58 protein-coding genes and 1 pseudogene (1 of these 59 running past the window's edge) are annotated in these 57,671 nt (G+C 40.5%); 43 read left to right on the top strand and 16 right to left on the bottom strand.

The genetic code is table 11. The annotated features are described in order from the left end of the window. From BBP83_RS14305 to BBP83_RS14245, 13 genes are all read left to right on the top strand, one after another. Nucleotides 1–265: the 3' end of a class I SAM-dependent methyltransferase gene (locus BBP83_RS14305; RefSeq protein WP_171258117.1), read on the top strand. The gene continues 542 nt to the left of window position 1, outside the view; the window shows 265 of its 807 coding nt (coding positions 543–807); the start codon falls outside the window, past its left edge; its stop codon occupies nucleotides 263–265. 123 nt (nucleotides 266–388) lie between these two features. Beyond that, a complete protein-coding gene (locus BBP83_RS14300; RefSeq protein WP_068889710.1) occupies nucleotides 389–1,783 on the top strand; it encodes a C13 family peptidase in 1,395 nt (464 codons plus the stop codon). 187 nt (nucleotides 1,784–1,970) lie between these two features. Beyond that, nucleotides 1,971–2,798 (top strand): S-formylglutathione hydrolase, encoded by an 828-nt coding sequence (gene fghA, locus BBP83_RS14295; RefSeq protein WP_068889766.1) that lies wholly within the window; start codon nucleotides 1,971–1,973, stop codon nucleotides 2,796–2,798. 423 nt (nucleotides 2,799–3,221) lie between these two features. Beyond that, nucleotides 3,222–4,322 (top strand): YjgN family protein, encoded by a 1,101-nt coding sequence (locus tag BBP83_RS14290; protein ID WP_068889708.1) that lies wholly within the window; start codon nucleotides 3,222–3,224, stop codon nucleotides 4,320–4,322. Between the two features lie 15 nt (nucleotides 4,323–4,337). After that, entirely contained in the window at nucleotides 4,338–5,372 is a 1,035-nt protein-coding gene (locus BBP83_RS14285) for a M48 family metallopeptidase (RefSeq protein ID WP_068889706.1), read from the top strand. A gap of 345 nt (nucleotides 5,373–5,717) precedes the next feature. After that, on the top strand, nucleotides 5,718–6,404 hold the full coding sequence (gene rpe, locus BBP83_RS14280; protein WP_068889704.1) for a ribulose-phosphate 3-epimerase: 687 nt from the start codon (nucleotides 5,718–5,720) through the stop codon (nucleotides 6,402–6,404). A gap of 516 nt (nucleotides 6,405–6,920) precedes the next feature. After that, nucleotides 6,921–7,343 carry a hypothetical protein gene (locus BBP83_RS14275; RefSeq protein WP_245669768.1) on the top strand — a complete coding sequence of 141 codons (423 nt, stop codon included), beginning with the start codon at nucleotides 6,921–6,923 and terminating at the stop codon, nucleotides 7,341–7,343. A 43-nt stretch (nucleotides 7,344–7,386) separates the two neighbouring features. Then, nucleotides 7,387–9,309, top strand: a complete 1,923-nt coding sequence (locus BBP83_RS14270) for a copper resistance system multicopper oxidase (RefSeq protein WP_068889702.1) — start codon at nucleotides 7,387–7,389, stop codon at nucleotides 9,307–9,309. Further along, nucleotides 9,296–9,625, top strand: a complete 330-nt coding sequence (locus tag BBP83_RS14265) for a hypothetical protein (protein ID WP_068889700.1) — start codon at nucleotides 9,296–9,298, stop codon at nucleotides 9,623–9,625. The genes BBP83_RS14270 and BBP83_RS14265 overlap by 14 nt, the downstream gene beginning before the upstream one ends. Continuing rightward, nucleotides 9,612–10,526 (top strand): copper resistance protein B, encoded by a 915-nt coding sequence (locus BBP83_RS14260; protein WP_068889698.1) that lies wholly within the window; start codon nucleotides 9,612–9,614, stop codon nucleotides 10,524–10,526. Before BBP83_RS14265 ends, BBP83_RS14260 begins: the two co-directional genes overlap by 14 nt. Before the next feature lie 257 nt (nucleotides 10,527–10,783). Next, a complete protein-coding gene (sugE, locus tag BBP83_RS14255) occupies nucleotides 10,784–11,101 on the top strand; it encodes a quaternary ammonium compound efflux SMR transporter SugE (protein ID WP_068889696.1) in 318 nt (105 codons plus the stop codon). Between the two features lie 30 nt (nucleotides 11,102–11,131). Further along, nucleotides 11,132–11,611 carry a methylated-DNA--[protein]-cysteine S-methyltransferase gene (locus tag BBP83_RS14250; protein WP_068889763.1) on the top strand — a complete coding sequence of 160 codons (480 nt, stop codon included), beginning with the start codon at nucleotides 11,132–11,134 and terminating at the stop codon, nucleotides 11,609–11,611. Nucleotides 11,612–11,697: 86 nt separating this feature from the next. Continuing rightward, nucleotides 11,698–12,321, top strand: a complete 624-nt coding sequence (locus BBP83_RS14245; protein ID WP_141689987.1) for a nuclease-related domain-containing protein — start codon at nucleotides 11,698–11,700, stop codon at nucleotides 12,319–12,321. Nucleotides 12,322–12,430: 109 nt separating this feature from the next. Here BBP83_RS14245 and BBP83_RS14240 read toward each other — a convergent pair whose 3' ends face one another. The 3 genes from BBP83_RS14240 to BBP83_RS14225 all read right to left on the bottom strand — a co-directional run bounded on the left by BBP83_RS14240 (nucleotide 12,431) and on the right by BBP83_RS14225 (nucleotide 14,792). Next, on the bottom strand, nucleotides 12,431–13,360 hold the full coding sequence (locus tag BBP83_RS14240) for a tRNA dihydrouridine synthase (protein ID WP_213030448.1): 930 nt from the start codon (nucleotides 13,358–13,360) through the stop codon (nucleotides 12,431–12,433). Nucleotides 13,361–13,552: 192 nt separating this feature from the next. Continuing rightward, complete coding sequence (locus BBP83_RS14230) at nucleotides 13,553–13,972, bottom strand: NUDIX domain-containing protein (protein ID WP_245669767.1); 420 nt, start codon at nucleotides 13,970–13,972, stop codon at nucleotides 13,553–13,555. Between the two features lie 10 nt (nucleotides 13,973–13,982). Continuing rightward, nucleotides 13,983–14,792 (bottom strand): cytochrome C assembly family protein, encoded by an 810-nt coding sequence (locus tag BBP83_RS14225; RefSeq protein WP_068889691.1) that lies wholly within the window; start codon nucleotides 14,790–14,792, stop codon nucleotides 13,983–13,985. A 137-nt stretch (nucleotides 14,793–14,929) separates the two neighbouring features. Between BBP83_RS14225 and ffh the strand changes: the two genes are divergently transcribed. Both ffh and BBP83_RS14215 read left to right on the top strand, forming a co-directional pair. Further along, nucleotides 14,930–16,336, top strand: coding sequence for a signal recognition particle protein (ffh, locus tag BBP83_RS14220; protein ID WP_068889689.1), 1,407 nt, complete (start codon nucleotides 14,930–14,932; stop codon nucleotides 16,334–16,336). A 160-nt stretch (nucleotides 16,337–16,496) separates the two neighbouring features. After that, on the top strand, nucleotides 16,497–17,081 hold the full coding sequence (locus BBP83_RS14215) for an RBBP9/YdeN family alpha/beta hydrolase (RefSeq protein ID WP_068889687.1): 585 nt from the start codon (nucleotides 16,497–16,499) through the stop codon (nucleotides 17,079–17,081). 74 nt (nucleotides 17,082–17,155) lie between these two features. On the opposite strand, the gene BBP83_RS14210 is transcribed toward BBP83_RS14215, so the two are convergent. Then, nucleotides 17,156–17,911: a type III pantothenate kinase gene (locus tag BBP83_RS14210; protein ID WP_068889685.1), complete on the bottom strand. Its 756-nt coding sequence runs from the start codon at nucleotides 17,909–17,911 to the stop codon at nucleotides 17,156–17,158. Continuing rightward, nucleotides 17,908–18,681: a biotin--[acetyl-CoA-carboxylase] ligase gene (locus BBP83_RS14205; RefSeq protein ID WP_068889682.1), complete on the bottom strand. Its 774-nt coding sequence runs from the start codon at nucleotides 18,679–18,681 to the stop codon at nucleotides 17,908–17,910. The genes BBP83_RS14210 and BBP83_RS14205 overlap by 4 nt, the downstream gene beginning before the upstream one ends. Nucleotides 18,682–18,710: 29 nt before the next feature. On the opposite strand from BBP83_RS14205, the gene BBP83_RS14200 reads away from it, so the two are divergent. The 5 genes from BBP83_RS14200 to ligA all read left to right on the top strand — a co-directional run bounded on the left by BBP83_RS14200 (nucleotide 18,711) and on the right by ligA (nucleotide 26,950). Next, nucleotides 18,711–19,526, top strand: coding sequence for a sulfite exporter TauE/SafE family protein (locus BBP83_RS14200; RefSeq protein WP_068889681.1), 816 nt, complete (start codon nucleotides 18,711–18,713; stop codon nucleotides 19,524–19,526). A gap of 140 nt (nucleotides 19,527–19,666) precedes the next feature. Next, complete coding sequence (locus tag BBP83_RS14195; RefSeq protein ID WP_068889679.1) at nucleotides 19,667–20,362, top strand: GntR family transcriptional regulator; 696 nt, start codon at nucleotides 19,667–19,669, stop codon at nucleotides 20,360–20,362. Between the two features lie 10 nt (nucleotides 20,363–20,372). Beyond that, the gene (gene smc / locus BBP83_RS14190; protein WP_068889677.1) at nucleotides 20,373–23,825 is read left to right on the top strand and encodes a chromosome segregation protein SMC; all 3,453 of its coding nucleotides are present in this window, start codon (nucleotides 20,373–20,375) and stop codon (nucleotides 23,823–23,825) included. A 1-nt stretch (nucleotide 23,826) separates the two neighbouring features. Next, nucleotides 23,827–24,834 carry a cell division protein ZipA C-terminal FtsZ-binding domain-containing protein gene (locus BBP83_RS14185; RefSeq protein WP_068889675.1) on the top strand — a complete coding sequence of 336 codons (1,008 nt, stop codon included), beginning with the start codon at nucleotides 23,827–23,829 and terminating at the stop codon, nucleotides 24,832–24,834. Between the two features lie 91 nt (nucleotides 24,835–24,925). Beyond that, a complete protein-coding gene (gene ligA, locus BBP83_RS14180) occupies nucleotides 24,926–26,950 on the top strand; it encodes an NAD-dependent DNA ligase LigA (protein ID WP_068889673.1) in 2,025 nt (674 codons plus the stop codon). Nucleotides 26,951–27,006: 56 nt separating this feature from the next. On the opposite strand, the gene BBP83_RS14175 is transcribed toward ligA, so the two are convergent. Beyond that, entirely contained in the window at nucleotides 27,007–28,074 is a 1,068-nt protein-coding gene (locus BBP83_RS14175) for an SDR family oxidoreductase (RefSeq protein WP_068889671.1), read from the bottom strand. A 403-nt stretch (nucleotides 28,075–28,477) separates the two neighbouring features. Between BBP83_RS14175 and ftn the strand changes: the two genes are divergently transcribed. Then, a complete protein-coding gene (gene ftn, locus BBP83_RS14170; RefSeq protein ID WP_068889669.1) occupies nucleotides 28,478–28,942 on the top strand; it encodes a heteropolymeric bacterioferritin subunit Ftn in 465 nt (154 codons plus the stop codon). Nucleotides 28,943–29,083: 141 nt separating this feature from the next. Here ftn and BBP83_RS14165 read toward each other — a convergent pair whose 3' ends face one another. After that, the gene (locus BBP83_RS14165; protein WP_415502519.1) at nucleotides 29,084–29,644 is read right to left on the bottom strand and encodes a peroxiredoxin; all 561 of its coding nucleotides are present in this window, start codon (nucleotides 29,642–29,644) and stop codon (nucleotides 29,084–29,086) included. 415 nt (nucleotides 29,645–30,059) lie between these two features. Between BBP83_RS14165 and BBP83_RS14160 the strand changes: the two genes are divergently transcribed. From BBP83_RS14160 to bioD, 5 genes are all read left to right on the top strand, one after another. Further along, nucleotides 30,060–30,791 (top strand): alpha/beta hydrolase family protein, encoded by a 732-nt coding sequence (locus BBP83_RS14160; protein WP_068889756.1) that lies wholly within the window; start codon nucleotides 30,060–30,062, stop codon nucleotides 30,789–30,791. Nucleotides 30,792–30,877: 86 nt separating this feature from the next. Beyond that, nucleotides 30,878–32,170, top strand: coding sequence for an adenosylmethionine--8-amino-7-oxononanoate transaminase (gene bioA, locus BBP83_RS14155; RefSeq protein ID WP_068889665.1), 1,293 nt, complete (start codon nucleotides 30,878–30,880; stop codon nucleotides 32,168–32,170). Further along, a complete protein-coding gene (locus BBP83_RS14150) occupies nucleotides 32,167–33,330 on the top strand; it encodes an 8-amino-7-oxononanoate synthase (protein ID WP_068889663.1) in 1,164 nt (387 codons plus the stop codon). The genes bioA and BBP83_RS14150 overlap by 4 nt, the downstream gene beginning before the upstream one ends. A 7-nt stretch (nucleotides 33,331–33,337) precedes the next feature. Then, nucleotides 33,338–34,141 carry a malonyl-ACP O-methyltransferase BioC gene (gene bioC, locus BBP83_RS14145; RefSeq protein ID WP_068889661.1) on the top strand — a complete coding sequence of 268 codons (804 nt, stop codon included), beginning with the start codon at nucleotides 33,338–33,340 and terminating at the stop codon, nucleotides 34,139–34,141. Then, nucleotides 34,138–34,785, top strand: a complete 648-nt coding sequence (bioD, locus tag BBP83_RS14140) for a dethiobiotin synthase (protein WP_068889659.1) — start codon at nucleotides 34,138–34,140, stop codon at nucleotides 34,783–34,785. The genes bioC and bioD overlap by 4 nt, the downstream gene beginning before the upstream one ends. 109 nt (nucleotides 34,786–34,894) lie before the next feature. Here bioD and rluB read toward each other — a convergent pair whose 3' ends face one another. From rluB to BBP83_RS14125, 3 genes are read right to left on the bottom strand one after another with little or no spacing between them, the layout of a single operon-like run. Beyond that, nucleotides 34,895–35,995 (bottom strand): 23S rRNA pseudouridine(2605) synthase RluB, encoded by a 1,101-nt coding sequence (gene rluB, locus BBP83_RS14135; RefSeq protein ID WP_078055458.1) that lies wholly within the window; start codon nucleotides 35,993–35,995, stop codon nucleotides 34,895–34,897. Between the two features lie 41 nt (nucleotides 35,996–36,036). Beyond that, nucleotides 36,037–36,633, bottom strand: a complete 597-nt coding sequence (gene scpB, locus BBP83_RS14130) for an SMC-Scp complex subunit ScpB (protein WP_068889657.1) — start codon at nucleotides 36,631–36,633, stop codon at nucleotides 36,037–36,039. Further along, nucleotides 36,630–37,424, bottom strand: coding sequence for a segregation and condensation protein A (locus tag BBP83_RS14125; RefSeq protein ID WP_068889655.1), 795 nt, complete (start codon nucleotides 37,422–37,424; stop codon nucleotides 36,630–36,632). Before BBP83_RS14125 ends, scpB begins: the two co-directional genes overlap by 4 nt. Before the next feature lie 296 nt (nucleotides 37,425–37,720). On the opposite strand from BBP83_RS14125, the pseudogene BBP83_RS14120 reads away from it, so the two are divergent. After that, a pseudogene (locus tag BBP83_RS14120) lies at nucleotides 37,721–38,454 on the top strand (GNAT family N-acetyltransferase). A 32-nt stretch (nucleotides 38,455–38,486) separates the two neighbouring features. On the opposite strand, the gene BBP83_RS14115 reads toward BBP83_RS14120, so the two are convergent. The 3 genes from BBP83_RS14115 to BBP83_RS14105 all read right to left on the bottom strand — a co-directional run bounded on the left by BBP83_RS14115 (nucleotide 38,487) and on the right by BBP83_RS14105 (nucleotide 40,179). Then, nucleotides 38,487–38,756 carry a hypothetical protein gene (locus BBP83_RS14115; protein WP_068889652.1) on the bottom strand — a complete coding sequence of 90 codons (270 nt, stop codon included), beginning with the start codon at nucleotides 38,754–38,756 and terminating at the stop codon, nucleotides 38,487–38,489. A gap of 34 nt (nucleotides 38,757–38,790) precedes the next feature. After that, nucleotides 38,791–39,408 (bottom strand): L-threonylcarbamoyladenylate synthase, encoded by a 618-nt coding sequence (locus tag BBP83_RS14110; RefSeq protein ID WP_068889646.1) that lies wholly within the window; start codon nucleotides 39,406–39,408, stop codon nucleotides 38,791–38,793. A gap of 108 nt (nucleotides 39,409–39,516) precedes the next feature. Next, nucleotides 39,517–40,179 carry an elongation factor P hydroxylase gene (locus tag BBP83_RS14105; RefSeq protein WP_068889644.1) on the bottom strand — a complete coding sequence of 221 codons (663 nt, stop codon included), beginning with the start codon at nucleotides 40,177–40,179 and terminating at the stop codon, nucleotides 39,517–39,519. Between the two features lie 97 nt (nucleotides 40,180–40,276). Between BBP83_RS14105 and BBP83_RS14100 the strand changes: the two genes are divergently transcribed. The 6 genes from BBP83_RS14100 (at nucleotide 40,277) to lysM (ending at nucleotide 44,021) form a co-directional block, all read left to right on the top strand. Next, the gene (locus BBP83_RS14100) at nucleotides 40,277–40,834 is read left to right on the top strand and encodes a YceD family protein (RefSeq protein ID WP_068889642.1); all 558 of its coding nucleotides are present in this window, start codon (nucleotides 40,277–40,279) and stop codon (nucleotides 40,832–40,834) included. 75 nt (nucleotides 40,835–40,909) lie between these two features. After that, nucleotides 40,910–41,092, top strand: coding sequence for a 50S ribosomal protein L32 (rpmF, locus tag BBP83_RS14095; RefSeq protein WP_068889640.1), 183 nt, complete (start codon nucleotides 40,910–40,912; stop codon nucleotides 41,090–41,092). Nucleotides 41,093–41,296: 204 nt separating this feature from the next. After that, nucleotides 41,297–42,283, top strand: coding sequence for an ACP S-malonyltransferase (gene fabD / locus BBP83_RS14090; protein WP_068889639.1), 987 nt, complete (start codon nucleotides 41,297–41,299; stop codon nucleotides 42,281–42,283). Next, nucleotides 42,280–43,014 (top strand): 3-oxoacyl-ACP reductase FabG, encoded by a 735-nt coding sequence (gene fabG / locus BBP83_RS14085; RefSeq protein ID WP_068889637.1) that lies wholly within the window; start codon nucleotides 42,280–42,282, stop codon nucleotides 43,012–43,014. The genes fabD and fabG overlap by 4 nt, the downstream gene beginning before the upstream one ends. 83 nt (nucleotides 43,015–43,097) lie before the next feature. Then, nucleotides 43,098–43,334, top strand: a complete 237-nt coding sequence (acpP, locus tag BBP83_RS14080; protein WP_068889754.1) for an acyl carrier protein — start codon at nucleotides 43,098–43,100, stop codon at nucleotides 43,332–43,334. 213 nt (nucleotides 43,335–43,547) lie between these two features. Beyond that, the gene (gene lysM, locus BBP83_RS14075) at nucleotides 43,548–44,021 is read left to right on the top strand and encodes a peptidoglycan-binding protein LysM (protein WP_068889635.1); all 474 of its coding nucleotides are present in this window, start codon (nucleotides 43,548–43,550) and stop codon (nucleotides 44,019–44,021) included. Between the two features lie 73 nt (nucleotides 44,022–44,094). On the opposite strand, the gene BBP83_RS14070 is transcribed toward lysM, so the two are convergent. Beyond that, nucleotides 44,095–44,562, bottom strand: a complete 468-nt coding sequence (locus BBP83_RS14070) for an Lrp/AsnC ligand binding domain-containing protein (protein WP_068889633.1) — start codon at nucleotides 44,560–44,562, stop codon at nucleotides 44,095–44,097. Between the two features lie 140 nt (nucleotides 44,563–44,702). Here BBP83_RS14070 and BBP83_RS14065 point away from each other — a divergent pair, with 140 nt between their 5' ends. From BBP83_RS14065 to BBP83_RS14045, 5 genes are all read left to right on the top strand, one after another. Next, nucleotides 44,703–45,968, top strand: coding sequence for a D-amino acid dehydrogenase (locus BBP83_RS14065; RefSeq protein ID WP_068889631.1), 1,266 nt, complete (start codon nucleotides 44,703–44,705; stop codon nucleotides 45,966–45,968). 32 nt (nucleotides 45,969–46,000) lie between these two features. Further along, nucleotides 46,001–47,110 (top strand): alanine racemase, encoded by a 1,110-nt coding sequence (gene alr, locus BBP83_RS14060; RefSeq protein WP_068889629.1) that lies wholly within the window; start codon nucleotides 46,001–46,003, stop codon nucleotides 47,108–47,110. A gap of 39 nt (nucleotides 47,111–47,149) precedes the next feature. Further along, nucleotides 47,150–47,506 carry a RidA family protein gene (locus BBP83_RS14055; RefSeq protein ID WP_078055457.1) on the top strand — a complete coding sequence of 119 codons (357 nt, stop codon included), beginning with the start codon at nucleotides 47,150–47,152 and terminating at the stop codon, nucleotides 47,504–47,506. 142 nt (nucleotides 47,507–47,648) lie between these two features. Next, nucleotides 47,649–49,073, top strand: coding sequence for an amino acid permease (locus BBP83_RS14050; RefSeq protein WP_171258119.1), 1,425 nt, complete (start codon nucleotides 47,649–47,651; stop codon nucleotides 49,071–49,073). A gap of 185 nt (nucleotides 49,074–49,258) precedes the next feature. Next, the gene (locus tag BBP83_RS14045; protein ID WP_068889623.1) at nucleotides 49,259–50,365 is read left to right on the top strand and encodes an acyltransferase family protein; all 1,107 of its coding nucleotides are present in this window, start codon (nucleotides 49,259–49,261) and stop codon (nucleotides 50,363–50,365) included. A gap of 91 nt (nucleotides 50,366–50,456) precedes the next feature. On the opposite strand, the gene hemJ is transcribed toward BBP83_RS14045, so the two are convergent. Then, nucleotides 50,457–50,909: a protoporphyrinogen oxidase HemJ gene (gene hemJ / locus BBP83_RS14040; RefSeq protein WP_068889621.1), complete on the bottom strand. Its 453-nt coding sequence runs from the start codon at nucleotides 50,907–50,909 to the stop codon at nucleotides 50,457–50,459. A gap of 25 nt (nucleotides 50,910–50,934) precedes the next feature. Beyond that, the gene (locus BBP83_RS14035) at nucleotides 50,935–52,164 is read right to left on the bottom strand and encodes a beta-ketoacyl synthase N-terminal-like domain-containing protein (protein ID WP_068889619.1); all 1,230 of its coding nucleotides are present in this window, start codon (nucleotides 52,162–52,164) and stop codon (nucleotides 50,935–50,937) included. Between the two features lie 270 nt (nucleotides 52,165–52,434). Here BBP83_RS14035 and BBP83_RS14030 point away from each other — a divergent pair, with 270 nt between their 5' ends. The 5 genes from BBP83_RS14030 to BBP83_RS14010 form a co-directional block, all read left to right on the top strand. Then, the gene (locus tag BBP83_RS14030) at nucleotides 52,435–53,877 is read left to right on the top strand and encodes an EcsC family protein (RefSeq protein ID WP_068889617.1); all 1,443 of its coding nucleotides are present in this window, start codon (nucleotides 52,435–52,437) and stop codon (nucleotides 53,875–53,877) included. Between the two features lie 154 nt (nucleotides 53,878–54,031). After that, a complete protein-coding gene (rpsL, locus tag BBP83_RS14025; protein WP_002050319.1) occupies nucleotides 54,032–54,406 on the top strand; it encodes a 30S ribosomal protein S12 in 375 nt (124 codons plus the stop codon). A 177-nt stretch (nucleotides 54,407–54,583) separates the two neighbouring features. Continuing rightward, nucleotides 54,584–55,054 carry a 30S ribosomal protein S7 gene (gene rpsG / locus BBP83_RS14020; protein WP_068889615.1) on the top strand — a complete coding sequence of 157 codons (471 nt, stop codon included), beginning with the start codon at nucleotides 54,584–54,586 and terminating at the stop codon, nucleotides 55,052–55,054. A 130-nt stretch (nucleotides 55,055–55,184) separates the two neighbouring features. Next, nucleotides 55,185–57,323 (top strand): elongation factor G, encoded by a 2,139-nt coding sequence (gene fusA / locus BBP83_RS14015; protein ID WP_068889752.1) that lies wholly within the window; start codon nucleotides 55,185–55,187, stop codon nucleotides 57,321–57,323. Nucleotides 57,324–57,413: 90 nt separating this feature from the next. After that, nucleotides 57,414–57,671, top strand: a 258-nt coding sequence (locus BBP83_RS14010) for a GTP-binding protein (RefSeq protein WP_245669766.1), incomplete at its 3' end; no start/stop codon positions are given.

The raw sequence follows: 57,671 nt of genomic DNA, 5'->3' as shown, positions 1-57,671 counted from the left end.
CCCACAGCGTGACCAAAACCAACAAGCCATTAAAAAGCAGGCGCAAGTCAAAAAACAAATGCAATTGCTTCATTTATTGTTACCTGAAGATGGTGAAATGGATTTAGGCGATAACTTGTTAGAGTTGGCGCAAAAAGTAGCAAAACGTGTGGTGGTTAAGCGCCCAAGACTTGCAGTTTTCTTAGCAAATCAAGAACCTCAACACCAGTGGCAAGGGGATGCTTGTCGCTTCGATGCTTACTTTCAGCATGATCTTTTAGTCTAATGTCAGAATTATTTTAAAAACCGCTCAATATTTGCGATATAGTTGAAAAATAGCATTGATAAAACCTGCATCAAGCATAAACTTGCTAATGCGTCTTAGAGCCACGGTTACCATAAGATTTATATGATCGACTTCAAACCTTCCATCAATTTTTGGCATGATTTTAAAAGCAACCAAACTGCGGGGATGTGGTTGTTTTTGGGGTCGAGACGTGCGCTTCAAATTGTACGTCCATCGGTCATGCAATTGGTATTTTGGGGGATATTAGGTGGGTGTGCCAACTCATTATTTAGCTGGCTAAGCAGTGGTCGAGTCGGAGACTTTAATCCGCAAGGCTTGGTGAGTTATGCGCTGTGGCCATTTATTGCTCTCATTGTGGGAATTTTCCTGTCTCAGCGTGTGAATAACCCCCGCTTGATGATGGTTCCTACTTTATTGTGGTTGGTGCTAGACACACACATTATGCTGTTTCAGTGTCTTATTCAGTATTTGGGCGATGTCGATGTTTTGCCCTACCTGCTGTATGACTACATTCCAACCTTATTTATTATATTATTTGTCTGGCAAAGTCTTGCTGTCGTTTGGGTAATTTCACGTGAGCTGAAATGGCCGTGGTGGGAACGTGCCCTGATTATGTTGGCCACTTTATTTACTTTAGTGGTTTGGCAAATGTCGGTCAAAGATCAACCGATTTGGAAAGTAGAAGAAATTCCACCAAGCTTTGCCGAAGATGCTTTTTATGCACAAAGTCGTTTATTGAATAAAGCTTTAGATGGCATTCAATATGGCGAATTTGCACAATCGCATTGGTATTTTATGGGTGTAGCAGGGGCCAGTTATCAAGATGTCTTTAAACTGGAAATTGAACGAATTAAAGAACAATTTGACACTCGTTTCGGTACATTTGGCCGTTCGATTGAACTCGTGAACCATCCTGCGACTCGGACTGAAATACCAATTGCGTCAAAAACCAGTATGGAAATGGCTTTACGCCGTATTGGTCAACAAATGAATAAAGAAAGCGATGTGTTGTTTTTATATATGACATCACATGGTTTACCTAACGTGTTTGAAATGGAAAATGCACCTTTAGATTTGGCACAAGTTGACCCGAAATGGTTACGTGAAACATTAGATGCAGCAGGTATTCGCTGGCGCGTAATTGTCATTTCATCGTGTTATTCAGGGAGCTTTGTTCCAGCTTTGCAGGATGAAAATACGTTAATTATTACCGCATCAGCAGCAGATCGTCAGTCATTTGGTTGTTCAAGTGAAGCAGATTATACCTATTTTGGTCGTGCTTTTTTTGATCAGGCGATGCGGGAGCAGACGACCATTCAATCTGCCTTTGTAGAAGCCAAAGAGACCGTTGCACAGTGGGAAAATGCCCAAGGGTTCGAACCTTCAGAGCCACAATGGTCAATTGGTAAAAATATGGAATTAATGTTGCCGCAACTTGAGCAACGTTTATTTCCACCGAAAGGTATCGTACCGGCTACGCTAAAAAAGGCTTCTTAATCTCAATAGAAACTTTAAAGATGGCAAGATAGCGAAGTTTATATTTTAACCACAATACAGATTTTCTTTGATTGTTGAACAGATTTCTATTTTATTGATTTATAAGATTTTTAGTGACTCAATAAAAACCAATTGGCTGTATCTACGTTATTATTTAAATGATTATAGACTTACTAGGGTGGTGGCTGTGCAAAGATTAGAAAGACATGCTTCATTTGGTGGTTGGCAAGAGGTCTATCAGCACCAGTCAGAAGCGCTACAATGTGCGATGAATTTTTCAATTTATATTCCAGCTCATTCTGAGCATGAAAAACTCCCTGTCATTTATTGGCTTTCAGGGCTGACGTGTAATGAGCAAAATTTTATCACCAAAGCAGGCGCGCAGAAATATGCTGCTGAACATCAGGTCATTATTGTTGCACCAGATACTAGCCCACGTGGTGAAGCCGTCCCAGATGATCAAGCTTATGATTTAGGACAAGGTGCGGGCTTTTATGTCAATGCGACACAAGCGCCATGGTCTGCAAATTTTAAAATGTATGATTATATTGTCGATGAGTTAAGAAACTTAATTGATACTCATTTTCCGACAAATAAAATACAAAGCATTATGGGGCACAGCGCTGGCGGACATGGGGCATTGGTCATTGGTTTAAGGAACCCAGATCTTTATCAGAGTATTTCTGCATTTTCACCGATTGTTGCACCTTCGCAAGTTCCTTGGGGAAGAAAGGCATTTACTGCGTACCTTGGTGCAGATGAAGCACTTTGGCAGGAATATGATGCTGTTGCATTAATTCAGTCTAGTCGTGCAAAACAACCGATTTTAGTTGATCAAGGAACGGAAGATTCTTTTCTAAAAGAGCAATTAAAACCTGAACTTTTAAGTGAAGCATGCCACAACATGCAATATCCTCTAAAACTGAATATGCGAGAAGGGTATGACCATAGTTATTACTTTATTGCGAGCTTTATTCAGGAACATATCGCCTTTCATGCAGTGCAGTTACGATAACGCCATTCTATAATTTTTTGATTTTACTCAAAGATAAAGCCATTTCAAAGAATGGCTTTTTTTATATATTGAATAAGTTCGTAGTGGGGAATACGTTAGAGTGTAGGGTATTTAATGAGCTGAATTTGTTAAAATCTGTGCTGTGAGTATATATTTTGAACGCATTTTTGCTGTACTTTATATAGAGATTTCATAAGGATTCTTCTATACGTTTTATCTTAACTTTAGTTTGGGTTATAAAGGTAGACGAGATAAGGTACATTGTATGAGGGTGGTTAGGTCGTTAATCTTAATATTAAAGTTCTCTGAAAAGAACGATTTAGGCGCTAATTTTTTGCATCTTTATCGGTTGTTGAATCTCTGATGTGACGATGTTTTTAGTCATTTAAAAAGTAGAATATTAAAATAAATATTGGGTTGTACATGCAAAATTCAGAACACGTGAGTCATTTAAATGTCAGCCCTTCGTATGAGATAGAGTCTCGTACCGAGGTCACGACATCTTTTGAATTAGGACGACAATATAAATTTCGTTTTAAAGGAACTGCATCTGAGTACTTTGGGATATGGATTGTTAATATCTTATTGACCATTATCACTTTGGGTTTATATGCACCATGGGCAAAAGTTCGCCGTCTACGCTATTTTTATGGCAATACTTGGTTTATTCAGCGCCGTTTTGATTTTACTGGTTTACCAACCAAAATTTTAGTCGGCCGATTGATTGCATTGGCAATTTATGGTGCATTTACATTAGCAATGAAATATTCCGCGAGTATGGTTTTAGTGGGTTTTGTGCTTATTTTCTTGGCAATTCCTTGGCTCATTCGCTCCACTATTCGCTTTCGGGCACGCAATAGTAAATTTGGTAACAGTCGCTTTTATTTTTCAGGAAGCAATAAAAGTGCATATTGGTGCTTTTTAAAATGTTTTCTGGTGACTTTTTTGACTATGGGGCTATTTTTTCCTGTCGCTGTTTGGCTATATAAACGCGAATGTCTGAACCAACTGTATGTTGGACAATTGAAATTTTATTTAAATGCAGAATGGCCAACATATATGCGCGCCATGTACATGCCTATTTTATTATTTGTCGCGGGGATGGCTGTATTGGGCTTTGTGTTGGGGCTAGTTTCTAGTATGAATAGCACGCTTAATTCTGCTCAATATATTAGTCTATTTTTAATTGGATATGTCGTGGCTTATTTGTTTATTTGGCCTTTAATGTTGGCGCGAATTTTTATTTGTTCATGGAATAGTACCACGCTTAATCGTAGCCAATTCATCACAGACTGCAACCAATGGCGTTATGCATGGATTATTCTTACGAATTGGTTCGCCAAAATTATTTCACTTGGCTTACTGACTCCTTGGGCAGCCATACGACTCTATAAATATCAGGTTGAGTCTTTGAAACTGCTACTTGTTGATGATCCTGATCATTTAATCAATCAGTTACAGCAAGACCACAATGCCATTGCTGAAGAGTTGAGTGATCTTTTTGATTTGGATATTTCGCTTTAGGCCAAGGAAATCATCATGAATCTTTCTGTTGATGCTATTTTTTATGATGGAATTAGTGCCAAGCCACAGCAGGCTGAAGTCTGTGGACTCGATAATCAGCGCGTTTTGGTTAAATATGGCGTGCAATTCGAACAGCAACGCTATTATCTCTATAGCGATATGACTTTAATTGGTGCTTTAGGTGCAATTCAACCAATTGTTGAATTAAAAGATGATGCACGCTTAGAATTTACAGCACCATTGCCTGAATGGTTTCAGTTGATGCGTAAAGGTCGTTCACATTCTATTTGGAAGTTGGAACGCACCCCGAGTTTAATTCTTTTTAGTGTGGTCTTTGTCCTTGTTTTGGCTTTTGCCACGGTCAAATGGGGCATTCCTTTGACCTCTTATTTTGTGGCAAAGCAATTGCCGGCGCAGGTCATGAACAATTGGGGAGATCAGGCCGAAGAATATGTCATGAAACTGACGGACGACTCTAAACTTCCTACAGCACGCCAGAAGGAATTAGTACAAAAATATCGGCAGTTGGTCGTAGGGACGCCACCTGCAAAATTACTCTTTCGTGCAGGTGGTCACCTTGGTCCGAATGCTTTGGCCATTCCAAACAATACCATTATTGTGACAGATGAACTGGTCAAATTAGCAAAAAATGATGATGAATTGTTGGGTGTATTGGCACATGAACAAGGACATTTAATTGAACGCCATAGTTTACAACAAGCCCTTTCAAGCCTTGGATTTAGTGCACTTTTATTGCTAATTACAGGGGACAGTTCAGATTTAATCACGACGCTACCTGTCGCATTTATTGGCGCGAGTTATTCACGTGATTTTGAATCCGAAGCCGATTTATATGCACTGAAAACTATGGATCAGCATCATATTCAGACCATTCATTTCGCTCATCTTTTACAGCGACTCGCAGATCAGACTGGCGAAGACACTGCTAAAGGCAAATCTTGGCAGGATTTTCTGAGTACACATCCTGCAACAGCTGAACGGATTAAAGCGGTTGAAAACTTCAAATCTCAATCAGAAGTATCAAAATAAGCGTAGTAAAGTCCTAGGTTAATTTAGCCCGTTGCCATTCAACTGTAAGCTCTTCTGAACCTATACAAATTAAATGATCGCGCACGACCTATTTTAGTTTTGGCAGGTCTACATTGATATTTTTTACAATAATTTCAACAGCTAAGTACGCTAATTCAGGTTTTCAATTGATAGTTGCGCTTGGCATGGAAATTTGTAATTGCGCTGTATTTTCAGCCACGTTCAAATGTGTAATTCCAATAATTTAGTAAGCGCTTTGTAGCACAACAGCAGACAACAGAAGCGCCTACACGCCTGTTTTGCTATAATAGGGTAAATTATACTTATCCATAGTCAGGTTCTCCCATGTCCAAGCCATATTTAATTGCACCGTCTATTTTGTCTGCTGACTTTGCTCGTTTAGGTGAAGAAGTTGAAAATGTCTTAGCTGCAGGTGCAGATGTTGTTCATTTTGATGTGATGGACAACCACTATGTGCCGAATCTGACTTTTGGTGCAGGGATATGTAAAGCTTTAAAAAAATATGGCATTCAAGCGCCAATTGACGTGCATTTAATGGTTTCACCTGTAGACCGCATGATTGGAGATTTTTTAGATGCGGGCGCTGACATTATTACTTTTCACCCTGAAGCAACGCATCATATTGACCGTTCATTGCAGTTAATTAAAGACGGCGGTGCAAAAGCAGGCTTAGTCTTTAACCCTGCGACACCTTTGCATTTTTTAGATTATGCACTGGATAAAGTTGACCAAATTTTACTGATGAGCGTGAACCCTGGGTTTGGCGGTCAAAAGTTTATCCCCATGACTTTAGAAAAATTACGTCATGCACGTAAAATTATTGATGCTTCAGGACGTGATATTCGTTTAGAAGTGGATGGCGGTGTTGGCCCAGCCAATATTCGTGCCATTGCAGAAGCGGGTGCAGATATGTTTGTTGCAGGTTCAGCTATTTTTGGTCAACCAGATTATAAAGCTGTGATTGATGAAATGCGCGCTGAACTGGCAAAAGTGGGTACAGTCGAGGTTTAATCATTTTAAATCAATCAAGGTATGATTGTGGATAACTTTATGGATAAATATATGGATATCTATGTAGATAACTGTATGGATAAGTTGCGTAAATAACAAACAATTATGTATCAATGGTTTATTAATTAGACTTAATTTGTATAAAAAGGACTCAGTTGAGTCCTTTTTTACATTCTTGAAGTTGTTGAAAAACTGCTTGTTTATTCAGCTCTGGTTAATAATGGTGCTGTTTAAAATATAGCTATATTGTTTAAGTGCTGTCTTTTTTATGTAAATAACTGGTCAGTTTAAGCTTAAGAATAAATTTAAAGCGTTGTGCATAAGTGAGCAGTTCTTTACTATATAACGTGATAAGCTAATGATGAGATTATCGACATTCATGTGGCAAAAGGTTTCAATTGAACGTTGATATTTGAATGTGCTCAGTTTAATGATCAGCTTATATTTCGGGTCAAAGTAAAGGGTTAAAATCATTTGCTAATTTTTTTGCAACGACATGCAAGCTTTGCTTTTCTAATGGCATTTGTCATTGGATGGAGCAGTGTTGCCTTTGCCGTGCAAAAACCTATTCATCAGCAAATGATGAATAAAGCCTCTTTCGTACAAGCGAACACGGTCTCTGCTGAAGTTCCACATGCAATGGATATGCAAGATCAAAAGCACAGTATGCAGATGTCGGATTGTCATCAAGCCAGTGCACAAAGCCAACAGCATATGACTTCGCATTGTCCGCCCGATTTGCAACAGATGAATAATATGTCGCAATGTGGCGATTGTGCTTTATGGCATTGTCAGTCGATATCATCCTCTTTAGAAATGCATTCCACGCATTTTCAGCTTCCTATGTTCAGCACCTTTTCAGAACAGCCGAATGTGATGTATAGCGCTAAATATTTGCAAGGCTATAAGCTCAAACTGTTGCGTCCTCCAAAATCTTAATCCTTATTTTTAAAACATTATTTTTAAATAACAGGATTAAGTCATGTCTATAAAATTCAATCAATGCCTACTTGTGGGCGTATGTCTTGCATCACCTTCATGGGTATTTGCTGCGGTCAAAGAATATCAACTGGTGATTGATGAAAGTACCATCAATGTCACTGGAAAACCCGTTAAACGTATTACGGTCAATGGTCATTTCCCTGCGCCACTTTTGGAGTTTGAGGAAGGCGATGATGCGGTTATTCGAGTTCAAAATAAGCTGAAAAATAAAGATTCATCTATTCATTGGCATGGTTTGTTGTTACCAGGCTTGATGGACGGTGTGCCTGGTTTTAATGGCTTTAATGGAATTGGCCCTCATCAGGAATTTGTCTACAAATTTAAAGTGCGTCAAAGTGGCACGTATTGGTATCACGCCCATTCAAAAGGACAGGAACAGGACGGTTTATACGGTTCATTGGTGATTTATCCAAAAGATAAAAAACCACTGGCTCTACATGAGCAGACTGACCGCGATTATGTGGTTATGTTGTCCGACTTTCATGAGCAAACCAGTGATCAGATTCAGAACAATTTAAAAATCTCAGCGGAATATTATCAAGATCAACGTGAAACCGTCGGGGATGTGTGGAAGCAGGTTAAACGTGACGGACTGAAAGCCACATGGGCAGAACGTAAAATGTGGAATCAGATGCGGATGCTAAAAACAGACCTGTCTGATGTGACGGGGTATACCTTTTTAGTAAATGGCAAAACCCCTGAGCAAAATTGGACGGGAATGTTTAAGCCCAATGAAAAAGTCCGTTTACGCTTTATTAATGCCTCTGCAATGTCTTTTTTTGATGTGCGCATACCAAACTTAAAAATGACCGTTGTGAGTGCAGATGGTCAACCCGTCAAGCCAGTGAATGTCGATGAATTTCGTATTGGCACAGCCGAAACTTACGATGTTGTGGTCGAACCGAAAACATCACATTATCAAATTGAAGCCGAGTCGATCGATCGTTCCGGTTATGCCATCGCAACTTTGCATAATGAGCTTAGCTCGATGAACCATGGCATACAGATGCCTGCGCCAAGACCTCGATCATTATTGACGATGGAAGATATGGGGCATGGTTCTATGGAGGGCATGGATCATTCCACAATGGATCATTCAAAGATGAACCATGACACGATGCCCAATCTGGATCATTCAAAGATGAACCATGAAGCAATGTCCAATATGGATCATTCCAAGATGAACCATGAGGCAATGCCGAATATGGATCATTCAAAGATGAACCATGACATGATGCCCAATATGGATCATACAACGATGAATCATGAGGCAATGTCTAATATGGATCACTCAGTGCATACAAATTCAAAAGCTGTCACAGCGCAAAAAAGTGATCAAATTGCATATGGTTGGGCCAATGCATCGACTCCAAAAGGCGATAAAACCCTGCAATATAGTGATTTAAAAGCATTGAACCCACAAACCGATACCCGTGAAGCTGAAAGTGAATTGGTGATTCGTTTGGGTGGCACGATGGAGCGTTATATCTGGACCATCAATGGGAAAAAATTTAGTGATGCCGAACCGCTGAAAGTGAAATACGGTGAACGGATTCGTCTGAAATTTATTAACGACAGCATGATGGCGCACCCTATGCATTTGCATGGCATGTTTATGCAATTAGAAAATGGCCAGCCCGCAATAGATATGCCAAATAAGCATACGGTGATTGTACCACCGGGTAAAACTGTGACCACCTTATTAACCGCAGATGAGTTGGGCGAGTGGGCCATTCACTGTCATTTGCTGTATCACATGAGCTCAGGGATGATGAATAAGCTGATTGTGGCCAATGTGACTGATGAAAAAGTGTCAACAACTGCAATTCAATCTACAAAAAATACCCAAACCCAAACTGAAAATAAAGCAATAGTGAAAGGAGATGCACATGCGCACCATTAAAATTTTCTCTCCAATCGTGGTGCTCGGCGCTGTTTTATTTTCTGCATCTGCTTGGGCCAATTCGAACACCTCTACTGCATCAGAGCATATGAATCATGCCATGCACCATGACATGAGTGCTATGACACATCAGCATACAGACATGCAAGCAGGGTCAAAGAAAACTCAGAGCAAGCCAACAGAATCTACCCATCAAAAAATGACACAAAACTGTGACGTGCACTCGACTCAGCAACAGGTGCAGATGAACAAAAATGGCTCAGTCGCTCCTTGTAAAGTGGTTGAATTCAAAGGAGATAAGCATGCACATCATTAAGCATTTTTCTCAATCGGTATTGGCCAGTTCAGTATTTCTTGCCAGTACGTTGGTCATGGCGCATGAAGGGCATCATAGGATGGCTGCATCTGCTGATGCATCCATGAATGGTGTACAAGAAACTGTGTCATCTGCAACACAAACACTGAAGCCAATGACGCATTCAATTTCTCAGCTTGAACAGCCATCTACAGTTATGTCGCCCGTTTTAAATCATCCGCATGATCATCGTAAAGAACATGGTGCACAGGTTTATAGCATGACCACATTGGACAATAAATGGTTGTTCGATGAGCATGGAACGGGCGCATTAAAGTCAAAACTTGAGACCCGAATAGGCACGGATGAAAACAAGATTTTCATTAAAGCGCATATTAACAAGTCAGAGTCGGCAGATGCCGAATATGATGTTAAGGCATTATATAGTCGCAATATTTCAGACTTTTGGGATGCGCAGGCAGGTCTGCGTTATCGCTATGAAAAAACCGCATTAGCGCAAGGGCAAAACGACACTGAAGAACAACTGGATGCAGTGTTTGGGCTACATGGAATGGCACAATATTTTTTTGAAACAGATGCCTATTTGTATTTGGGACAAGATGATTATGTGGCGCTGAGTTTAGAAACAGAGCGCGATGTATTAGTGACGCAAAAGCTCATTCTAAAGCCTTATCTTGAAATGGATGTGGTGGTGAATGATGATTCGAAATATGCGCAAAAGGCAGGATTGGGTCATGCGTCCTTTGGTTTAGAAACGCGCTATGAGATCAATAAAAAAGTCATGCCTTATCTTGATATTGCTTATGAATACTCAAAAGGTCAGGATGAGACGACTTGGCAATCGGCATCTTCATCTGAACAAGGTTGGGTCTATGGTGCGGGTCTTCGTATTAAGTTTTAACGTCGAAATGAACTAAAAATTAGGCTTAAACCACGTAAAAAGCCATTGGTACGCCAGTGGCTTTTTTTGATCAATATTGGTGCAAAGGTATACTGAAGAACAGCTGATTTTTATCGTTTACATTAAAAAGACAGCAAAATTAGGTATAATTCATCTCTTCAAAAGAGGGAACGACCTCCCTTGGTGCACGCTATTTCGGCTTGAGTCAAGAAAAACGTCAGGACGGCCTGACTCTAAACAGCATAGAGGAAAACATCATGGCTTGGATTGTTCTGGTTTTAGCAGGTATTTTTGAAATTGTTTGGGCATATTCTATGAAGCTTTCAGATGGCTTCAGTAAACTGACCCCAAGTCTTATTACCATATTTTTTATGGTTCTGAGCTTTGGCTTATTGGCCTATGCGATGCGCACACTTCCTTTAGGCACGGCTTATACCATTTGGACAGGCATTGGTGCAGTTGGCTCGTTCTTGGTGGGTATTTTTATTTTAGGTGAGCCTGCAACAGCAATGCGAATGTTGGCTGCAGTTTTAATTGTTTCAGGTCTTGTTTTGATGAAACTTTCATCGTCATAATAGGCCATCAACCCTCATTTTAAAATGACCATGAAGCTATCTTATCTCTATTTAGAATCTCCAGTGGGGCGACTTAAACTGGTTGCTAATCATCACGCTTTAGTGGCTGTATTGTGGGAAAATGAAAATCCTAATCGGGTGAAGATTGCTGAATTGTCAGAAGATTTGCAACATCCGATCTTGCAAGAAACGGTCAAACAACTGAACGAATACTTTCAAGGGCAACGCCAGATTTTTGATTTACCTCTTGATTTTGAAGGGACTGAATTTCAACACAAAGTCTGGCAGGCTTTATTAACCATTCCTTTTGGTGAAACGCGTAGCTATAAACAAATTGCCGAGCAAATTGGTAATGTCAAAGCTGTTCGTGCTGTCGGTGCGGCCAATGGAAAAAACCCTATTTCAATTATTACGCCGTGTCACCGTGTGGTGGGAGCCAATGGCAAATTGGTTGGTTTTGCGGGTGGGCTAGAAAATAAAGATATTCTTTTAAAAATAGAAAATCGTTAATTTGAAGATAGGATTCTTCCTGATTATAAAAATAGCTTAAGGGGTGGATTGTGTTTGCAGGAATGTTTTCTCAATTGTTTTGGCCCATGATTTTATTCATGGTGTTGTTTGCTTTAATTACATTTTTTAAGTCGAGTTTATTTAAAGGGAAGTTTGGTGAATGGGTTGTTTCTAAACAAGCCAGTGTATTTTTAGGTGAACAATATGTGATGTTAAATAATTGCACATTACCGACAGAACCCGAAGGAACGACGCAAATTGATCATATTTTATTGAGCCCTTACGGTATTTTCGTGATTGAAACTAAAAATTATAAGGGGTGGATTTTTGGTGGCGAACGGCAAAAAAATTGGACACAAAAAATCTATAAAAGAAGTTATAAATTTCAGAATCCACTGCATCAAAATTATAAGCATATGAAAGTATTAGAAGATGTGTTGTCTGATATTTTAGAACCGCAGTATATGCATTCAGTCATTATGTTTTTACCTGAAAGTGAATTTAAAACGGCAATGCCGGAAAATGTTCTTCAGGGTAAAGCATGGGTGGACTATGTGAAAAGCTTTCAAGAAGAAGTCATTCCAGCCATGAAGCTAAAGCGTATTCAATTGCGTATAGAAAAGGAGGTTTTGGAAAAGTCATGGAAAACTGATCGGGCGCATGTGCAATATTTAAAACAAAAAAATATGCCGACACAAAATGAGCTGTAGATGGGCTGTTATGACAGGTCAAATAGCTTTTAAAATTTAAACTTCAGATGATCAATTGAATAAAAAAAGCCCAATCATGGGCTTTTATCTTGTTTGAGTAATCTATTGATTAATAGCATGTTAATTTCTGTGTAATTTCATCTAACGCTTTGACTTTTTTGACTTCATCCCACAGCGCTTTCGCTTCAGGATAATGCTTAGACATCATGCCTAACCACTGTTTATAACGTCCTACCATATTAATTTCTTTTTTATATGGGCCACTTAAAAACCGAACTTGTAATTGAATAAGTTCATTCCAAGTAATAAGCGCTTCACTGGTATTTTGACGAATGCATTGGGTAATATCAGGGGTCGTCACAGCGGCGCGACCAATCATTAAATCGTCACACCCAGATTCCATTTGACATTGTTTGGCATCAGTATTGTTCCAAATTTCACCATTGGCAATAACATTAATTTTTAAGGCTTCACGAATGGGGCGTAATTGATCCCAAAAGGCAGGTGGGGTATAACCCTCGGCTTTGGTTCGTGCATGTACAGTCACCCAAGAGGCACCTGCATCTTCAATAGCATGGGCATTTTCTAAGGTAAAATTGCGGTCCATATAACCTAAGCGCATTTTAGCCGATACAGGAATATGTGCAGGGACTGCGTCACGGACGGCTTTGACCAATTCATAAACCACTTCAGGTTCATCCAGTAAAACCGAACCCCCACGATGTCGATTGACCGTTTTGGCAGGACAACCAAAATTCATATCTATAGCAGGCGCACCCAATTCAGCTACGCGAATAGCATTGGCTGCCAGCATTTCAGGATTATTTCCCAAAAATTGCACATGCACAGGTGTACCCGCTAAGGTTTTACCGTCATTTTTTAGTTCAGGGCAATAGCTATGATAAACATGATCGGGGAGCACTGAATCTGTGACACGAATGAACTCTGTTACACACCAGTCGAAGCTTCCCACAGATGTAAGGACATCGCGCATGATGGGATCAGTTAAGCCTTCCATGGGTGCAAGTATTAGTTTCAAAGCTTGTCGTCACTGAGGTGGAAAACGGTGTTATACGCATTTTTAAACAGCTTGTCCAGTTTGAAGAAATTCACTTTTTTGATTCAACAAGATACCTCATCAAGAATACAGTCCATAGAGATTCAATTGAGTACATTGGTTGTAAGCAAAACGAAATTTCATTGATAGAACAACTTTAAACAGAGGGACGTATTAGATGTTGTTCATAATGTAGCGTATTGCATCCAGATATTTGGGATGAATTTGGTCCTGCTCTAATGCAAGTAAACGTGGCACAGGCAACCAGAAAAAACTGAACACATGGCCATAATCATCTAAAGTTTGATATTGCCATTGCTCAGCTAAATTTAAGTCCTGAATATTGACGGCAATAAAATGCCATGAAATGGATGCAATCTGACTATGACCAATATAAGTGCAATGTTCAATTTTTCGACTAATACCTGATTCTTCAAAGAGCTCTCGAATTGCGGCATCTAAAATAGGCTCTTGCATTTCCAAAGTGCCTTTGACTATTTGAATACCGGCAACGGGGTGTTGAAAAACTAAAATTTCAATTTGTTTTAAGGTATTTGTTCTTAGAATAACAGGGCAAACTTTTTCTATAGTCATGGCTTTCACCTTAGCGACTTAAAATCATTTCCAACACAAATTTAGAACCAATAAAACCTACTGCCAATAAGAAGAAGCCAGTAATGGTAAAGCGAATGGCTTTTTGACCGCGCCAGCCAAATTTATAATGGCCAATTAGCAATGAACCATAGATAAACCAAGAAATAATACTAAAAGCAGTTTTATGCGCTAAATGCTGTCCAAAGAAATTATCAATGGTGAAGAAGCCAAAACCAAGCGCTAGGGTAAGCAACGCAAAGCCTGCAATCAGCATATCAAATAGCAAGGATTCCATGACTTGAAAGGAGGGTAATAAGTTGACCCAAACCCGTCGTTTTTGTTTATTTTTTAATTCGCGGTCTTGGAACCAAAGCAATACGGCATGAATGGTTGCCATTAATAGTACAGCATAGGCAGACAAAGACAGAATAATGTGAATATCTAGACCGAACGAGTTTTGTGCAATAAATAAATCATGCTTACTAAATACAAAACCCAAAATAAGCCCTGTTGCTGCCACAGGAATACCAATTAAGGCCAAGGGCAATACTGGCCGATAAGTACTAAATAAAATACTCAGCAACAGCATTAATGAAGAGGTGAAGGACATAATGTTAAAAACATTATAATTCACCCCTATAGGTGTCAACATATCGTTATATAGTACGCCTGCATGTAACAGCAGACCCAAACTTAAAATTACACCAACAAACCAGTGATTCGGTACACGTTTCGACATTAAATGCATGAATAAATACCAAAAAGAGGTGGTATATGCAATTAATGCTAAGATTGTGTAAACCAAGGGCAGGCTAATCATGTCAAACCTTTTTCAGGATGATGAAAATTCATAGATGTAAATTCGATGCGAACTACAGTATCCTATAGCATTCTATGCATAAATTTTCTATTTTAAGAAAGATTTTTTTGCAACAACCATTTTAAGCGGATTTTGCAATGTTTGATACCTTAACAGAACGACTCACGCAGAGTTTAAGAAATGTTACTGGCTCAGGGCAGCTAACCGAAGACAATATTAAAGATACGTTACGTGAAGTACGTATGGCACTTCTTGAAGCCGATGTGGCGTTACCTGTAACTCGTGAGTTTATCGCGAAAGTTAAGGAAGAGGCATTGGGCCAAGAAGTGATGACTCAGTTATCACCCGGCCAAGCATTCGTTAAAATTGTTCATGACGAATTAACCAAAATGATGGGCGAGGCCAATGAAAGCCTTGACCTTGCAGCCAAACCACCTGTAATTATTTTACTGGCAGGTTTACAGGGTGCGGGTAAAACCACGACTGCAGCCAAACTTGCGCGCTTTTTGCAAGAACGCCAAAAGAAGAAAGTGGCGATGGTGTCTGCCGACGTTTACCGTCCAGCAGCCATTAAACAGCTCCAAACAGTTGCAGGCGAAGTCGGCGCGATTTTCTTAGAATCTAACGCAGATGAAAAGCCAATTAATATTGTGACGCGTGCAATTGAACAGGCAAAAATTCAGTTTGCTGATGTTCTAATTGTCGATACCGCAGGTCGTTTACATGTCGATGAAGACATGATGGACGAAATTAAAGAGCTTCACGCGACGATTAAGCCAACCGAAACCTTGTTTGTGGTTGATGCCATGACAGGTCAGGATGCGGCTAATACAGCTAAAGCCTTTAATGATGCTTTGCCTTTAACGGGTGTAATTTTAACCAAAACAGATGGTGATGCGCGCGGTGGTGCGGCACTTTCAGTTCGTGCAATTACCGGTAAGCCAATTAAATTCTTGGGTATGGGCGAAAAGCTTGATGCCTTAGAACCATTCCATCCTGAACGTGTTGCACAACGTATTTTGGGTATGGGTGACGTACTTTCTTTGGTCGAAGAGCTTGAGCGCAAAGTCGACAAAGAAAAAGCCGAAAAAATGGCGAAAAAATTGCAAAAAGGAGGCAACTTCAACTTTGAAGATATGCTGATGCAATTTGATCAAATGAATAAAATGGGCGGGATGATGGGCTTCTTAGACAAGTTGCCTGGCATGAGTGGCGCAGGTATTCAAGATGCACTTGCCCAAGCCAACCCAGAAAAACAAGTGAAAAAGATGGAAGCGATTATTCAATCGATGACCATCAAAGAACGCCGTAACCCAGATTTGATGAACCCGAGCCGTAAAAAGCGTATTGCAGCGGGTTGTGGGATGGATGTGGTTGAAGTCAATAAACTGATTAAACAACATGCACAGATGGCAAAAATGATGAAAAAATTTGCGAATCCATCGGGTATGGCAAAAATGATGAAATCATTAAGCGGAATGCAGAAACAGTTTGGTGGTGGTGGCGGTATGGGGCCACTATTTGGCGGTAAAGACCAAAAATAATCATATCGGTAATCAGTAGAAGAAGGCGTTCATTACGCCTTTTTTTACATCTGAAATATTGTATTGCTTAGATGAAGGATTCAAAATCATTAGAGGGGTGACATCTGAATCTGCTGTGCTATTGTGTAATTCAGTCAGAAAAAATAAGAAATAACTCGAAATGAATAGTGCTGAGCAAAAGAAAATTTATATTGTTCACGGTTATCAAGCATCACCCAATGCTCATTGGTTCCCATGGCTTGGCCGTAAATTACAGTTGGCAGGACATCAGTCGAAGCGGGTCATGCTGGCTGAATCGAATCAGCCCAATTTTGAAAATTGGCAAAAATTTCTATCGGTACAAATTCCAAATTTGGATGAAAACACAATTATTGTTGCGCATGATTTAGGCTGTTTGGCGGTATTGCATTATTTAACTGCACGCTTTAAAACCACTGGAGGAAATATTAAAGCGGGAATTTTTGTTGCGGGTTTTAAAGCACCATTAAACAGTACACTAGAACTAAATGAATTTGTTCAACAAGCAAAATTGGACAGTGCTGTGCTGCAACGGCATATGCCTTTAGCGTTAAGCCTATTTTCGTCTAATGATCCAATTGTGCCACCGCCTTTATCTTTACAGCTCGGGCATTTTTTAAATGCACAAACTTATGAAATTAAACAGGCTGGGCATTTTCTGCAGGAACATGGCTATGACCAATTTCAAGAAATTTGGGAGCTAATGAAGCCTTTACTCAATGCATAAAAAGGGAACAGCATACATAAAATTAACTCGTCGCAAAAAAATTATATGACTAAACGAACAGACCAAACATTCAATTAATCTATCTTAATTTCTTGTGTTTTAGCATATGAATCAATATAGACCTGTAAGCCTTTAAGCAATAAATCTGGCTCAATTTCTGGCTGATAAGGCGTTAGAAATTTGGCAAATAATTGTGCATCACCACCCGTTAAAATAAGCTTGCTTGGATATTTATCCAATACTTTTTCAATAGTACTTAACAGACTGAGCAAGATACCGTGATGCACCGCATCAATGGTGTTTTTCCCTGGGCTTAATTCATCAAATGAGGCATCAGCGATTTTAATCCCCTTGGTGTTTTGAATCAGTGAATCGCGCTGTAAATACAAATTAGGCAAAATATAGCCACCCAAATGCTCTAGTCCATTGGTTAAGTCAATGGTGAGTGCCGTACCACAACTAATCACACAATATTTCTGTTGGGGATCATTAACAACGGCCAGCATTTGTAACCAACGATCAATCCCGAATTTACTGGTGTCTGTATAGGCACAGCGTAAGCCTGCGAATTCTGCATGTACTTTGGCAAACACCACAGGAATTTGTAAAAATTTTAAAATTTTCTGAATACGATCATTGTTCTTTTTATCTTGTACGGAAGAGACACCAACCGCATGTAAGCCTAAGCCTTTAAAGTGCTGAATTAAGCCTAATAATAGCTCGGCAGGTGACTGTAAATGTAGTTCAGCATCATGATCAATAATTTGATTATTTTCTGTAATCCAGTATTTCAGGCGCGTATTTCCGACATCTAACCAGAGTTTTTTCATGGCTTACTGCTCTTGATGGGGTGAGCTACGCGACGTAAACGACCTTGAAAGAAATTTTCTACACCTTGTGCAGTCGAAATTTCAATAGAGCCATCATTACGGATTCCTAAGAAAGTGCCTTGGCTTACACCTTGATGGTGTTCAAGCTCAACAGCTTCATTTTTAAAGGCCGCATAATGATTGAAACGTGCCGCTAAATTACAACTGTCATGATTAAACCATTCTCCGGCTTGCTGAATAGCCAAGTACAATTCGGCAGTCAGTTGAATACGGTCAAAGTGATGTAGGCCGAGTTCGGTCAGTGAGGTAACGGCTTGATCCATTCCTTCTTTGGGCAACGGCAACACATTAAGTCCAACCCCAACGACCACCTGATGAGCATTCAAGGGTTCAATTAAAATGCCCCCCCATTTTCCTTGTGTACTATACAAATCATTGGGCCATTTTACTTGTAAATCTAGCTGTTGCAGGCTTGGCATTTGTAGGATATTTAACGCAATTTCCAACGCTAAACGACCGTCAATAGTTGTTCGCGTATTCAGCAATGTGCTTAAATAGATATTCCCTTCTGGTGAAACCCACGGGCGCTGGCGTTGTCCACGTCCCTGAGTTTGTCGAACGCTAGTCACAAGGACTTGTTGTACACCTTTAAGCGCAATCTCACGTACGTCATCGTTTGTTGATGCCGTAACGGGTTTTAAAAGTAATACTTCAGGAAGCTGATTGGCTTGACTGAGGATCTGCTGTAGCAATCGTGTCTCTAAATCCATTTGAATCTGAGAAATGTGGAAGAATGTTGATGGAGTTAATCATATATTTGATGATCGGCGCAATTGCTGGTTTTACTGCAGGCCTATTTGGGGTAGGTGGTGGGTTAATAATTGTCCCAATTTTATACATTGTCTTTACCCAAATGCATTATGACCCATCCATTATTATGCATATGGCACTGGGTACGTCCTTGGCCACCATTATTGTCACCTCAATCAGTTCTGTGAGCGCACATCATAAAAAGGGTGCAGTGCTGTGGAATGTATTTCGTAATTTAGCACCGGGTCTGGTTTTGGGGGCATTTTTGGGTGCGGGTATAGCAGACTATCTTTCTGGACAAGGCTTACAATTATTAATTGGCTTTTTTGCCATTTGGGTGGCATTTAAAATGTTTAGGGGAGCTAACGTTCCAGTGAACCCGAATCATCATTTACCTTCAAGGTCTATGCAACTGGCCTCAGGCGGTGGTATTGGTATTGCCTCTGCTATTTTTGGTATTGGTGGTGGAAGTTTGACAGTCCCTTATTTGAATAAGCATGGGGTGATCATGCAAAAAGCGGTAGCAACTTCAGCAGCTTGTGGCTTACCCATTGCGATTTCAGGAGCTTTTGGCTTTATGTGGTTTGGTCAACAGGCCGATGTTTCTGCGCCTAATACCATTGGCTATATTCATGTTTATGCTTTTTTGGGGATTAGTATTATGAGTTTTATTACCGCCAAATTCGGTGCAAAAGTTGCACATCTACTGTCACCAGTGATGTTGAAAAAATGTTTTTCGGGTTTGCTTACTGTCGTGGGCAGTTATTTTATTTATCAGGGGCTGAGTCAATTCGGCTTGGCTTAATGCATTTATTGTCTGACAATTGGCTTTCTAGACATAAGATTGTTAGACAATGTCATATTTAAATCTGTTAAAAACCGTTTAAATAAAAAAAGATTCAGAGAAATCTATTTTTGCATCAATAAAAACAAGACGGGAACAGTATGCAACATCCAGAAGCCGACAGTTTGTCAGAACAAATCGCCAAACATATCAGCGAACAAATTATTCGTGGTGAGTTGGTTGAAGGCGAACGTATTCAAGAACTACGCATTGCGTCCGAGTTAGACGTCAGTCGTGGTTCTGTACGTGAGGCATTATTAATTTTAGAACGCACGCAACTGATTGAAATTTTTCCAAGACGGGGTGCTATTGTTTCTGAAATGTCGGCATTACAAGTGCGTTCGTTGTTTGATATGGCTTCGTTATTGTTAGGGCAAATCGTACATCGTATGGCAGAAACGTGGCGTAGTCATGAAGCAGAACGCATTCAGCTCTTATTAGAACAATTAGATGTAGAAACCCGTCAAGGCAATACCGAAAAATTTTATGATTTCATCTTTCAAAGTATGGCACGTCAGCATGAAATGGTGGGGAACCCTTACTTGATGCGGTATTATCAGGAGCTACTTCCATCACTGCGCCGTAGCTATTTTTTAACCTTGAATATTTCACGTCGAGAGTTACAGGAATCATTTGACCTTTTTAAGTTGGTAACTGATGCAGTTTTAATCAGAAAGTCACAACAAGCCACTTTATTTATGGAAGATTTTTGTCGACACTTGCGCAACCTTGTGTTGGAATCGCTAACACGGATGAAACAAATTGAACTCGCATGGGCTAGACGCTCACGGCGTTAATTAGGACATTATGCGTTTAAGTAGCTTAAAACTTTCTGGCTTTAAATCTTTTGCCGACAGTACGACTTTACAATTTAAAAAAAACCGAACTGCTGTGGTTGGCCCCAATGGTTGTGGTAAATCCAATGTCATTGATGCTATTCGTTGGGTGATGGGCGAATCTAGCGCACGCCAATTGCGTGGTGGGAGTATGCAGGATGTTATTTTTACAGGAACGGCAAAGCGTAAACCTGTAGGCATGGCCAGTGTAGAACTGCGTTTTGATAATACCTACGGTAAATTGGGTGGTGCATATAATGCCTATAGCGAATTGGCAGTGCGTCGTCAGGTCAACCGAGATGGTAAATCTGAATATTTTTTAAATGGCACCAAATGTCGTCGTCGTGATATTACCGATATTTTCTTAGGCACAGGTTTAGGCCCGCGTTCGTATTCAATTATTGAACAAGGCATGATTAACCGTTTGGTCGATGCCAAGCCCGAAGAAATGCGGGTGTTTATTGAAGAAGCGGCAGGAGTTTCGCGTTATCAGGCGCGTCGTCGTGAAACTAATTTACATTTGGAACACACCACACAAAATTTATCGCGTTTAGAAGATATTGCGTCTGAGCTTAAATCTCAGTTAAAAACCTTAAAGCGTCAATCTGAAACTGCGGTGCAATATAAAACTCTCGAAACGCAAATTAGAACCATTAAAGTCGAAGTTTTGTCTTTTCAATGTGAGCAAAGTAGCCGTTTACAACAAGAATATACGCTACAAATGAATGCCTTGAGCGAAACCTTTAAATTGGTTCGTTCAGAGTTAAATACGGTGGAACATGATTTAACGTCGACCAGTGAGTTGTTTCAACGCTTGATTCAACAGTCTACGCCCTTGCAAAATGAATGGCAGTTAGCAGAAAAGAAACTGTCAGAACTCAAAATGACGCTAGAACAGAAACAGTCATTATTTACGCAAAATTCTGAAAGTTTGGTGCAGTTACAACAACAGAAAGCACACACCAAAGAGCGGTTACAGTTAATTGAACTCCAGTTGGAAACTCTACAAAACCAGCAGGATGAGCAGAACCATCAGCTGAAACACCAAGAAAGCCAAAGTCAGGAATTCAGCCAAAGCTTTACCCATTTAAAAGCACAACAGTCCAGTGTTTTGCAACAGTTTGAACAAGTCAAAACGCAAGTTGAAAAACAGCAACAGCAAAAAATGCAGATGTTGGCACACAGTGAGCAACTGAGTAAAAACATCAGTCGTTTAGAACTGCAAAAAGACACCATCAAGCAGCAGTCCTCACAAATTCAAAATCATGCACAATTGGATGAACTGGAACAGTTTGAGCAACAAAAACAGCAATTGAGCAGTCAAATTGTTGAAAAAGAGCAGACCGTTGTTGCATTGAAACAGCAACAAGATCAATTGACCGAGCAACATGCACAGCAAAAAACAGCGATTCAAGCGCTGAAAGCAGAAATACACATTCTGCAATCTGAACAGAAAAACTTAAATCAATTGTTGATTAAAGTTAGTCCAAAATCGCAAGACAATTCAGTACGTTTGATGCAAGTGCTGCAATTGTCAGCGCAAGGCAAAGTCCATGCATCACTGATTGAAAAGTTTTTGGCGAAATGGCTGAGTGCACAAGTATTGGATGAGGCAACACATTTTCAAGAGGGCGTGGCGCGACAGCTTAAAAACAATCAATCCATACCGACCATTGCACTTCAGGGCTTGGTTTGTTTGGCAGATTGGGTGCTTACACCTGCATATTCGCTTTGGTATCAAACTGCTGTTGCGACCAGTTTAAATGAAGCTTTGCAACATCAAACGCAGATGCAAGTGGGCCAGTCTATTTTAACCTTAGATGGCTACCATGTTGGCGCAGATTGGGTCATTGCTCTGGACTATGACGAAGACAGTCAAGCAGGTCAGGGCGCACTCAGTCATCGCATACGTTTAGATGAAATAGAACCCTTATTGCGAGAAAAGCAAACGTTGTTGGCACAAGCCGAAAGTATTTTGCCTGAATTGCAAGGGCAAGTTCAAACCTTGCAGGCGACTGTACAAGCAACATTGGATGTACTTAAAAACCTTCAGAAAGATTTGCAACAAGCCGATGTCAGTATTGCCAAAGTACAAAGTGCTACGCAGGCCTTTGCTGTGCAAAAACAGCAGTTAAATGACCAGTTGATGCAGGTAGATGCACAGCTTGAAGAAGATGCTATGCAGAAAGATGATTTAGAAATTGATCTGCATGCGTTGACTATGAAGCTAGAGCAAGCCTTACCAAATTATAAAACCTTACAATTTCAAGTCGAAGAATTGACAGGGCAGTTGGATGATTCGCAGCAACAAATACAACGTGCGCAACAAGAGCTCGAAATTACCCGTCGTCAGGCTTTACAAGCACAGCAACAAATTGAATTGTTAGAAAAAGACGGTATTTTCTTAAAAGCGCAACAGCAACAAATTGTTGGGCAAATGGATCAGGCGAAAAAATATATTGACCCTGTTCAGTTAGAATTACCCAGTTTGCAGTCGCAACATGCAGAGCAGTCAGAAACGACTGAAAAATTGCAGAAAAAGTGGACAGAGTGGCAACTGGAATTAAATAGTGTTCAGAGCAAGCAAAAAACATTAACAGAACAGCGCCAAAGTCATCAGCAACAGGATGAAAAACTGCGTACAGCGTTAGAAGAAAAACGCTTGGCTTGGCAAGCAGCCAAGTCAGACTTACAGCACTATAGTGATCAGCTGAAAGAAATGAACTGTGAGATGTTGCAGGGCTTGCGTATTGATATTGCATCGCATCAGCAACAGTTAGAAAAAGCACAGCAACAGTTTGATAAACTAGGTGCGGTCAATTTGGTGGCATCTGAAGAGTATGAAGATGTATCAAAACGCTATGAAGAACTCAGTCATCAAATGCAAGACCTTGAAAAAACAGTCGATCAGCTACAATCGGCAATGAAAAGTATTGATCAGGAAACCCGTAAACTGTTTATGAGTACCTTTGATCAGGTCAATACTGAACTGCAAGAACTGTTTCCTAAAGTATTTAATGGTGGGGAAGCGAGTTTAAGCCTTGAAGATGGTTGGCAATCGGGTGTAAAACTGATGGCAAGACCACCGGGTAAACGTAATAGTTCTTTGGCGTTGCTGTCTGGTGGTGAAAAAGCGCTGACCGCATTGGCATTGGTCTTTGCAATTTTTAGATTAAACCCTGCACCATTTTGTGTATTGGATGAAGTCGATGCACCTTTAGACGATGCAAATGTAGGAAGATTTTGTAATTTGGTAAAAGAGCTGTCTGAACAGGTTCAATTCATTTACATTACACATAATAAACTGGCGATGACCATGGCAACAGACCTACTGGGTGTGACCATGCCAGAACCGGGAACTTCAAAATTAGTGACTGTGAATTTAGAACAGGCAAAAGAATACGGTTTAGTTGCGGAGTCATAACATGGAAATCACTACAATCGTTGGGATTGTTGTTGCAGTCATCATTATGCTATTGGGCATAAGACTATTTTTTAAAAAACCGGCAGATGCAACGCCTTCACTGGAGGCAGACCTGCATATAGACCCTGACAGTCTGCAACCGGTTATTCCGCGCCATGTCCGTAATCAGTTGAATGCACAAGATTCGTCTGAGCAGACGCGCGTTGAACCGACCTTAGGGGAAAATATTTCAGTTGAAGATGATGTTGCGCTTAAAGCCACAACATCTGAAGTGAATGAAGCGCCAGTAATGACTGATGCAGTTTCGAATCAAGTCGCAGACACATCTGCTGAGAAAGATGCAGAAAATCTTCAGGCTGCATCGACAACTGAACAAAATGTGGTTGTACCTGAACAGAGTACAACTGATATTGGTGAGCCTGTAGTAAAAGCTTCAAAAAATACAGAAGAAAAAGTTGTTCAAGAACTGAGTTTGAATCAAATTGAAAAAGCTGAAATTACTGAGTTTGAAGATGAAAGCAATATTTTAGATGCACATCTTCATGAACAAAAACTGGTTGATGATGAAAGTGCTTTAGCGACAGCTGAAACCTATGTGGCCTTAAATTTATACGCAGATAGCCGTGCACTTTCGGGTGAAAAAGCCTTAAAAGTATTGCTTAAATATGGTCTGCGCTTCGGCGAAATGGCGTGTTTTCATCGTTATAGTGAAGACGGTAAATTATTGTTTTCTGTTTTACAAATTAGCAATGACGGCGCTGCAGCAGGTTTTGACCTTGAAACCTTGTCAACTGAACAAGTGAAAGGTTTGGCCTTTTTCTTGGCTTTACCTCATAGCGATGTGCAAATTGCATTTGATACCATGGACAGTATTTCACGTTTAATTGCACGTGAAATTGAAGGTACTGTATACGATCAAAATAATCAGGAATTTACTCAGCAACTACGTGAACATTGGCGTCATCAGGCGATTGATTATCGTCCAGGTCAAGCTGCCGCAGAAGCTTAGGGTTGTAACTGCTTCAGCAGATTTTTATAATAGTTGAAGATATAGAGATGTTAAGGGCGGCAAATTTACCGCCCTTTTTTATGGTGAAACTATGACACAGCAAAACACTGTTGTTGCGCAAATGCGCCAACTGATTCAGATTCTGGCCAAGCATAATCATGCTTACTATGTGATGGATCAGCCAACTATTGCAGACAGTGAATATGATCAATTATTTCACCAGTTAAAAGCCTTAGAAGAACAACACCCAAATTTAGTCCAACCTGATACCCCAACCCACAAAGTGGGGGGGAAAGCGTTATCCAAATTTGAAAATATTACCCATGTTGTGCCCATGTTGTCTTTGGGTAATGTCTTTAACCAAGAAGATTTATATGCCTTTGCCCGCCGTGCAGAAGAGCGATTACCGAATCAAAAAGTTGAATATGATGTTGAATTAAAATTTGATGGTTTGGCGATTTCACTGTGGTATGAACAAGGTGTTTTAGTCCGTGGGGTTACCCGTGGTGATGGTGAAACGGGCGAAGTGATTACTGAAAATGTCAAAACGATCCGTAATTTGCCCAAAGTTTTAAGCTCAGAAACAACAGCGATTCCTGAGTTGTTAGAAGTGCGTGGCGAAGTTTTAATGCCAAAAGCAGGCTTCGAAAAATTAAATGCCGAAAATGAAGCCAAAGGCGAAAAGACTTTTGCCAACCCACGGAATGCCGCTGCTGGTAGTTTGCGTCAGCTTGATCCAAGTATTGCTGCATCGCGTCCTTTGGCTTTCTATGCTTATGGCATTGCACAATGTGAGCCAAATCATGGTCAAAGTACCATGTCTGCAAGTCTAGAATGGCTAACACAATTTGGTTTTGCAGTCGGTGAACGTCATTTTGTTTGCGACAATATTCAAGATGTGCAAAAAGCCTATGAACAAATTAATCTAGAACGTCCAAATTTAAGCGTTGAAATTGATGGCATGGTCATTAAGGTCAACGACTTAAAACAACAACAAACGTTGGGTTTTTTAAGCCGTGAACCACGTTGGGCCACAGCTTATAAATTTCCTGCCGTCGCAGCGTTAACCACAGTTGATCATATTGATTGGCAAGTGGGTCGTACAGGAACGTTAACCCCCGTGGCACGTTTAAATCCTGTGGCGGTTGGTGGGGTAACGGTGTCGAATGTGACGCTACATAATATTGGTGAAATTCACCGTTTAGATGTGCGTGTTGGCGATACAGTCAGCGTTTACCGTAGCGGTGATGTGATTCCCAAAGTTGAAAAGGTTTGGCCAGAATTCCGCCCTGATAATACGGTAGAAGTTCATTTACCTGAAACTTGTCCAGTGTGCGAATCTCCCGTGGTCATGCCTGAAGGTGAGGCCTTGGCACGCTGTTCAGGTGGCTTGTACTGCGCTGCGCAACGTATTGAAGCAATTCGTCACTTTGTTTCCCGTAAAGCCATGGACATTGAGGGTTTGGGCGATCGTTGGGCGGAATCATTGTTGCATTTGGACTTGCTTAAAGATGTGGCTGATATTTATAGCCTGCACGAACATCGTGAACAGTTATTGACCATTGAAAAGATGGGTGAAAAATCGGTTCAAAATTTAATTGATTCGATTGAAAACAGTAAAAAAACCACTTTAGCCTCATTTATTTACGCCTTAGGTATTCGTGGTGTGGGCGAAACCACTGCACGGATGTTGGCCAATACGTTCCAAACGTTTGATGCGCTACGCAATGCCGATATCGAAGCCTTGAAGAAAACACCCGATGTGGGTGAAATTACCGCAGAATGGATTATCGACTTTTTTAAAGCACCGCATAATTTAGAAGTGGTTGATCGTTTATTGGCAGCAGGTATTCATTGGGATATACCAACCGCACCAACACGTCAGCCATTGAATGGTGAAAGTTGGGTGATTACAGGCACATTAAGTACCATGGGCCGAGACGATGCCACACAAATGTTGCAGGCTTTGGGTGCACGTGTCAGCGGGAGTGTATCAAGTAAAACCAAATGCGTGGTTGCAGGTGAAAAGGCCGGTTCTAAGCTAGAAAAAGCCGAAAAATTAGGTGTACGTGTGATGACCGAAGCTGAGTTTTTAGAATTTATGCAACAGTATTAATTTTTACACTTAAAAAAGCCCCGTGTTTGATCAAACGCGGGGCTTTTTTATTGCGCTTAAGGAATATATTTTTTTACTACACCATCGTCGAGCAATTGTTGAAAATGTTCGACTAAGCTATTTTCAATATTACGATAATGTATGCTCAGTTCTTGCTGACTTTTAGTCGCATTAAAATAAATCGGATAGCCCATATTCAGTTCTACAAATGATTTAGAGAAACCGACAAATGGGCCAAATAGTTTGAAGGTGGCTTTCGGTAGTTGGTTGCGTGGAAATGGAAATTTATTGCCAAAGTTTTGACGCAGAATTTTGCCCATTTCCAATAAACTTAAGGTGCCACCACTAATAATATAACGACCTTCGGCTTTTGGGTTAAAGGCCGCTTGCAGGTGAGCATCTGCCACATCACGTACATCGACAATACCATTCCACATAGGCGGAACACCGGCCAGTGTCATGCCATTGGCAAATTGTTGTAGCACTTCAACACTGCCAGATTGTGTGTTTGGCGTAAGCGATGGGCCAAGTACCAAGGCAGGGTTAATACAAACCAAATCCCAGCGCGTTTGGGCTTTTTGCATGTCCCAAGCTTTGCGTTCTGCCATCACTTTTGAATAAGGATATGGCTGATGGGTTTCTGAACTGGTGGTATTCCAGTGCGACTCATCAAATTCATTATGGGCTGTTTGTTTAATATCAATCGCATCGCCATAAGTCGAGGCAATACTTGACGTGACCACCACGCGCTTTACAGATTCAGTGTTGTTGACACTGTTGAGGACATTTTCTGTGCCTAAAATTGCAGGTTCAATAATGTCTTTAATGGCATCTTTATAGTTGGTGACTACAAAAGGCGAAGCCATATGCAAGACAATTTCACAACCTTGCATGGCTTGGTCAAAGGAATGTGGTTCCAGTAAATTGGCTTGGAAAAGCTGTAACGATCCTGCACTTTCACTCGCAATTTTTTCTAAGTGTGCAAAACTATTTTTTTTATTCAAATTTCGGACAGTCGCATGCACCGTATGACCTTGCTCGAGTAAATTTTTAATGACCCAACTGGCAATATAGCCCGTTGCACCAGTAACTAAAATTGGGCCGTGGGTAGATGTCATTGTCATGTCTTAAACCATTGTCGTTCTTGAATTTAATTTATCTTAATGTGAAAGCTCAGACTTGTCTTTGGCTAAATTTTCTATTGCGCGTGTAGAAAGAGTCTGTCTAGGTAAAAGAATTTTTTATTGTGTCTGCATGAAGGGGGATAATATTCGAGAACATGAATAAATCAGAGGCATTGTGAATTGTTACAAAAAATAAGATTTATGATTATGTGATTCAATGAGAAGGAAAAGTGACTTAGAATTTTGCAAAGGCTTATTTTTTATGTAAAAAATACCCTGAATTGAACTGCAAATGCGTATGTTTATCATTTAATTTTATAAAAATCATAAACTTACAAAATTTAAACTTTGCAATACCCAATAAATTTGTCCATAATGTTGAAAAGGGTATGGAGTAAAGAAAATGCGTGGCAATCCAGAAGTTGTAGATTATCTAAATATGTTGATCGGTGGTGAACTGGCTGCTCGTGATCAATATTTAATCCATTCTCGTATGTATGAAGATTGGGGTTTAAGTAAAATATTTGAACGTATTGACCATGAAATGCAAGAAGAAGCGTCCCATGCCGATGCTTTAATTCGCCGTGTATTGTTTCTTGAAGGCACGCCGAATATGAACCGCGATGATATTGAAACAGGTTCAGATGTGGTGACTTGTTTAAAAGCCGATTTAGCCCTTGAATATCATGTGCGTGAAAAATTGGCAAAAGGCGTGAAGCTGTGTGAAGAAAAAGGTGACTACGTGACACGTGATATGTTACGTCAGCAAATGAATGACACCGAAGAAGATCATACCTATTGGTTGGAAAAACAATTACGTTTAATTCAATTGATTGGTTTACAAAATTATATTCAATCTCAGATGTAAGTTTCGACCTTAATGTCTTCTTCTTAGGAAGGCGCTGAAAAAGAAATGCTGTGAATGATGAAAAGCCTTTGAGATGCATGCTCAAAGGCTTTTTTATTTGATTCCGCTTTTAATGAATAAGGTTTGAAGGCACATGCCTTTCTACTTTTTAGAAAACTTTTGAATATCAGTGAGGACTTGATTGGCATGGGTTTGCGTATCGACACTGCTGTAGTGATAAATAATATTGCCTTGTGGGTCTATCAAAAATGTTTCGCGCTTGGCAATTTTTACAATGCCTAAATTACGGGTAATGCCAAATTGATCGGCCAGTTTATGGTTGTTGTCCGCTAAAATTGGAAAAGGTAAGCCGAGTTTTTCTGAAAATTTTTGATGTGAGGCAACGTCATCTAGACTCACGCCCAATACCACGGCATTGTTTTGAGTAAATTGCGGATACAGTGATTTAAATTGATTGGCTTCTTGCGTACAACCAGGTGAATTGTCTTTCGGGTAAAAATATAACACCACCCATTTGCCTTGATATTGTTTTAATTCATGCCATTTGGCATTTTGGTCTTGTAGTTTGAATGCAGGTGCTTTCTTACCCACCCATTGTTTCTGTGCTGATGCAGAAAAAAGTGAGTTTTCAGCATGTACTAGTGTATTTAAGCCGAAACAGCTACTTAAGGCGAAAAGACCAAGGTAGCAGATTTTTTTCATTTTCATAGAATTGGCATCATTTATAACTGCGAGTATGGATTGATTCTAGCAAGATTTCGCAGGTTGCATCGTTGAATAATTTTGTAGATGTTGGTGCTGTACTAATGCAGTGAAAACCAGATCTTTTAAACAATGTTGAAACTTGGAAAATAATATTAAATGCACGAAAAAAGAACGCGATTAAAGCATTGAAAGCTGAAGGTATTTGTCATCCATAAAACGCGTCATCGACTGGCTATCAGTAGATTATTCGTAGAAATATTATTGAACAGAGAAACTCTGTTTCAAACAATTGCGTATGAGGTTTCCGCATATCCATCTATGTGATTAAGCCAAATGTATTTTCAATGTTAAGCCCAACTCAGAGGATTAAGTTTTATACTATTTGCAAATTTCAAATATCTTCGAGTTTACATTGAAGCAACGTATTTTACTGATCACAGGTTGGGGCGGTGGAACTCAACTGCTCAATTCGTTACAGCAGGCTTTAACCCAACAGGGCCATAGCGTCGAACTCATCAATATTTTTAATGCGTTGGATGAAACGGTTTTACAACAACAGGTTGAAAAGGCCAAAGCCTTTGATGTGATTTGTGGTTGGTCTTTGGGTGGACAATTGGCAACAATCTTAGTTGATCAAATTGAACAACAATATACAGAACAGAAAATTTTAATAACTTTAGGTTCAAACCCATGCTTTGTGGCCAATGAAGAATGGCCCATGGCTATGGATCAGCCCACATTTTTGCAGTTTAAACAGTCTTTTGAACAAGATGCTATTTCGACCTTAAAGAAATTTGGCTATATGGTTTGTCAGGGCACAGTCACGACAAAGCAAGATTTTTTAAGCTTACAAAGTTTGATTCAAGCACAAAATTTAGAGGTGCTTCGAGCAGGTTTAAATTGTCTTGAAAAGTTAAATACTGTCGATATCTTAGAAAACTATACTGGTCATCAGTATCATTTATTTGCAAAGCAAGATTTCTTAGTTAGTTACAAAATTGAGCGAAAATTAAGAAATTTCGCTGTGAACTTTTTACAAACCGAATTAATAAATGGGCCGCATGGCTTTCCTGTATTTCAATCTGAAGAAATAAGTTGCAAAATCTGCCAGTATTTAAAGAAAATAGAACAAACAAACGGATAACTGGTTTATCTCGCAATTTATTTTTTTGCCGTGCAGGTTTAAGATCATGCCAAATTGATGTTTAAACCGTATGTGTGGAGTAAAGGATGACTGAATTAACTGATCTGGAGTTTGATCTACAACACATTTGGCATCCTTATACCTCAATGACCCATCCGTTGCCGACGTTTAAAGTAAAACAGGCATCAGGGGTAATGATTGAATTAGAAGATGGTCGGCAATTGATTGATGGCATGTCTTCGTGGTGGTGTGCAATTCACGGTTATAACCATCCAGAACTTAATCAGGCGGTCAGTGACCAATTACATAATATGTCACATATTATGTTTGGTGGATTCACCCATCAACCGGCCATTGATTTAGGGAAAATCCTGCTTGAAATTACGCCACCAAGTCTAGATAAAATTTTCTATGCAGATTCAGGTTCTGTGGCTGTCGAAGTGGCTTTGAAGATGGCTGTGCAGTTTTGGTCAGCTCAGGGTAGCCTTCAAAAAACCAATTTTGTCACGCCACGTTCGGGCTACCATGGCGATACTTGGAATGCGATGTCCGTTTGTGACCCTGTCACAGGGATGCATCAAATTTTTGGTTCAAGCTTACCCAATCGTATTTTTGTTCCTGCACCACAAGTTGGTTTCTATGAGGAATGGAATCAGAACGATATTGCCGAACTGGAAAAAACCTTAGCAACACAGCATGAAAATATTGCCGCTTTGATTCTTGAACCGATTGTGCAAGGTGCAGGTGGGATGCGTTTTTATCATCCTGAATATTTGCGTCAAGCCAAACTGCTGTGTGAAAAATATCAAGTGCTGCTTATTTTTGATGAAATTGCCACGGGTTTTGGTCGTACAGGCAAGCTGTTTGCGTGGGAATGGGCTGGTGTTGAACCCGATATTATGTGTATTGGTAAAGGTTTGACGGGGGGCTATATGACGCTTTCTGCGACTTTGACAACCAAAAAAGTGGCTGAAACCATCAGTCGGGGTGAAGCAGGCGTATTCATGCATGGCCCGACGTTTATGGCAAACCCATTGGCCTGTGCCGTGGCCCACAAAAGTACACAACTGCTGATTTCACAAGATTGGCAAGGCAATATTCAACGTATTGAAACGCACTTAAAACAACAGCTTTCAGTTTTAGTAGCACTTGAATATGTCAAAGATGTTCGTGTGTTGGGGGCAATTGGTGTGGTGGAATTGACCTTTAATATTGATATGCAAACTTTGCAACAAGAATTTGTTCGCCGTGGTATTTGGGTACGTCCATTTGGTAAGTTGGTCTATGTAATGCCTCCGTACGTTATTAGTGAGCTTGAGCTTCAAACTTTACTCGAACAATTGGTTGAAGTCGTGCAAAACATGGAGCAAACAGTATGAGTAAACATTTGCTCGATCATTTTGCTGTACAACTCGATGCGCTGAAACAGCAAGGGAATTTACGTCAATTCACCCACAATAGGCAGCAGGGCCGTTATATCACCATTAATCATCAAAAGATGCTGAATTTAGCTTCCAATGATTACTTAGGCTTGGCATCTGATCTTCAATTGCGTGAACAGTTTTTTGATGAAACTCCAAATGATCAGCGTTGGATGAGTGCGTCATCATCACGGTTGCTGACAGGGAATTTTCCTGAATATGAACAACTTGAGGCAAGTTTAAGTCAGGTGTTTCATGGTCGATCTGCATTGTTATTTAACAGTGGTTATCACATGAATATTGGGATATTACCTGCGTTAGCTGACAGTAAAACCCTGATTTTGGCCGACAAGTTGATTCATGCCAGTATGATTGATGGCATACGGTTATCAACCGCAAAATACGTGCGTTATCGTCATAATGATTTGGCACATTTGACGCAGCTTTTACAAAAATATCATGAAGATGATGCCTTCGAGCGCATTATTGTGGTGACTGAATCTATTTTTAGTATGGATGGGGATGAAACTGATTTAGCTGAACTGGTGCAAATTAAAAAACAATTTTCTAAAGTTCTGTTGTATGTCGATGAGGCCCATGCCATCGGTGTGCGTGGTGAGCAAGGTTTGGGTTGTGCTGAACAGTACAATGTGATTGATGACATTGATCTATTAGTCGGTACGTTTGGTAAAGCCATGGCTTCAATTGGTGGTTATTTAATTTGTCATCCTATTATTCGCGATTATTTGATTAATGCGATGCGTCCTTTAATTTTTAGTACCGCACAACCACCGATTTGTGTAGCTTGGACAGAGTTTATTTTCAAAAAAGTATTGGTTTTCAAGGACCAACGTCAGCACTTACAACAGATCAGTCAAAACCTACAACAAGCTGTGCAGTCTAAAGGTTTCGACTGTCCATCGACCTCGCATATTGTGCCCGTAATTATTGGTGAATCGGCACAAACAGTGGCGAAAGCACAGGTGTTACAAAATGCAGGGTTTTATATTATGCCTGTACGCCCGCCGACAGTGCCAAAAGACAGTTCTCGTTTGCGTATTTCTTTAACTGCACAAATTCATCCATCTGATCTTGATCAGCTGGTCACTTTGCTGTGAGTGGACTGTGGAAAAACTAGAAATCAATAAAGCCCAAATTGCTTTACGTTTTGCACAAGCGGGGCAAAGTTATACGCAACATGCGGTGGTACAGCAACAGATTGCACAGCAGTTATTTCAGTTCATTCAGCAATATCTACCTGAAAAAAAAGTGAATCGGGCATTTGAAATAGGCTGTGGCTCTGGAAATTTAAGTCATCAATTGATGGAGCGGTTGAGCATTAACACGCTAATTTTGAATGACTTGTACCCTGAAATTCAGCAACATTTTTTGCGTCACAATAATCAAAGTCATCAACGTTTTCCAGATTTACAATGGTTAATGGGCGATGTTGAACAGCTTGAGTTTCCACAGTCTCTTGATTTGATTGCATCGAGTTCGGCATTGCAATGGATCAATGATTTAGAGGTAGTATTTGAAAAGGCTTTACAGCGTTTAAACCCACAAGGTTATCTGTGTTTTTCGACGTTTGGTCAGCAAAATTTACAAGAAATAAAGGCTTTAACTGGACAGGGGTTAGATTACTTATCTATTGAAGATCTTCAGGAAAAATTGCTGAACAATGGTTTTGAAATTTTGCACATTTCAGAACAGCTTGAATCTTTGAATTTCACTCATCCCAAGCAGGTTCTACAACATTTAAAAGCCACAGGCGTGACTGCGACAGCGTCTAATTTTCGTTGGACCAAGCAAACACTCGCAGATTTTTATCAAAATTATCAACAATTTTTAACACACGATATGTCAGGTGAAACTCTTTACAGGCTGACTTATCACCCTATTTATTGCATCGCACGGAGAAAGCCATGACAGGTTCGGTTTATTTTATCAGTGGCATTGATACTGGTATTGGTAAAACTTATGCCACGGGCTATTTGGCAAAACTGTGGAATGAACAGGGCAAAAAAACCATTACTCAAAAGTTAATTCAGACCGGCAATGTTGATATTTCAGAAGATATTCAGCAACACCGTGAAATTATGGCGATGGGTTGGTTTCCTGAAGATGAAACTAAATTGACCATGCCTGAGATTTTTAGCTATCCTGCATCGCCACATTTGGCGACAAAAATTGATGATCGTGAAATTGATTTTCAAAAAATTGAACAGGCGACGCAACAACTGGCTGAAAAGTATGATGTGGTGTTATTAGAAGGTGCAGGCGGTTTAATGGTGCCGTTAACCATAGATTTGCTGACCATTGATTATGTTGCAGAGGAAAAGTATCCCGTGATATTGGTGACTTCAGGTCGTTTGGGGAGTATTAACCATACGTTATTAAGTCTAGAGGCACTGAAAAGTCGCGGGCTTGAGTTATATGCGCTGGCATATAATTTAAATGATGAGTCACAAGATAAACTTATTTCAAAGGATACCGCGGAATATTTAAAAGGCTATTTAGCGAAACATTTTCCACGGAGTTTGTGGCTAGATATTCCTGTTTTAGTGCGTTAAAAAGATCTTTGTTGAATGAAGACGTTGGAAATTTAAAATATCTATCGTGAATTTTTTCATGCATAAAAAAGCCACTATTTTATAGTGGCTTTTTTATTTTTAGATTGAATTAAAACTTTTTAAAGCTTTTGTTTGCGCCATATGGTTTACGTGGTGCATTTTCGTCACGACGCTCGCGGTTGCCAGCGTTGTCGTCACGACGTTGACCATAGGTATTGGTACTACTATCTTGACGGCGTTGACCATAGGTGTTTGGGCTGCTGTCTTGGCGACGTTCGCGTTGCTGACCGTATTGATTTGTTTCATCACGGCGTTCACGTTCACGACCAAAAGCAGGTTTTTGTTGTGCACCTTCGTCTTCGCTGTCACGGCGTTGTTGACGTAAGAAACCACCACGGCGTGCTGCCATTGGTTTATCTTGCATACGCTCGTTACGGCGTTTTGCCATGCCGAATAAGCCTGTACCTTGGCGTGGCTTAAGCTCAACCGATTTGGTTAAGTTGTCGATGTCGTTTTTATCTAGTTCCATCCAACGACCTGTACGAAGCTCGCGTGGAAGAATCACGGTGCCATAACGGGTACGTAATAAACGGCTAACCTTTAGACCTTGTGATTCGAAGATACGACGTACCTCACGGTTACGACCTTCTTTTACCACCACTTGGAACCAACGGTTAATACCGTCGCCACCAATTTCAGTGAATGATTCGAATTTTGCAGGGCCGTCATCTAACATCACGCCTTTGAGCATGGTGTTTTTAATTTGTGGGGTTACTTCGCCCATCACACGAACAGCATATTCACGTTCAATTTCATTTGATGGATGCATTAAGCGGTTGGCCAATTCACCATCATTTGTGAACAACAATAAGCCAGTCGAGTTAATGTCTAAACGACCAACCATCACCCAACGATCGCCTGGTATTTGAGGTAATTGCTCAAATACTGTTGGACGGTTTTCAGGGTCATTGCGTGAGCAAATTTCACCTTCAGGTTTGTAGTAAATGAGCACACGACGACGAATTTCGTCTTCAATTTGGAATGCAACTTTACGGCCATCAATGCGAAGCTCATCTGTTGGCTCAATGCGTTCACCGACTTGGGCAACTTGCCCGTTTACACTTACACGTCCAGCGGCAATGACTTCTTCCATATAACGGCGAGAACCCAAACCAACACGTGCAAGCACCTTTTGCAATTTTTCACTCATGACAGTATAACCTTAGAAATTATCATCAACAGTTCACCTATTTATGACTTCGGTACATTTGCATCGAGGGTCATAAAAGCTTCCTTGGCATCCTGTAGGGGAGGCAATTGACCTAAAGAGTGAAGGCCAAAAGCATTTAAAAATTGTGGCGTTGTAACTAACAACGCAGGTCTTCCAGGGAGTTCTCGGAAACCAGATTCTTTAATCCAGTTCCAGTCAAACAGCGTGCGTAACATTTGGCTGTTATTGGTGACTCCGCGAATTTGTTCAATGTCTGCTCGTGTCACTGGTTGATGGTAGGCAATCACAGCGAGTGTTTCGAGCAACGATGGCGATAACCGAGTTGGTCGTTCAGGCCATATCTGTACAATAATATTACGATATTTCGCACGAACTTGAAATCTGTAACCTTGTACAGTTTCAACCAATTCGATAGAACGCCCATGTTGCAACAAGGTGAGTTGTTGCAAAAAGTGGCGAATTTCTTGTTTGCTATAACGGTCTTGAAAGGCTTCTTTTAAGCGCGCAACAGATACAGCAACGTCGCTGGCAAAGATAATTGCTTCTAGTTGCATGAGTACTTCATGTACATCTTCTGCTTGTTTGGGCTGTGCATCTAGATTTAATTCGTAATTCATATATGAGCACCCTGAATGGCAAGCGGGGCTTCAACACCAGAAGCAACAATATTGACTCTTTGTTGACGCGTCAGTTCTAAAATAGCCATAAAAGTCACAACCAAACCCATTCGACCTTGGCTCGGTTTTAATAAGGCGTCAAATTCGAGGATTGCACCGTTTTGTAATTGACTTTCAATATAGGCAATACGTTCTTCTAATAAAACTGGTTCTTGCATAACCTGATGAACCACAGGTTCAGGGCGATTAAACACGCACAGCAAGGCATCACGAAGCGAGTCAATTTGATAACCATCATTGCTTTGTTCAAAGTGACCTAAGTTGACATTGGTTTCAAAGGTATCACGTTCTAAAATACTCATCTGACCAAGGCGTTCGGCAGCCTGTTTAATCCGTAAATAATTTTCTAAACGGTCAATCAATTCTTGTTTAGGGTCGTTTTCAACCGCAGAAATATTTTTAGGTTTTGGTAGGAGTAAACGTGATTTTAAGTCCGCCAAGAGTGCGGCCATAACCATATAATCGGCAGTCAGCTCAATGTTAAGTGACTTCATTGAATCCATGTAGGATAAATATTGTGCTGCAATTGGGGCAATATCAAGTTGAAGTAAATCAAAACCATTTTTTTGAATCAGGTAAATCAAAAAGTCGAGCGGGCCTTCGAAATGTTCTAAAAGAATTTCAAATGCAGCTGGAGGGATGTAAAGATCCTCTGGAATAGCATCTTGCCACTCATCTAAAACACGGATGTGTGCAGGTTGCTCCATTGGCTCATGGACAATTTGATTCATTACAATTATAGGCCACGCGAATTTTCAAAAGCATGAAAAAGCTATTTCAAATCAATTTAGAAATGCTGTCGCGAGCATTTGATGAGAAAAAGCAGAGATAAAGTACGGCAGTAGTCTAATGGAAAAACGCACTAAAATAAATCATGAAGGGTTCAAATCATGAAAAAAACCTCAAAATAAATAGGGAATAATGCTGATTGTGATTGTTTAACAGCAAGTTAGCGATTTTATATCGTGTTTGTGCAGATTTACTGTAAATATAGATGTGTTTGAAAGTCTACAGTCTGGTTTTATCTATGAAAAATGATCCAAAAATACAACAAAATGAATTTGGACAAATGGTGGGGTGGCCAGTTGAACAACATTTAGTTCCGCATATTGCAACTCAAACTTTGCAGGGACAAAGGCTCAGTCTTATACCGTTTTCTTTAACCTCCTTATCTCAGATGAAGCAGGATCAGCTGTGGTATAACATACAGACTGAACCCGATGGGCGTTGTTGGACGTATCTTCCTTATTCGGGTTTTGACAGTGCCCAAGACTTACAGACGCAATTGACGCAAAATTTTGGCTTCGTAGAAACGCTACATTATTTTATTGAAACGCAACAAGGCATTGCAGGGTGGGTTGCATTGTTAAATTTACGTGCCACGCAGGGTGTTGTTGAAATTGGTAATGTGTATTTTCACATGTTTTAAGGCAGTCGACAGCATCAACGGAAGCTATTTTTTTACTGTTACAGGCATGTTTTAAACAAGGGTTTCGTCGCGTGGAATGGAAGTGCGATGATCTAAATGTGCCATCAAAACGTGCAGCATTACGTTTTGGCTTTCAATATGAAGGCACATTTCGCCAAGACCGAATCGCTAAAGGGCGTAATCGAAACACCGCTTGGTTTTCTATTATTGATGAAGAATGGCCTGAATTAGAGCAAGCCTATATTGCGTGGCTACATCCCAATAATTTTGAGCATGATGGACAGCAAAGAAATCGGTTACAAAACTTTATTCAACAAGATTGCGCTGAATAGACGCCGACACATCACTCAAAGTGAGCGCTGATTTAAGCATTATTGAGTGCATATTCAATCACATGTAAGCACTGTTCTCGCATACAGAGGTTTGAAGATTGGTTCTTTTGTAAAATATTTTTGGCTAAATTTACTTCTAAAAAATACTCAAAAATGAAATGACCGCTGTTGATGTTTATGACGCCTTCCGCGGGTTCTAGGATAACTTGAGCCTCGGACTCTAAGGTCCAAGGCTCAATGGCATAAATGGTTTCATCATCTTTAAAATCATGGATGTTCAGTAAAACTTGAAATAAATCCATTTTTACTGCTCCTATCATTTAGTTTGATTTGTATTTATTCAAACGCGCTGACATCGCCAGCACCGCGACGGATGATTTCGGGAAATGCACCTGCTAAATTTACAATACTGGTGGTATTGAGCGTACCTAAGCCACCATCAATTAAGACATCAATTTGTTTACCAAGTTGCATCTCAATATCATAAGGGTCATCAATGGGTTCATTCTGATCGGGCAAAATTAAGGTTGATGTCAGTAACGGTTCGCCCAGTTCTCTTAACAACATTTGGCAAATCGAGTTACTGGGAATACGTAGGCCAATGGTTTTCTTTTTTGGATGCATTAAACGACGGGGCACTTCGCTGGTTGCAGGTAAAATAAACGTAGTGATGGCGGGTGTATTGCTTTTAAGCAAACGATACATGGCATTGTCTACTTTGGCATACGTTGCAATATCAGACAAATCTGCACAAATAATAGCGTATTGATGCTTTGCATCTAAGCGACGAATTTGTGCAATACGCTCCATGGCACTTTTATTGCCAATTTGGCAGCCAATGGCGTAGGCGGCGTCTGTGGGATAGACCACCACATCGCCTGCACGGATACGTTCGACGGCTTGGCTGATTAAGCGAGGCTGAGGATTTTCGGGATGTACGCGTAAATGCAGCATATCTTTTCCTCCAGATTTTGGCTTTATAGGCTATTTTTTTATCGGTTTAAACTATTATGAATCTGCGCGCTATAGGCATGCAATCTATTAGAGAAGGAATTGTGTCATTTAATCAAGCATTTCACGTTGAAACTCATTCGATTGTAAACTTTTGCCACTTCGGGTACAGAAACAAATGCAATCAATAAAATGTTTTGCGTCACGGGGAAGTGTTGCTTCGCCACTAAAATAACGCTGTAACTGTGCGTAGACATTGTCTTTAAAAGAAGCACCGCTACCCGCATCGCCCGTTAAATTATCTAGTGATACGCGAAAATTAAGGTCAAAAGCTTTAGAAAACAACCACTCAATGGCTTGAGGTTTAATTTCAACGCGTTCAAATAGCGCTTGTTGTTCTGCTGTACGACCATCGGGTGCGTACCAATAACCTAAATCTGGAAGCAAGCGGCGTTGTTCACCTGCAATCGTCCAGTGGCTAATTTCATGTAGTGCGCTATTAAAAAAACCATGAGCAAATTGAATGCGGGCGGGACTGGTTTCGTCAGCAGGGAAGTATTCAGGTTCAAAATCACCTTTGACTAAATTGACATTCAGATGGGAAAACCAATGATTAAAGTGTAAGATAAGCCAATCGACTTGTTCTGATTCTGTTTGTAAATTCGCCCATGGCAATGGTTGCACTTGTGGCTGTGAGGTGTCAGAATTAGAGCTTGAAAGCGTGCTAACAAGTGATGAAATATTCACTTCTGTTTGCGGCTGCAACAGATGCATGACTGAAATTACCCAATTGGTCTGTCTAAATAAGTACAAAATTGTATCTTAATCTTTGACAGAGTACTTATGAATTTGTAGAATTGCCGCCTTAATTATGTCAGCAAATACCTTTCCGGCACAGATAGAGCCGTTTAAATGGGCCGAACAGGGCTTCAAATGGTCAGGTCAACTGCCATTATCACGCTTTGTTCGAATTTCCCGTGAAGCTGTTGGATCAATTGATGATCAATTGATTAACATAGACTGTAAGCTATCAATGGATGCCTATCATCGCATTGTATGGCTAGATGGTCACGTTGAAACAAAAGTATCTGTAGAATGTCAGCGTTGTCTGAACTCTGTGGGTCTTGAACTTGTTTTAGATTTCCATCTAGCTCTTGTGGATGATGAGTCACTGATAGAGCGCTTGGATGAGGATGCTGATTTCATTGTTCTAGGTGAAAGTGAAGCAACGGTTAAGGGAAGCTATGATGCACCTGCGACTGCTGATTTACTCGCACTCATAGAAGATGAGTTGTTATTGTTGATGCCGTTGTCCCCAAAGCATGAGTTTTGTGAACATAAGCATCAGCCTGCCGTAGAAGAGCTTGCTGAAGAAAAGCGGGATAACCCGTTTGATGTTTTGGCAGGTTTGAAGGGTAAACTTAACTAATTTTTGTGTTATACTGTAAAGTATAAGACAACTGAATTTGTTCTGATCCATTTTTTCGATTTGTAAGGAGCCATCATGGCCGTTCAGCAAAACCGTAAAAGTCGCTCTCGCCGTGACATGCGCCGTTCACATGACGCTTTAACCGAGAATGCATTATCAGTAGATCAAACTACTGGTGAAACTCACCGTCGCCACCATGTTACTAAAGATGGTGTCTACCGTGGTCGTCAATTATTCGCTAAAGTAACTGCTGAATAATTGATGATGTATTAAGCGTCAAGCTTAGTAGAAAAAATGGGAGCGCAAGCTCCCTTTTTTTGTCTGCGTTTTTTGTTGTATTTGGCAATTACTAAAAGCAAAATTAAATGTTAAATTTCCGCTCCAGATAAGGGCTAATATAAGATATTGCTGAAATATTGAACGGTTGTCATGTTTTGGTGGGTCTTAATTAAAGGATTTTTTATGTCTGCTAAACAATTCGAGCAAGCAACTTTGGCAACAAAAACTGCATTTTTGTTTCCTGGGCAAGGTTCGCAGAAAGTTGGTATGCTCGCTGAACTTGCAGAACAGTTTAGTAGTGTTCAAGCAACGTTTACTGAAGCATCGGAAGCCGTTGGTTTTAATTTATGGCACATTGCACAAAGTGGTGAAGGGTTAAATCAAACTGAATTTACCCAACCCGTTTTATTAACAGCAAGCATTGCTTTGTGGCGTGTATGGTTGGAACTAGGCGGTGTCGTACCAAAGTACTTGGCTGGTCACTCTTTGGGTGAGTACAGTGCTTTAGTGGCTGCTGGTGCACTAAGCTTAGGCGATGCGGTTAAGTTGGTGAACTTACGTGGCAAATTAATGCAAGACGCGGTTCCTCAAGGTCAAGGCGCAATGTCAGCAATTTTAGGTCTAGACGATGCTAAAGTTCTTGAACTTTGCGAACAAGTCAACCTACAAGGACGGGGTTCTGTTGAAGCTGCAAACTACAATGCCAAAGGCCAAGTTGTGATTGCAGGGGATAAAACACAGGTTGAAGCTGTGATGGAATTAGCAAAAGAAAATGGCGGTAAAGCGATTGCGTTGCCTGTTTCTGTGCCGTCACATTGCTCTTTAATGAAACCAGCTGCGCAACTGTTTGCAGAGGCTTTGGAACAAACGGCCATTGAGCTACCGCATATTCCTGTAATACAAAATGTCAATGCTGAAGTCGCGACAGATGTGGCGCAATTGCGTCAAGCATTGACGGCACAGTTGTATGAATCAGTGCAATGGACTAAAACCATGCAGTTGATACAGGATCAAGGTGTTCAGTTTGTTGCTGAATGTGGTCCAGGTAATGTACTTGCGAATATGGCAAAGCGTTTGCCAAATATCGAAAAAGCATTTCCGCTGGACAGCAAAACTCGTTTGGAAGATGCGTTAAACGCCATTTTAGTGGCTGAAGGAAAAATTGCATGACACAAGAACGTAAAGTTGCACTAGTAACAGGTGCAAGCCGAGGGATTGGTGCTGCCATCGCTCAGCAATTAATTCAAGATGGTTATTTTGTTGTTGGCACAGCAACTTCTGAATCAGGCGCAGAAAAATTATCTGTTACATTTGGTGAAAATGGTGCAGGGAAATTACTTGATGTCCGTGATGGTGCAGCAATTGATGCATTAGTCTCAGACATTGAACAAAATTATGGCTCAGTGCTGATTTTGGTCAATAATGCAGGTATCACCAAAGATAATTTGTTACTTCGTATGTCGGAAGATGATTGGGATGACATTCTCAATATTCATTTAAAAGCGGTATACCGTTTGTCTAAACGTGTGCTGAAAGGTATGACTAAAGCACGTTTTGGTCGAATTATTAATATTAGTTCTGTGGTTGCACACTTTGCAAACCCAGGCCAAGCCAATTATTCTGCGGCTAAAGCAGGTATTGAGGCATTCGGTCGCAGTCTTGCAAAAGAAATGGGCAGTCGCCAAATTACAGTCAATGCTGTGGCGCCAGGTTTTATTGCAACTGAAATGACAGAACAATTGAGCGAAGAAATTCGTAAAAAAATGAGTGATCAAGTGGCATTAAACCGCCTTGGTGATCCACAAGATATTGCCAATGCTGTAAGTTTCTTAGCTTCAGAGCGAGCAAGTTACATCACTGGTACAGTTTTACATGTGAATGGTGGCTTATACATGGCTTAATGCGATGTATAAACTTTCCAAATTTTTTATATTCAATTAAACTAACGGCATTAAAAACGCCACAAGCAATGAGGAGAATTCCTGTGAGCGATATCGAGCTACGCGTTAAACAAGCAGTTTCTGAGCAACTTGGTCTTAAAGTTGAAGAGATTAAAAACGAAGCATCTTTTATGGATGACTTGGGTGCTGACTCTCTAGACCTAGTTGAGCTTGTTATGTCTTTCGAAAATGACTTCGACATCACTATTCCAGATGAAGATTCTAACGAAATCACAACTGTACAATCTGCTATTGACTATGTTTCTAAGAAGCTAGGTTAATAATCGATTTTCAGCTTTGCTGAAATAAAAAAGGTCACCAATTTTGGTGGCTTTTTTTATGGGCGACATTTGACTGCTGTCTTTACATGAATTTACGTTTTTAACACTAATGGCAACCTAATGTTGCTGATTTTTTCGCTATAAAAATAAGGCGACAAATATTTTGAATGATTAAATTTAAACGATAAGACAAAACAATAAGGAGTACACAACATGGGGCTTTTTGATTTTGTAAAAGGCATTGGTAAAAAAAATACAGCACCAGCAGAGCCACAAGCTGCACCAGCCGCTCCCGCAGAACCATCGGCACAGGAAATTGCCAATAAACTTTTGGGGCATATTAAGGGCCTAGGTCTACCAATAACAGGTTTATCTGTGAGCTATAATTCAACTTCCGATTTAGCAACGGTCAAAGGGCAAGTACAAACGCAGGCAGATCGCGAAAAAATTGTACTGGCCGTGGGTAATATTGACCATGTAGCACAAGTCGATGATCAGCTCACGGTGGTGACACCAGAAGCAGAAAGTAAATTTTATACAGTAAAATCGGGTGATAATTTGTCTAAAATTTCTAAAGAATTTTATGGCGATGCCAATCAGTACAATAAAATTTTTGAAGCCAACCGCCCATTATTAAAAAATGCCGATGATATTTTTCCAGGGCAGGTGCTACGGATTCCTGCGTAACTGCCTCAGGTTAAATTAGGGCATAAAAGTCGCTGTTATTACAGCGACTTTTTTATGGCTAAAGTGCTTTTATTTAAGCATCTATATCTAAATATAGGCCTTCTTTGACTTCTTCCATGACTACGTAGCTGTGAGAGGAAGCAGAAGCTGGCAGTTTTTTTAGAATATTGCCCAATAGTTTTCGGTAAGCACTCATCTCTTTTAAGCGTGCTTTTATTAAATAGTCGAAATCGCCAGAAATCAGGTGACATTCTAAAACTTCGGGAATTTCTGATAGGTCGCGGGCGACTTGTTCAAATACATCGCCTGATTTGGCGGAAAGCTTAATTTCAAGAAAAACCAGTAAGCGTTTATCTACCAATTCAGGATTCAGTCGAGCGTAGTAGCCCATAATAATGCCATCGCGCTCTAGACGTTTGACCCGTTCTGAACACGGGGTGGTCGAGAGATTCACTTTGGTTGCCAATTCACTAATGGCGATACGTCCATTCTTTTGCAGAATGTCTAAAATCATGCGGTCTATACGGTCTAGTTTACGCATTTATATTTCCCTGTCTTTTGCATAATTTCACGACAAAACATGTGAATTCACTGAAAATAACGTCTAAAAATAGAAAATTCAACTATTGATCCAACAATATACTAGTTAAATAAACTAGGGATAGGGTTGAGGTCAAGACTATGCGTGTAATTGTTCTAGGCAGTGGTGTCATTGGCGTAACCAGCGCTTATTATTTGGCAAAACAAGGTGCAGAAGTTACTGTACTTGATCGTCAAGCTGGGCCGGCAGAAGAAACCAGTTTTGGCAATGCAGGACAAATCTCACCAGGTTATTCGACTCCTTGGGCAGCCCCTGGTATTCCTTTTAAAGCAGTCAAATGGATGTTTCAGCATCATGCACCTTTAGCGGTGCAACTGGACGGTAGTATGTGGCAATTGCAATGGATGATGCAAATGCTGAAAAACTGCGGTGCAGATCAATATGCGGTAAATAAAGAGCGTATGGTGCGTGTGGCTGAATATAGTCGCGATTGTTTGCGCACACTGCGTGATGAAACGGGTATTCGCTATGAAAACCGTTCTAAAGGTACGTTGCAAATTTTCCGTAAAGAGTCGCAACTTGACGCGGTGCAACGTGACATTGAAGTATTGAAAGAAACGGGCGTTGAATTTGAGCTGTTAGATCGTGAAAGTTTGGGTCGTGTAGAGCCTGCATTAGCCGAAGTTAAAGATAAATTGGTCGGTGGTCTTCATTTGCCGAATGATGAAACAGGCGATTGCTACTTATTTACCAATGCTTTGGCAACAGAGGCCAAAGTGATGGGTGTGGATTTTCAGTTCAATCAAAATGTTGAAAAATTGATTGTTGAAGGTGGTGAAATTAAAGGTGTCTTGGTCAATGGGAAAGTGTTGACAGCTGACCGTTACGTTTTAGCCTTTGGTAGTTACTCACGTGATTTCTTAAAACCATTAAATTTAGATTTACCTGTTTATCCTGTGAAAGGTTATTCGTTGACAGTGCCAATTGTTGACCCGAGTCATGCACCACAATCGACGGTATTGGATGAAACCTATAAAATTGCGATTACCCGTTTTGATCAGCGCATTCGTGTTGGTGGTATGGCGGAACTCAGTGGCTTTAATTTGGGTTTGAATGAAGACCGTCGTGGAACGTTGGAAATGGTCACACGCGATTTGTTCCCAGGTGGCGATTTAGAACAAGCGTCGTTCTGGACAGGTTTGCGTCCAATGACACCAGACAGTACGCCAATTATTGGTGCGACCCAATATAAGAACCTCTTTCTAAATACAGGACACGGTACGTTGGGTTGGACGATGGCTTGCGGTTCAGGAAAATTGATTAGCGATTTAGTGCTTGGGCATACGCCTGAAATTAGTACCGATGGCTTATCTCTGCAACGCTATACGCATGTACATGCGGCTTAAAAAATAATGTAATACGTTCAAGGAAGAACATTATGCCACGGCCAATTCAAGCATTTATTCACCTCGATGCCTTAGCGCATAATCTACAAGTTGCAAAAAATAACGCAATCGCTTCACAAGTCTATGCAGTGGTCAAAGCCAATGCATATGGTCATGGTATAGAGCGAGTCTATGATGCATTCAAGCAGGCTGACGGTTTTGCCTTGCTTGATATTGCAGAGGCTGAGCGTTTACGTGCCTTGGGCTGGCAGGGTGATATTTTATTGTTAGAAGGTATTTTCAGCCTACAAGATCTAGCGGATTGTCATCGACTAAATCTCAGTTTTACTCTGCATAGTGCGCATCAAATTGAATGGTTGCAGCAATTTCAGCACAGTCATTCGGATGCTCAATTCAATATTTTTGTCAAAATGAATTCAGGCATGAATCGTTTAGGTTTTTCGCCTGAAGATTATCAAAATGCGTGGCAACAACTTAGTCGTTTGTCCTGTGTTCACACCATGACCCATATGATGCATTTTTCCGATGCCGATGGGATGCGTTTTGGTGAATTAGGTATTCAGTATCAATATGAACTTTTCCAACAGATTATTCAGCAATTTCCTGCACCTGTCACAGTAAGTAATAGTGCGGCCATCTTGCGACATTCTGTTGATTTACATTCAGATATTGTGCGCAGTGGCATCATGCTCTACGGCAGTTCACCTGATTATCCTAGCCATCGCATTCAAGATTGGAACTTGCTTCCAAGTATGAGTTTGCGCAGTGAAATTATTGCGGTGCAAAATTTATCGGAAGGCCACAGTGTGGGTTACGGCTCTCGTTTTGTTGCAGATCGACCGATGCGGATAGGCGTGGTTGCTTGTGGCTATGCAGACGGCTATCAACGACTCTCTGCGACGGGAACACCTGTATTGGTAAATGGTCAGCGTACACAGTTGGTTGGTCGCGTCAGTATGGATATGCTCACAGTAGATTTGACCGACATGCCTCAAGCAGATGTTGGTGCAGAAGTGGTGTTGTGGGGCAATTCATCTTGTGGTGCGGTGCTTTCAATTGATGATGTCGCACAGGCTTCGGGCACAGTGGGCTATGAGTTGATGTGTGGCGTTACACAACGTGTCCCATTTGTTATTCAGTAAAATTACTTTAGTTGTCTTAATTTTTAAGGAAATAAAATCATGTCAGACCCTATTCAGCGAATCAACAGCAATGATTTTATGAGCGCAGTGACTGTTTTTAATCAGGTGGTTTATCTTTCAGGCCAAGTTCCTAAAAACCCTGAAAGTGGTATTGAGGCGCAAACTTTGGATGTGCTGAATACCATTGATCAATTGTTAGCACAGGCGGGCAGTGATAAATCCAAGATGCTCTCTGCACAATTATTTATTAAGAATTTATCAGATTTTAAAACCGTCAACGCACTTTGGGCCGAATGGTTGAAAGACAGTCCAAAGCCAGCACGTGCGACCATACAAGCTGAACTCGTCAACCCAGATTGGTTGATTGAAATAGCAGTAATTGCAGCACAGCCTTAAATTGTGCTGTTTTTTGTATTGAATTTTCCACAGCTTTAACAGCAGTTTGAATCCAATAGGACATTGGATCGCGCAGATAAGGTAAAATATTGCCCCACTGCGCTGTTAAAGCTGTTCAATAAGGATGTTAGAAATGACCCAAATGCATCAAGAAGACGTGCAATCGTCGCCTCCAGATGAGTTGCAGCGCAAGCTGTCTAACCGTCACTTACAGCTAATTGCCATTGGTGGTGCAATTGGCACGGGCTTATTTATGGGCTCAGGTAAAACCATTTCTTTGGCTGGCCCATCCATTTTATTTATTTATATGATTATCGGACTGATGTTTTTCTTTCTGATGCGTGCTTTGGGCGAAATTTTGCTGTCCAATTTGCACTACAAATCATTTATTGATATGGCACATGATTTGATTGGGCCGGGGGCTGGCTATTATATTGGTTGGTCGTATTGGCTGGGTTGGGTTTTGGTGGGTATTGCCGATTTAGCCGCAATTATTAATTATCTCGGGTTTTGGTTACCGCCTGATATGGCGTTTACCCCGATGGGACAGGCGTTGATTAGTGTCGGCTGCGTGTTGTTGGTTTTGGGTTTGAATTTGCTGACGGTTAAATTGTTTGGTGAAGTAGAGTTTTGGTTTGCACTAATTAAAATTTTAGCCATTTTAGGCTTGATTTTTATTGGTGGTTTTATGGTGTTTAACCACTTCCATTCACCTGATGGTACAGCCTCTAGTTTTACTAATGTTTGGTCGCATGGTGGCATGTTCCCTAAAGGAGCAGGTGGCTTTTTAGCAGGTTTCCAAATTGCATTATTTGCCTTTGTTGGGGTGGAATTGTTGGGAACTATGGCTGCTGAAACCAAAGATCCTGAAAAGAACTTACCAAAAGCGGTGAATGCAATTCCAACACGTATTATCCTATTTTATGTGTTGTCGTTGTTTGTAGTGATGTCCGTGACCCCATGGGATAAAATTCCGTCAGATCAAAGCCCATTTGTGTCGTTATTTTTGCATGCAGGTATTCCAACCTCTGCCATTATTATGAATTTGGTGGTGCTATCTTCTGTCATGTCTTCTATGAATAGTGGTGTATTTTCAACCAGTCGGATGTTGTTTGGTTTGGCCCGTGGTGGACAAGCACCTCAAGCTTTGGCGCGTTTATCCAAGCGAGCTGTTCCTGCGCAAGGTTTAATTTTTTCCTGCTTCTTTATTATGGCGGGTGCGGGCTTGCAGTATTTTGTTCCCAATACTATTGAAGCGTTCACCTTGGCCAGTTCATTGTGTGTGATTCTATTTATTAGTATTTGGGGCATGATTATGGTGTGTTATTTACGCTACCGTAAAATCAGTCCGCAATTACATGAGCGTTCTCATTTTAAAATGCCGGGTGGTATTTGGATGAGCTATATTGTTTTGGCCTTTTTATTTTTTACTTTAATTATTTTAAGTTTAGAGCCAGACACTTTAAAAGCGCTGATGATTAGCCCATTGTGGTTGGTTATCTTGGCGGTTACGTATCGCGTTTTATATTTACCACGCATCAAAAAACGGCCACTTGAACAAGTGTAATTGATAAAAATAGATGAATAGCCCGTTTGATCACGGGCTTTTTTATAGCTGAGGATTTGCAGTTCTGTCGTATTTATTCAATCAAATAAGGCACATGAATAATTTGTAATAATTAAAAAGTGAAAAATATACGCAATTCGCATCTAATAGGCTTCTTTTAAAGCCAAGAATAAAATAACTGTCTTATGCGAAATTATAAAATTGATCTGTTGCGAGGTATTTCTATTCTTTTGGTGTTGCTACATCATTTTAATATTCCTTATAAATTACACGATACTTTTTTAGGAGTTCAGGTTTTTGGAGAAAGTTTCAGTACTTTAATTGCACGCAATGGTAATTATGGTGTGACCATGTTTTTTGTTATTTCTGGTTTTTTAATTACACAGCATACTTTGCAACGCAGTGGCACATTGGCACAAATTAAACTTAAAGACTTTTATATTCGCCGTATTGCACGCATTTTTCCTTGTTTGGTGCTACTGGTTGTCATGGTTACATGCCTTGGTGCTTTGGATTTAAAACCGTTTATGAATCAAGCACCCAATGGGGTGGAAGTATCGTATGGTCTAACTGTATTTTCAGCTTTTGGTTTTTGGATGAATCAGCTGATAATTGAATATGGTTGGGTTAATTATGCGCTAGGGGTGTTGTGGTCGCTATCGGTGGAAGAAGTATTCTATTTGGCTTTTCCTTTATTGTGTTGGGGCTTAGGGCGTGGCAAAGGTTTGATTTTGTTTTTACTGGCGGTAATTTGCTATGCACCATATTTCCGTTGGTTGCATTTTGGCGAAGAAAGTGGTGCTTATCTTTATCATTATTTTTCTAGTTTTGATGGTATTGCCATGGGTTGCCTCACCGCAATTTATGCGCAACATTTTAAAGGTGCAATTCATAATCAAAAAATGATTATTACCATGACGGTATTTCTCATGATGGTTTTGTATTTGTATGCACCCATTAAAGAGGTGAGTACATGGGGTATCAGTGTATTTGCCCTACTTACTGCATTACTTGTATTTTGTTTTGCACAAGAGCCGAAAGCTGAACCTGTTTCATACACAGCAAAGAGCTTAGTTTGGATTGGGCAACGCAGTTATGAAATGTATTTATTTCATTTGATTATTTTGGGCTTAATGAAAGTGGTGTATTTGCCTAAAGAAACAGTATCTGTAGAAAAATTGATGTTATTGCCCATTTATTTGATTGCAGTGTTTATTTTAAGTTGGCTAATTGAAAAATATTATTCCACAACATTGAATGTGAAAATTAGAAAAAGATGGATTAAATCTTAAATTTTATCAGCTACAACAGATAAAAAAGCCCCGAATCAATCAGGGCTTTGATTACAACATTATTTTTTAAAGCGAGTTATTGAATATCGTCTTAAAATGTCGGTTTGACCACCACTAAAATCACCACTGTAAATAAAATCAGAGTTGGCATTTCATTAAAGTAACGCCAAAACTTGTGTGATTTGTAATGTGCATGACCGATGAGTTTCTTGCGGTAGTAACCGCAAACAAAATGGTAAATCACCAATAAACCGACTAAGCCAACTTTGAGATAAAACCACAAGGCATCATGGTAGTGACGCGTTGCATCGCCCCAATCTACCAAAAAATGCGCTGTAATTAACGTCGCAATCATGGCAGGCCACATAATGCCACGGTAGAGCTTACGTTCCATGATTTCAAAACGTTGATGACTAACAGTGTCATCACTCATTGCATGATAAACATACAGCCGTGGTAGGTAAAACAGTGCTGCAAACCAACACACCACGGCAATAATATGTAATGCTTTTACCCAGAGGAAAGCATCAGAAGGAGCATCCATTAAGTCACCCTAAGGGCGGTTTAACTTAGCCTTCCCACTTTTTGAAAATGAGACAAGCGTTTACACCGCCAAAACCAAAACTGTTACTCATGACAGTATTCAATTTTGCGTCGCGTTTTTCAAGCACGATATCAAAAGGTTTAGCGCCTTCGTCCAATTCAGTCACATTAATATTCGGTGCAATAAAGTCATTTTGCATCATCAATACAGAATAGATAGCTTCATGAACACCAGCTGCACCTAAGCTATGACCTGTCATTGACTTGGTCGAGCTAATCGGTGGGACTTGACCTTCGCCAAATGCACGTTCCATAGCTTTTAGTTCAGTTACGTCACCTGCAGGAGTAGACGTACCATGGGTATTGACATAGTCAATGCTGTCTACGCCGTGTTGTTTGGCTTCTTCTAAGGCCATAAGAATACAGCGTGTTGCGCCTTCACCGCTTGGTGCAACCATGTCTGCACCATCAGAGTTGGCTGCATAACCCACGATTTCAGCTAAAATTTTTGCGCCACGTGCTTGGGCATGTTCTAAAGATTCAAGCACCACGAAACCGCCACCGCCTGCAATCACAAAACCATCACGGTCAGCAGAGTATGGGCGTGATGCCGTTTCTGGTGTGTCATTGTATTTAGAACAAAGCGCGCCCATTGCATCAAACAATAAACTTTGTGACCAGTGATCTTCTTCACCGCCACCTGCGAGCATTAAATCTTGTTTGCCCATTTGAATCAGGTTGTAAGCATAACCAATTGCATCGGCTGATGTTGCACATGCGCTAGTAATGGTGTGAGCCATACCTTGCATTTTAAATGCAACACCTACGTTTGCTGTAATGGTGTTGGTCATGTTGCGTGGCACAAAGAATGGGCCAACTTTACGTGCACCTTTGGTGTCTAGCAGTTCTTTCATTTCAATGACTGATGCTGTTGAGCCACCACCTGAACCGCCCGCAATACCATAACGTGGGTTGCCACCCATTTGTTCTGCTGTGAAGCCTGCATGCTCGACAGCAGCTAAAGCTGCGTTGTAAGCATACATGGCACAAACACCCATAAAGCGTTTTAAGCGACGGTCAATACCATCGAAATCTTGTTCAGCAGCTGCACTGACATGACTCTTAAAATTCATTTCCGCATAAATTGGGTTTAAACGTGTTCCTGAAATCCCGTTTTGCAAAGAGTGTGTAACATCTTCCAATGTATTACCAATGCATGAGTTAATGCCCATACCAGTGATTACAACACGTTTCATTTACAGATCCCTTATATATTGAGGCTGAGATGCCTAGCTTCAGCGCTGAAGTCAGTCGCTGGTCGCTACATTTCATGTTTACTATTGCAATTATGATAGCAGAAAGGTTTTTGAATTCTTATGGCAAATCCTATGCCTATTTCAAGGCTTTTATCTTTCGGTCATGATTGTGCATTAATTAACTAAAAGATACACAATGATATTGAGATAAACTGCGACAGCACCTAGTATTTATCAATAATTTCAAGAATTGAATAGGCAGAGGAAAGAATGGCAGATTCTAATAATAAACGTACTACAGGATTCCTATCGAATGCTTTTGGAGTGGCTAAAAAGCTCAGCACAACAGGAGTGTCTTTGTTGAACCATGTTGCCCCTGATTCTGTCACGCCGTTTTCTGCATCGGCAAATTATGCTCAGACCATTGACGGTACTGCACATCATAAAGGCAACTTTTCAGCAAAAAACTATGACAACCCACAACAAGTACTACGTGAACACCTGCCAAATGTTTCGCGTCAGCTGTTAGGTCGACATTATAATAAGGTGAATAATGTGGCTAATTTTGTATCGCCTCAATTTTCAGACAAAATTTCAGATTATCTTTTCGACCAGTTAAATCAATTCAGTAATAACTTAAGTTCAGTAGATGATGTGCTGGATCAGGCTGGTATACGTGATTTAGAACAATTAACCCAAGATGTTGATCGTTCTAAACGGCTTAGCCAAGCTTTGGCCGAACAAAATAAATGGATTGCATCATTACAAGGCGCGCTGACAGGAGCAACGGGGATCATTGGTTCAAGCATTGATATTCCTGCATCATTGGTCATGTCGTTGCGAGTGATTTATCAAGTTGGACGCTCTTACGGATTTGATTTGAGTAAAGAAAGTGACCAAGAAATTGTGCAACATATTTTTAAGCAAATAGATTTGGGACTGATTGCTGAAAAACAAGCACTTTTGATGGCAATAAAAGCATTGGTTTCTACCATTCAAAGTCATGATGTCGTACAGTTACAACAGATGTTGGGTTCGAGTAATGATATTGAAATACTAAAAAAATATTTTGTAGATCAAAACGGTCAGTATAAGTGGACTTGGTTGAATCATCTGCCAAACGCTTCCATGTTAGATAAACTGACCAAATTGACCCCTCTTGCGAGTGCGGGAATTAGTGCAGTATATAGCCGACGTTTGGTTGATGAGGTAAATCAGAAAGCACAGCAAGTTTTTTCAAATGCACGTCAATATCTCATTCAACACACAGATACTCAACTTTCTCCATTGGGTGCTTATGAAAAATCTTTAGAGTTGTTAGCACAAGCTACACCAAAATTATTGGAATCTATTAAATCAATTGAACATAGTTTGAAAGAACCCTTGTTAGATCGGCAAATTACACTCTCCGATAATAAAAATATAAGCCAAGTCAAAGTGGTTAAAAAAACCAAGGCACGACCTGCGACCAAAGAAGAAAAGGGCGCACAGGTTTCAAATGAACTGAATGCTTTAGCAAAAAAAGAACTTGCGCCCAGTGAGGCTGTTCCACCTCAACAACCGGCTTTAGCTGAAACAGAAGAGGAAGTTTGGGAAGCAGAATTTGATACAGATCATGTGGCAGAGGTTGAAGAACCAAGTGTTATTGAAGATGTACAAAATCCCATCAAAAAAAGTGTTACAAGAAAATCAGTGACTAAAGTACCGAAATAAGAGCTTTATTCACTAAAAAAAACACTAGAAATATGATTTGGTTAAGATTTGATTGTATGCTGAATCTTGACCATTTGGCTATCCTGAATTACAATTGCATGCCCTCAAAAAGCAGTATGTTTTTGAGGCTTTTTATTAACGGGAGATTTGCCAAATGGCAACAACAAATCAGTTGATCCGTAAGGGTCGTACGACTTTGGTTGAAAAATCAAAAGTTCCTGCGTTGAAGGCTTGTCCGCAACGTCGTGGTGTTTGTACACGTGTTTACACAACTACACCTAAAAAACCTAACTCAGCAATGCGTAAAGTTTGCCGTGTTCGCTTAACTTCTGGTTTTGAAGTTTCTAGCTACATCGGTGGTGAAGGCCATAACCTACAAGAGCACAGTGTTGTTCTTATCCGTGGTGGTCGTGTTAAAGACTTACCAGGTGTACGTTACCATACCGTTCGTGGTTCTTTAGACTGTGCTGGCGTGAAAGATCGTAACCAGTCACGTTCTAAATACGGTACTAAACGTCCGAAAAAATAATCTTTCGAGATTATTTTAAGAACGTAGAACCGCAATCCTTTATCGTCTCGCTTGTCTGATTTCTGCATTTAATTTTGTGAAATTCAAGCGACGTGTAGTAAGGCCAGCGAAAGGTACATGACACTTTGTACTCATGCTGGATAAACCTGAAGTGTCAATTTTATTAGGTGTATTAAAATGCCAAGACGTCGCGTAGTTGCTGCCCGTGAAATCCTTCCGGATCCTAAGTTCAGCAGCCTAACAATCGCTAAATTCATGAACCACGTAATGCAAGATGGTAAAAAATCTATTGCTGAAAGTATCGTTTACGGTGCTTTAGATCGCGTTCAAGAAAAATCAAAAGTAGATCCAGTAGAATTTTTTGAAGCTACGCTTGAAAAAGTTCGTCCTATGGTCGAAGTAAAAGCACGCCGTGTTGGTGGTGCTACATACCAAGTACCTATGGAAGTACGCCCATCCCGTCGTACTGCCTTAGCTATGCGTTGGTTAGTAGATGCTGCTGCAAAGCGTTCTGAAAAAACTATGGCTTTACGTCTTGCTGGTGAGTTGCTTGATGCATCTGAAGGTAAAGGCGCAGCGGTTAAAAAACGTGAAGATGTGCACCGTATGGCTGAAGCCAACAAAGCATTCTCTCACTACCGTTTCTAAGCAAATAAAACAGGCCCTTATCAGGACAGTGATGATTTGGGTTTCACCAAATTGTCATCAAAGCGCTTTAAGTTGCTAGCAACTTAAAGCGTCCTGTTTTAAACAACAAAATTTAGGAATGCAAGAAATCATGGCTCGTCAAACCCCAATTTCTCGTTACCGTAACATTGGTATCTCTGCGCACATTGATGCTGGTAAAACCACAACGACTGAACGTATTTTGTTCTACACAGGTGTATCTCACAAAATTGGTGAAGTACATGATGGTGCAGCAACAATGGACTGGATGGAACAAGAGCAAGAACGTGGTATTACAATCACTTCAGCTGCGACTACTACATTCTGGTCAGGTATGTCTAAGCAGTTTCCTGAACACCGTATCAACGTAATTGATACACCGGGACACGTTGACTTCACAATTGAAGTTGAGCGTTCTATGCGTGTTCTAGACGGTGCATGCATGGTTTACTGTGCTGTAGGTGGTGTTCAACCTCAGTCTGAAACTGTATGGCGCCAAGCGAACAAATACCAAGTACCTCGTTTAGCATTCGTGAATAAGATGGACCGTACAGGTGCAAACTTCTTCCGTATTGTTGATCAAATGAAAACACGTCTTGGTGCTAATCCAGTACCAGTAGTGATTCCAGTTGGTGCTGAAGACAACTTCAAAGGTGTTGTTGACCTACTCGAAATGAAATCAATCATTTGGGATGAAGCATCTCAAGGTATGCAATTCGAATATGGCGAAATCCCTGCTGACCTAGTTGCTACTGCTGAAGAATGGCGTACTAACATGGTTGAAGCTGCGGCTGAAGCATCAGAAGAATTGATGGACAAATACTTAGAAGAAGGTGAGCTTTCTAGAGAAGACATCGTTGCTGGTATTCGTGCACGTACGCTTGCTGGCGAAATTCAGCCAATGCTTTGTGGTACAGCGTTCAAAAACAAAGGTGTTCAACGTATGTTGGATGCTGTGATTGAATTCTTACCATCACCAACTGAAGTTAAAGCGATCGAGGGTATCCTTGATGACAAAGCTGAAACTAGAGCAACGCGTGAAGCATCTGATGACCAACCGTTCTCTGCGTTAGCGTTCAAAATCATGAACGATAAATTCGTAGGTAACTTAACTTTCGTACGTGTTTATTCTGGTGTGCTTAAACAAGGCGACCCAGTATACAACCCAGTTAAAGCTAAGCGTGAACGTATCGGCCGTATCGTGCAAATGCATGCGAATGAACGTCAAGATGTTGAAGAAATCCGCGCTGGTGACATCGCTGCATGTGTAGGTCTTAAAGACGTTACTACTGGTGATACATTATGTGATGAGAAAAACATCATCACTCTAGAGCGTATGGAGTTCCCAGAGCCAGTAATTTCTTTAGCTGTAGAGCCTAAGACAAAAGCTGACCAAGAAAAAATGTCTATCGCTTTAGGTCGTTTGGCAAAAGAAGATCCATCGTTCCGTGTTCGCACAGACGAAGAATCTGGTCAAACAATCATTGCAGGTATGGGTGAGCTTCACCTTGACATCCTTGTTGATCGTATGAAACGTGAATTCGGTGTTGAAGCGAACATTGGTAAACCAATGGTTGCTTACCGCGAAACAATCAAAAAGACTGTTGAGCAAGAAGGTAAATTCGTACGTCAAACCGGTGGTAAAGGTAAATTCGGTCATGTATATGTTCGTTTAGAGCCTATGGATGTTGCTGAAGCTGGTAAAGAATACCTATTTGCTGAAGAAGTTGTCGGTGGTACTGTACCTAAAGAATTCTTTGGCGCGGTTGACAAAGGTATTCAAGAACGTATGAAAAATGGTGTATTGGCTGGTTACCCTGTTGTGGGTATCAAAGCGACACTATTTGATGGTTCTTACCATGATGTCGACTCTGACGAATTATCGTTCAAAATGGCAGGCTCTTACGCTTTCCGTGATGGTTTCATGAAAGCAGATCCAATTTTGCTTGAACCAATCATGAAAGTTGAAGTAGAAACTCCAGAAGACTACATGGGCGATATCATGGGTGACTTAAACCGTCGTCGTGGTATGGTTCAAGGCATGGACGATTTACCTGGTGGTACTAAAGCAATTAAAGCTGAAGTTCCATTGGCTGAAATGTTCGGTTACGCAACTTCAATGCGTTCTATGTCTCAAGGTCGTGCGACATATTCTATGGAATTTGCGAAATATGCTGAAACTCCACGTAACGTGGCTGAAGGCATCATTTCTAAGTTCCAGACTGGCGGTAAAAAAGGTGACGACGAGTAATCTTTCGATTACTATTAAGCCAACTAATTCATAGTTAAAAAATCAAGCTCATGGGTTTATCCCCCATGAGTAGTTTAAAAGGAAGATCTCATGGCTAAGGCTAAGTTTGAACGTAATAAGCCACACGTTAACGTGGGCACAATTGGTCACGTCGACCATGGTAAAACAACTTTAACAGCTGCAATTGCAACTGTATGTGCTAAACAATTTGGTGGCGAAGCGAAAGACTACGCTGCAATTGACTCTGCACCTGAAGAAAAAGCACGTGGTATTACAATTAATACATCACACGTAGAATACGATTCAGTTATTCGTCACTACGCTCACGTAGACTGCCCGGGTCACGCC

It is taken from the genome of Acinetobacter celticus, from assembly GCF_001707755.1.
Taxonomy (GTDB): Bacteria; Pseudomonadota; Gammaproteobacteria; order Pseudomonadales; family Moraxellaceae; genus Acinetobacter; species Acinetobacter celticus.
This window is presented reverse-complemented; position numbering and strand designations above follow the sequence as displayed.

Coding starts and splice junctions, on each gene's coding strand:
- lysM (WP_068889635.1), top strand. CDS start 43,548: ATGGGGCTTTTTGATTTTGTAAAAGGCATTGGTAAAAAAAATACAGCA.
- BBP83_RS14250 (WP_068889763.1), top strand. CDS start 11,132: ATGAAGCTATCTTATCTCTATTTAGAATCTCCAGTGGGGCGACTTAAA.
- BBP83_RS14285 (WP_068889706.1), top strand. CDS start 4,338: ATGAATCTTTCTGTTGATGCTATTTTTTATGATGGAATTAGTGCCAAG.
- ffh (WP_068889689.1), top strand. CDS start 14,930: ATGTTTGATACCTTAACAGAACGACTCACGCAGAGTTTAAGAAATGTT.
- ftn (WP_068889669.1), top strand. CDS start 28,478: ATGCGTGGCAATCCAGAAGTTGTAGATTATCTAAATATGTTGATCGGT.
- BBP83_RS14225 (WP_068889691.1), bottom strand. CDS start 14,792: ATGATTAGCCTGCCCTTGGTTTACACAATCTTAGCATTAATTGCATAT.
- BBP83_RS14185 (WP_068889675.1), top strand. CDS start 23,827: ATGGAAATCACTACAATCGTTGGGATTGTTGTTGCAGTCATCATTATG.
- BBP83_RS14125 (WP_068889655.1), bottom strand. CDS start 37,424: ATGAATCAAATTGTCCATGAGCCAATGGAGCAACCTGCACACATCCGT.
- BBP83_RS14035 (WP_068889619.1), bottom strand. CDS start 52,164: ATGAAACGTGTTGTAATCACTGGTATGGGCATTAACTCATGCATTGGT.
- BBP83_RS14215 (WP_068889687.1), top strand. CDS start 16,497: ATGAATAGTGCTGAGCAAAAGAAAATTTATATTGTTCACGGTTATCAA.
- bioD (WP_068889659.1), top strand. CDS start 34,138: ATGACAGGTTCGGTTTATTTTATCAGTGGCATTGATACTGGTATTGGT.
- BBP83_RS14205 (WP_068889682.1), bottom strand. CDS start 18,681: ATGGATTTAGAGACACGATTGCTACAGCAGATCCTCAGTCAAGCCAAT.
- BBP83_RS14265 (WP_068889700.1), top strand. CDS start 9,296: ATGCGCACCATTAAAATTTTCTCTCCAATCGTGGTGCTCGGCGCTGTT.
- BBP83_RS14165 (WP_415502519.1), bottom strand. CDS start 29,644: ATGAAAAAAATCTGCTACCTTGGTCTTTTCGCCTTAAGTAGCTGTTTC.
- rpsL (WP_002050319.1), top strand. CDS start 54,032: ATGGCAACAACAAATCAGTTGATCCGTAAGGGTCGTACGACTTTGGTT.
- BBP83_RS14150 (WP_068889663.1), top strand. CDS start 32,167: ATGAGTAAACATTTGCTCGATCATTTTGCTGTACAACTCGATGCGCTG.
- BBP83_RS14270 (WP_068889702.1), top strand. CDS start 7,387: ATGTCTATAAAATTCAATCAATGCCTACTTGTGGGCGTATGTCTTGCA.
- rluB (WP_078055458.1), bottom strand. CDS start 35,995: ATGAGTGAAAAATTGCAAAAGGTGCTTGCACGTGTTGGTTTGGGTTCT.
- sugE (WP_068889696.1), top strand. CDS start 10,784: ATGGCTTGGATTGTTCTGGTTTTAGCAGGTATTTTTGAAATTGTTTGG.
- fabG (WP_068889637.1), top strand. CDS start 42,280: ATGACACAAGAACGTAAAGTTGCACTAGTAACAGGTGCAAGCCGAGGG.
- smc (WP_068889677.1), top strand. CDS start 20,373: ATGCGTTTAAGTAGCTTAAAACTTTCTGGCTTTAAATCTTTTGCCGAC.
- BBP83_RS14055 (WP_078055457.1), top strand. CDS start 47,150: ATGTCAGACCCTATTCAGCGAATCAACAGCAATGATTTTATGAGCGCA.
- scpB (WP_068889657.1), bottom strand. CDS start 36,633: ATGAATTACGAATTAAATCTAGATGCACAGCCCAAACAAGCAGAAGAT.
- BBP83_RS14105 (WP_068889644.1), bottom strand. CDS start 40,179: ATGCATCTGTTGCAGCCGCAAACAGAAGTGAATATTTCATCACTTGTT.
- BBP83_RS14200 (WP_068889681.1), top strand. CDS start 18,711: ATGGAGTTAATCATATATTTGATGATCGGCGCAATTGCTGGTTTTACT.
- BBP83_RS14175 (WP_068889671.1), bottom strand. CDS start 28,074: ATGACAATGACATCTACCCACGGCCCAATTTTAGTTACTGGTGCAACG.
- BBP83_RS14230 (WP_245669767.1), bottom strand. CDS start 13,972: ATGACTATAGAAAAAGTTTGCCCTGTTATTCTAAGAACAAATACCTTA.
- BBP83_RS14045 (WP_068889623.1), top strand. CDS start 49,259: ATGCGAAATTATAAAATTGATCTGTTGCGAGGTATTTCTATTCTTTTG.
- BBP83_RS14195 (WP_068889679.1), top strand. CDS start 19,667: ATGCAACATCCAGAAGCCGACAGTTTGTCAGAACAAATCGCCAAACAT.
- rpmF (WP_068889640.1), top strand. CDS start 40,910: ATGGCCGTTCAGCAAAACCGTAAAAGTCGCTCTCGCCGTGACATGCGC.
- ligA (WP_068889673.1), top strand. CDS start 24,926: ATGACACAGCAAAACACTGTTGTTGCGCAAATGCGCCAACTGATTCAG.
- BBP83_RS14290 (WP_068889708.1), top strand. CDS start 3,222: ATGCAAAATTCAGAACACGTGAGTCATTTAAATGTCAGCCCTTCGTAT.
- BBP83_RS14275 (WP_245669768.1), top strand. CDS start 6,921: ATGGCATTTGTCATTGGATGGAGCAGTGTTGCCTTTGCCGTGCAAAAA.
- alr (WP_068889629.1), top strand. CDS start 46,001: ATGCCACGGCCAATTCAAGCATTTATTCACCTCGATGCCTTAGCGCAT.
- BBP83_RS14110 (WP_068889646.1), bottom strand. CDS start 39,408: ATGCTGCATTTACGCGTACATCCCGAAAATCCTCAGCCTCGCTTAATC.
- BBP83_RS14070 (WP_068889633.1), bottom strand. CDS start 44,562: ATGCGTAAACTAGACCGTATAGACCGCATGATTTTAGACATTCTGCAA.
- rpsG (WP_068889615.1), top strand. CDS start 54,584: ATGCCAAGACGTCGCGTAGTTGCTGCCCGTGAAATCCTTCCGGATCCT.
- fabD (WP_068889639.1), top strand. CDS start 41,297: ATGTCTGCTAAACAATTCGAGCAAGCAACTTTGGCAACAAAAACTGCA.
- BBP83_RS14245 (WP_141689987.1), top strand. CDS start 11,698: ATGATTTTATTCATGGTGTTGTTTGCTTTAATTACATTTTTTAAGTCG.
- fusA (WP_068889752.1), top strand. CDS start 55,185: ATGGCTCGTCAAACCCCAATTTCTCGTTACCGTAACATTGGTATCTCT.
- BBP83_RS14065 (WP_068889631.1), top strand. CDS start 44,703: ATGCGTGTAATTGTTCTAGGCAGTGGTGTCATTGGCGTAACCAGCGCT.
- BBP83_RS14050 (WP_171258119.1), top strand. CDS start 47,649: ATGCATCAAGAAGACGTGCAATCGTCGCCTCCAGATGAGTTGCAGCGC.
- BBP83_RS14100 (WP_068889642.1), top strand. CDS start 40,277: ATGTCAGCAAATACCTTTCCGGCACAGATAGAGCCGTTTAAATGGGCC.
- BBP83_RS14210 (WP_068889685.1), bottom strand. CDS start 17,911: ATGAAAAAACTCTGGTTAGATGTCGGAAATACGCGCCTGAAATACTGG.
- BBP83_RS14300 (WP_068889710.1), top strand. CDS start 389: ATGATCGACTTCAAACCTTCCATCAATTTTTGGCATGATTTTAAAAGC.
- BBP83_RS14030 (WP_068889617.1), top strand. CDS start 52,435: ATGGCAGATTCTAATAATAAACGTACTACAGGATTCCTATCGAATGCT.
- rpe (WP_068889704.1), top strand. CDS start 5,718: ATGTCCAAGCCATATTTAATTGCACCGTCTATTTTGTCTGCTGACTTT.
- BBP83_RS14260 (WP_068889698.1), top strand. CDS start 9,612: ATGCACATCATTAAGCATTTTTCTCAATCGGTATTGGCCAGTTCAGTA.
- BBP83_RS14115 (WP_068889652.1), bottom strand. CDS start 38,756: ATGGATTTATTTCAAGTTTTACTGAACATCCATGATTTTAAAGATGAT.
- bioA (WP_068889665.1), top strand. CDS start 30,878: ATGACTGAATTAACTGATCTGGAGTTTGATCTACAACACATTTGGCAT.
- hemJ (WP_068889621.1), bottom strand. CDS start 50,909: ATGGATGCTCCTTCTGATGCTTTCCTCTGGGTAAAAGCATTACATATT.